Origin of the sequence: Pseudomonas brassicacearum subsp. neoaurantiaca (genome assembly GCF_013608025.1) — a bacterium.
In the GTDB taxonomy this organism is placed as follows: domain Bacteria; phylum Pseudomonadota; class Gammaproteobacteria; order Pseudomonadales; family Pseudomonadaceae; genus Aquipseudomonas.
The window spans coordinates 222-55601 of record NZ_VDLV01000020.1 but is presented as its reverse complement, the minus strand read 5'-3'; the positions used below and the strand labels follow the sequence as shown (position 1 = coordinate 55601).

53 protein-coding genes and 1 riboswitch (1 of these 54 cut by a window edge) are annotated in these 55380 nt (G+C 61.7%); of the genes, 31 read left to right on the top strand and 22 right to left on the bottom strand.

The features are described from left to right. Positions 1-575, bottom strand: the 5' portion of a protein-coding gene (locus FHK92_RS13770) for a Yip1 family protein (protein WP_030142419.1). It extends 28 nt beyond the left edge of the window; only the first 575 of its 603 coding nucleotides appear in the window; its start codon is at positions 573-575; its stop codon lies off the left edge, out of view. 428 nt (positions 576-1003) lie between these two features. Between FHK92_RS13770 and ttcA the strand changes: the two genes are divergently transcribed. Both ttcA and FHK92_RS13760 read left to right on the top strand, forming a co-directional pair. After that, the gene (gene ttcA, locus FHK92_RS13765; protein ID WP_030142418.1) at positions 1004-1828 is read left to right on the top strand and encodes a tRNA 2-thiocytidine(32) synthetase TtcA; all 825 of its coding nucleotides are present in this window, start codon (positions 1004-1006) and stop codon (positions 1826-1828) included. 67 nt (positions 1829-1895) lie between these two features. Next, the gene (locus FHK92_RS13760; protein WP_181288518.1) at positions 1896-2570 is read left to right on the top strand and encodes a DNA-3-methyladenine glycosylase I; all 675 of its coding nucleotides are present in this window, start codon (positions 1896-1898) and stop codon (positions 2568-2570) included. Positions 2571-2693: 123 nt separating this feature from the next. On the opposite strand, the gene FHK92_RS13755 is transcribed toward FHK92_RS13760, so the two are convergent. From FHK92_RS13755 to arsC, 3 genes are read right to left on the bottom strand one after another with little or no spacing between them, the layout of a single operon-like run. Beyond that, positions 2694-3119: a DUF2069 domain-containing protein gene (locus tag FHK92_RS13755; protein ID WP_181288517.1), complete on the bottom strand. Its 426-nt coding sequence runs from the start codon at positions 3117-3119 to the stop codon at positions 2694-2696. Then, entirely contained in the window at positions 3112-3717 is a 606-nt protein-coding gene (wrbA, locus tag FHK92_RS13750; RefSeq protein ID WP_181288516.1) for an NAD(P)H:quinone oxidoreductase, read from the bottom strand. The genes FHK92_RS13755 and wrbA overlap by 8 nt, the downstream gene beginning before the upstream one ends. After that, entirely contained in the window at positions 3714-4067 is a 354-nt protein-coding gene (gene arsC, locus FHK92_RS13745; protein ID WP_181288515.1) for an arsenate reductase (glutaredoxin), read from the bottom strand. Before arsC ends, wrbA begins: the two co-directional genes overlap by 4 nt. A 104-nt stretch (positions 4068-4171) precedes the next feature. On the opposite strand from arsC, the gene FHK92_RS13740 reads away from it, so the two are divergent. After that, positions 4172-4639: a TlpA family protein disulfide reductase gene (locus FHK92_RS13740; protein ID WP_181288514.1), complete on the top strand. Its 468-nt coding sequence runs from the start codon at positions 4172-4174 to the stop codon at positions 4637-4639. Between the two features lie 189 nt (positions 4640-4828). On the opposite strand, the gene FHK92_RS13735 is transcribed toward FHK92_RS13740, so the two are convergent. From FHK92_RS13735 to FHK92_RS13720, 4 genes are all read right to left on the bottom strand, one after another. Further along, positions 4829-5233: an META domain-containing protein gene (locus tag FHK92_RS13735; RefSeq protein ID WP_181288513.1), complete on the bottom strand. Its 405-nt coding sequence runs from the start codon at positions 5231-5233 to the stop codon at positions 4829-4831. Further along, the gene (locus tag FHK92_RS13730; RefSeq protein ID WP_030142411.1) at positions 5233-5667 is read right to left on the bottom strand and encodes a hypothetical protein; all 435 of its coding nucleotides are present in this window, start codon (positions 5665-5667) and stop codon (positions 5233-5235) included. Before FHK92_RS13730 ends, FHK92_RS13735 begins: the two co-directional genes overlap by 1 nt. Positions 5668-5845: 178 nt before the next feature. Continuing rightward, positions 5846-6835 (bottom strand): 2-hydroxyacid dehydrogenase, encoded by a 990-nt coding sequence (locus FHK92_RS13725; protein WP_181288512.1) that lies wholly within the window; start codon positions 6833-6835, stop codon positions 5846-5848. Between the two features lie 90 nt (positions 6836-6925). Beyond that, entirely contained in the window at positions 6926-9676 is a 2751-nt protein-coding gene (locus FHK92_RS13720; protein ID WP_181288511.1) for a response regulator, read from the bottom strand. Positions 9677-9954: 278 nt separating this feature from the next. Between FHK92_RS13720 and cysM the strand changes: the two genes are divergently transcribed. From cysM to FHK92_RS13695, 5 genes are all read left to right on the top strand, one after another. Continuing rightward, positions 9955-10857 carry a cysteine synthase CysM gene (gene cysM, locus FHK92_RS13715; RefSeq protein WP_030142408.1) on the top strand — a complete coding sequence of 301 codons (903 nt, stop codon included), beginning with the start codon at positions 9955-9957 and terminating at the stop codon, positions 10855-10857. Beyond that, positions 10857-12227, top strand: coding sequence for a 23S rRNA (uracil(1939)-C(5))-methyltransferase RlmD (gene rlmD / locus FHK92_RS13710; RefSeq protein ID WP_181288510.1), 1371 nt, complete (start codon positions 10857-10859; stop codon positions 12225-12227). Before cysM ends, rlmD begins: the two co-directional genes overlap by 1 nt. Positions 12228-12328: 101 nt before the next feature. Then, positions 12329-14575 carry a GTP diphosphokinase gene (gene relA, locus FHK92_RS13705; RefSeq protein ID WP_181288509.1) on the top strand — a complete coding sequence of 749 codons (2247 nt, stop codon included), beginning with the start codon at positions 12329-12331 and terminating at the stop codon, positions 14573-14575. Positions 14576-14713: 138 nt separating this feature from the next. Next, the gene (gene mazG, locus FHK92_RS13700) at positions 14714-15547 is read left to right on the top strand and encodes a nucleoside triphosphate pyrophosphohydrolase (RefSeq protein WP_181288508.1); all 834 of its coding nucleotides are present in this window, start codon (positions 14714-14716) and stop codon (positions 15545-15547) included. A 26-nt stretch (positions 15548-15573) separates the two neighbouring features. Continuing rightward, a complete protein-coding gene (locus FHK92_RS13695) occupies positions 15574-16113 on the top strand; it encodes a DUF2058 domain-containing protein (protein WP_030142404.1) in 540 nt (179 codons plus the stop codon). A 139-nt stretch (positions 16114-16252) separates the two neighbouring features. On the opposite strand, the gene FHK92_RS13690 is transcribed toward FHK92_RS13695, so the two are convergent. From FHK92_RS13690 to purM, 4 genes are all read right to left on the bottom strand, one after another. Next, complete coding sequence (locus FHK92_RS13690; RefSeq protein ID WP_181288507.1) at positions 16253-16447, bottom strand: hypothetical protein; 195 nt, start codon at positions 16445-16447, stop codon at positions 16253-16255. Between the two features lie 401 nt (positions 16448-16848). Next, positions 16849-17562, bottom strand: a complete 714-nt coding sequence (locus tag FHK92_RS13685; protein ID WP_053124294.1) for a DUF3108 domain-containing protein — start codon at positions 17560-17562, stop codon at positions 16849-16851. 8 nt (positions 17563-17570) lie between these two features. Then, positions 17571-18221: a phosphoribosylglycinamide formyltransferase gene (purN, locus tag FHK92_RS13680; RefSeq protein WP_181288506.1), complete on the bottom strand. Its 651-nt coding sequence runs from the start codon at positions 18219-18221 to the stop codon at positions 17571-17573. A gap of 11 nt (positions 18222-18232) precedes the next feature. Beyond that, a complete protein-coding gene (gene purM / locus FHK92_RS13675) occupies positions 18233-19291 on the bottom strand; it encodes a phosphoribosylformylglycinamidine cyclo-ligase (RefSeq protein WP_181288505.1) in 1059 nt (352 codons plus the stop codon). 365 nt (positions 19292-19656) lie between these two features. Here purM and FHK92_RS13670 point away from each other — a divergent pair, with 365 nt between their 5' ends. The 5 genes from FHK92_RS13670 to FHK92_RS13650 all read left to right on the top strand — a co-directional run bounded on the left by FHK92_RS13670 (position 19657) and on the right by FHK92_RS13650 (position 24264). Next, entirely contained in the window at positions 19657-20715 is a 1059-nt protein-coding gene (locus FHK92_RS13670) for a DUF2066 domain-containing protein (protein ID WP_181288504.1), read from the top strand. Between the two features lie 31 nt (positions 20716-20746). Beyond that, a complete protein-coding gene (locus tag FHK92_RS13665; protein ID WP_181288503.1) occupies positions 20747-21820 on the top strand; it encodes an AI-2E family transporter in 1074 nt (357 codons plus the stop codon). A 169-nt stretch (positions 21821-21989) separates the two neighbouring features. Then, positions 21990-22694, top strand: coding sequence for a DnaA regulatory inactivator Hda (hda, locus tag FHK92_RS13660; RefSeq protein ID WP_003178999.1), 705 nt, complete (start codon positions 21990-21992; stop codon positions 22692-22694). A 244-nt stretch (positions 22695-22938) separates the two neighbouring features. Then, positions 22939-23565 (top strand): C40 family peptidase, encoded by a 627-nt coding sequence (locus tag FHK92_RS13655; RefSeq protein ID WP_181288502.1) that lies wholly within the window; start codon positions 22939-22941, stop codon positions 23563-23565. A 165-nt stretch (positions 23566-23730) separates the two neighbouring features. After that, entirely contained in the window at positions 23731-24264 is a 534-nt protein-coding gene (locus tag FHK92_RS13650; protein ID WP_030142395.1) for a C40 family peptidase, read from the top strand. 153 nt (positions 24265-24417) lie between these two features. On the opposite strand, the gene FHK92_RS13645 is transcribed toward FHK92_RS13650, so the two are convergent. Together FHK92_RS13645 and FHK92_RS13640 are read right to left on the bottom strand one after the other, a co-directional pair. Continuing rightward, a complete protein-coding gene (locus FHK92_RS13645) occupies positions 24418-25728 on the bottom strand; it encodes a PQQ-dependent sugar dehydrogenase (RefSeq protein WP_181288501.1) in 1311 nt (436 codons plus the stop codon). A gap of 196 nt (positions 25729-25924) precedes the next feature. Then, entirely contained in the window at positions 25925-26509 is a 585-nt protein-coding gene (locus FHK92_RS13640) for a hypothetical protein (RefSeq protein WP_181288500.1), read from the bottom strand. A 159-nt stretch (positions 26510-26668) separates the two neighbouring features. After that, a riboswitch (cobalamin riboswitch) is annotated at positions 26669-26878 on the top strand. Positions 26879-26958: 80 nt separating this feature from the next. Between FHK92_RS13640 and cobO the strand changes: the two genes are divergently transcribed. The 13 genes from cobO (at position 26959) to FHK92_RS13575 (ending at position 38440) form a co-directional block, all read left to right on the top strand. After that, a complete protein-coding gene (gene cobO / locus FHK92_RS13635) occupies positions 26959-27570 on the top strand; it encodes a cob(I)yrinic acid a,c-diamide adenosyltransferase (protein WP_181288499.1) in 612 nt (203 codons plus the stop codon). Between the two features lie 11 nt (positions 27571-27581). Beyond that, positions 27582-28979 carry a cobyrinate a,c-diamide synthase gene (locus FHK92_RS13630; RefSeq protein ID WP_181288498.1) on the top strand — a complete coding sequence of 466 codons (1398 nt, stop codon included), beginning with the start codon at positions 27582-27584 and terminating at the stop codon, positions 28977-28979. Then, the gene (gene bluB, locus FHK92_RS13625) at positions 28976-29626 is read left to right on the top strand and encodes a 5,6-dimethylbenzimidazole synthase (RefSeq protein WP_181288497.1); all 651 of its coding nucleotides are present in this window, start codon (positions 28976-28978) and stop codon (positions 29624-29626) included. The genes FHK92_RS13630 and bluB overlap by 4 nt, the downstream gene beginning before the upstream one ends. Next, on the top strand, positions 29623-30531 hold the full coding sequence (gene cbiB / locus FHK92_RS13620) for an adenosylcobinamide-phosphate synthase CbiB (protein ID WP_181288496.1): 909 nt from the start codon (positions 29623-29625) through the stop codon (positions 30529-30531). Before bluB ends, cbiB begins: the two co-directional genes overlap by 4 nt. Continuing rightward, on the top strand, positions 30524-31516 hold the full coding sequence (cobD, locus tag FHK92_RS13615; protein WP_181288495.1) for a threonine-phosphate decarboxylase CobD: 993 nt from the start codon (positions 30524-30526) through the stop codon (positions 31514-31516). Before cbiB ends, cobD begins: the two co-directional genes overlap by 8 nt. Then, the gene (locus FHK92_RS13610; protein WP_181288494.1) at positions 31513-32964 is read left to right on the top strand and encodes a cobyric acid synthase; all 1452 of its coding nucleotides are present in this window, start codon (positions 31513-31515) and stop codon (positions 32962-32964) included. The genes cobD and FHK92_RS13610 overlap by 4 nt, the downstream gene beginning before the upstream one ends. A gap of 123 nt (positions 32965-33087) precedes the next feature. Next, positions 33088-33609, top strand: a complete 522-nt coding sequence (cobU, locus tag FHK92_RS13605; protein WP_181288493.1) for a bifunctional adenosylcobinamide kinase/adenosylcobinamide-phosphate guanylyltransferase — start codon at positions 33088-33090, stop codon at positions 33607-33609. Beyond that, positions 33606-34661, top strand: coding sequence for a nicotinate-nucleotide--dimethylbenzimidazole phosphoribosyltransferase (gene cobT, locus FHK92_RS13600; RefSeq protein WP_181288492.1), 1056 nt, complete (start codon positions 33606-33608; stop codon positions 34659-34661). Before cobU ends, cobT begins: the two co-directional genes overlap by 4 nt. Continuing rightward, positions 34658-35233, top strand: a complete 576-nt coding sequence (cobC, locus tag FHK92_RS13595; protein ID WP_181288491.1) for an alpha-ribazole phosphatase family protein — start codon at positions 34658-34660, stop codon at positions 35231-35233. The genes cobT and cobC overlap by 4 nt, the downstream gene beginning before the upstream one ends. A gap of 2 nt (positions 35234-35235) precedes the next feature. Further along, positions 35236-35967: an adenosylcobinamide-GDP ribazoletransferase gene (locus FHK92_RS13590; RefSeq protein ID WP_181288490.1), complete on the top strand. Its 732-nt coding sequence runs from the start codon at positions 35236-35238 to the stop codon at positions 35965-35967. Between the two features lie 72 nt (positions 35968-36039). Then, positions 36040-36444 carry a MarR family winged helix-turn-helix transcriptional regulator gene (locus tag FHK92_RS13585; RefSeq protein WP_030142382.1) on the top strand — a complete coding sequence of 135 codons (405 nt, stop codon included), beginning with the start codon at positions 36040-36042 and terminating at the stop codon, positions 36442-36444. 52 nt (positions 36445-36496) lie between these two features. Continuing rightward, positions 36497-37705, top strand: a complete 1209-nt coding sequence (locus tag FHK92_RS13580) for an MFS transporter (protein ID WP_181288489.1) — start codon at positions 36497-36499, stop codon at positions 37703-37705. Between the two features lie 183 nt (positions 37706-37888). Beyond that, the gene (locus tag FHK92_RS13575; RefSeq protein ID WP_181288488.1) at positions 37889-38440 is read left to right on the top strand and encodes a glutathione peroxidase; all 552 of its coding nucleotides are present in this window, start codon (positions 37889-37891) and stop codon (positions 38438-38440) included. 89 nt (positions 38441-38529) lie between these two features. On the opposite strand, the gene FHK92_RS13570 is transcribed toward FHK92_RS13575, so the two are convergent. The 3 genes from FHK92_RS13570 to FHK92_RS13560 all read right to left on the bottom strand — a co-directional run bounded on the left by FHK92_RS13570 (position 38530) and on the right by FHK92_RS13560 (position 40932). Further along, complete coding sequence (locus tag FHK92_RS13570; RefSeq protein WP_181288487.1) at positions 38530-39807, bottom strand: OmpP1/FadL family transporter; 1278 nt, start codon at positions 39805-39807, stop codon at positions 38530-38532. A gap of 144 nt (positions 39808-39951) precedes the next feature. Further along, on the bottom strand, positions 39952-40434 hold the full coding sequence (locus FHK92_RS13565; protein WP_181288486.1) for a hypothetical protein: 483 nt from the start codon (positions 40432-40434) through the stop codon (positions 39952-39954). 273 nt (positions 40435-40707) lie between these two features. After that, the gene (locus tag FHK92_RS13560) at positions 40708-40932 is read right to left on the bottom strand and encodes a hypothetical protein (protein ID WP_003179043.1); all 225 of its coding nucleotides are present in this window, start codon (positions 40930-40932) and stop codon (positions 40708-40710) included. Between the two features lie 898 nt (positions 40933-41830). On the opposite strand from FHK92_RS13560, the gene FHK92_RS13555 reads away from it, so the two are divergent. Together FHK92_RS13555 and rmuC are read left to right on the top strand one after the other, a co-directional pair. Beyond that, positions 41831-42154 (top strand): sel1 repeat family protein, encoded by a 324-nt coding sequence (locus FHK92_RS13555; protein ID WP_181288485.1) that lies wholly within the window; start codon positions 41831-41833, stop codon positions 42152-42154. Between the two features lie 175 nt (positions 42155-42329). Continuing rightward, on the top strand, positions 42330-43706 hold the full coding sequence (rmuC, locus tag FHK92_RS13550) for a DNA recombination protein RmuC (protein ID WP_181288731.1): 1377 nt from the start codon (positions 42330-42332) through the stop codon (positions 43704-43706). A 200-nt stretch (positions 43707-43906) separates the two neighbouring features. Here rmuC and FHK92_RS13545 read toward each other — a convergent pair whose 3' ends face one another. Further along, entirely contained in the window at positions 43907-47377 is a 3471-nt protein-coding gene (locus FHK92_RS13545) for a hybrid sensor histidine kinase/response regulator (RefSeq protein WP_181288484.1), read from the bottom strand. 241 nt (positions 47378-47618) lie between these two features. Continuing rightward, on the bottom strand, positions 47619-48158 hold the full coding sequence (locus FHK92_RS13540; protein WP_181288483.1) for a TetR/AcrR family transcriptional regulator: 540 nt from the start codon (positions 48156-48158) through the stop codon (positions 47619-47621). 103 nt (positions 48159-48261) lie between these two features. Between FHK92_RS13540 and FHK92_RS13535 the strand changes: the two genes are divergently transcribed. The 3 genes from FHK92_RS13535 to FHK92_RS13525 all read left to right on the top strand — a co-directional run bounded on the left by FHK92_RS13535 (position 48262) and on the right by FHK92_RS13525 (position 52662). Further along, a complete protein-coding gene (locus FHK92_RS13535; protein ID WP_181288482.1) occupies positions 48262-49455 on the top strand; it encodes an MFS transporter in 1194 nt (397 codons plus the stop codon). A 102-nt stretch (positions 49456-49557) separates the two neighbouring features. Next, positions 49558-50706: a TDT family transporter gene (locus tag FHK92_RS13530; RefSeq protein ID WP_181288481.1), complete on the top strand. Its 1149-nt coding sequence runs from the start codon at positions 49558-49560 to the stop codon at positions 50704-50706. Positions 50707-50787: 81 nt separating this feature from the next. After that, a complete protein-coding gene (locus tag FHK92_RS13525) occupies positions 50788-52662 on the top strand; it encodes an MFS transporter (protein WP_181288480.1) in 1875 nt (624 codons plus the stop codon). 96 nt (positions 52663-52758) lie between these two features. On the opposite strand, the gene sugE is transcribed toward FHK92_RS13525, so the two are convergent. The 3 genes from sugE to rdgC all read right to left on the bottom strand — a co-directional run bounded on the left by sugE (position 52759) and on the right by rdgC (position 55222). Beyond that, on the bottom strand, positions 52759-53073 hold the full coding sequence (sugE, locus tag FHK92_RS13520; RefSeq protein ID WP_181288479.1) for a quaternary ammonium compound efflux SMR transporter SugE: 315 nt from the start codon (positions 53071-53073) through the stop codon (positions 52759-52761). A 119-nt stretch (positions 53074-53192) separates the two neighbouring features. Next, positions 53193-54158: a bile acid:sodium symporter family protein gene (locus tag FHK92_RS13515; RefSeq protein ID WP_030142369.1), complete on the bottom strand. Its 966-nt coding sequence runs from the start codon at positions 54156-54158 to the stop codon at positions 53193-53195. Between the two features lie 143 nt (positions 54159-54301). After that, positions 54302-55222 (bottom strand): recombination-associated protein RdgC, encoded by a 921-nt coding sequence (gene rdgC, locus FHK92_RS13510; RefSeq protein WP_030142368.1) that lies wholly within the window; start codon positions 55220-55222, stop codon positions 54302-54304. Between the last annotated feature and the right edge of the window lie 158 nt (positions 55223-55380).

Below are 55380 nucleotides of genomic sequence, written 5' to 3'. Positions count from 1 at the left end.
AGCCCCCAGACAATCACCGTGAACGCCATGATGGCGACCAGCACCACCAGGCCGACAGCAAGCACCGAACTGGAAAACAGGAAGCCTTCGTCCTGGGGAATGTTCATGAACGTCGGCAGGCCCACGTACAACAGGTAGACGGTGTAGCAGATCGCCGCAGTGCCGACGATCATCCCCAGCCACATGTGGGGATACAGCGCCGCCAGGCCACCAATGAACAACGGGGTTGCGGTATAGGTGGCAAACGCGACACACCGGGCCAGGCTAGGACTGGCGTCATAGGTGCGGGCCATCCAGTGAATGAACGCACCCATCACCGCCACGCCGCCCAACATGGCGAGGTAAGACATGATGGTCATCCACAGCGCGCTTTCCTGCGTGAGCATGACCGGCGGACGATTGCCGATGACCCATCCCACCTGCGTGGTACCGATGAACGCCGACACCGCCGGGATGGCCGCCAGGATCAGCGTGTGGGTAAGGTACATGTGGCTGATGCTTTCCTCCTGATCGCCACGGATTTCTTTCCATTCTTGATCAGGGTGGGTAAAGAGCCCCACGACATGATGGATCATAGTCAGTCACTCCTTTGTTATTGCCATCGCCCCCCAACGGAGCGCCTACGGGCCAAGTGGCCGGGTAAGTAAAGGTCTGTAAGTGTGTGCGACCTTATGCCGCAGTATAGAAAGGAGTGGCGGCGAGGGGGATGGGGGGCTTAGAGCAAATCGCGCTGTAGCCGATAATGCTAATCGCCGTTAGGTCTGTACGCAGGTTTGTGGCACGACGGATTTTACTGTGGCGAGGGGATTTATCCCCGCTGGGCTGCGCAGCGGCCCCAATTATCCCAATACCACCGCGCAGTGTCAGGCTAAACGCAGGGGTTGCTGCGCAACCCGACGGGGATAAATCCCCTCGCCACAAAAGTGCCAGTCATCAGCCTTCGCCGACAGCAAATTTTTGCGTAAAATGCCGGCCTTTCGTCACACCTCACGGATTTCGCGTCATGGGCACTCTTACGGTCAACCAGAACAAACTGCAAAAGCGCCTGCGCCGCCTGGCCGGTGAGGCGGTCGCCGACTACAACATGATCGAGGACGGCGACAAGGTCATGGTCTGCCTGTCCGGCGGCAAGGACAGCTACACCTTGCTCGACGTGCTGATGCATCTACAGAAGGTTGCCCCGATCAAGTTCGACATCGTCGCGGTGAACATGGACCAGAAGCAGCCCGGGTTCCCCGAGCATGTGCTGCCGGCCTATCTCGAGTCGTTGGGCGTGGAATACCACATCGTCGAGAAAGACACCTATTCGGTGGTCAAGGAACTGATTCCCGAGGGCAAGACCACCTGCTCGCTGTGCTCACGCCTGCGCCGCGGGACGCTCTATACCTTCGCCGACGAGATCGGCGCGACCAAGATGGCTCTGGGTCATCACCGCGACGACATCGTCGAGACGTTCTTCCTGAACATGTTCTACAACGGCTCGCTCAAGGCCATGCCACCCAAGCTGCGCGCCGACGACGGGCGCAACGTGGTGATTCGGCCGTTGGCCTATTGCAACGAGAAGGACATCCAGGCGTATTCGGATTTCAAGCAATTCCCGATCATTCCCTGCAACCTGTGCGGCTCCCAGGAAAACCTGCAGCGCCAGGTGGTCAAGGAAATGCTCCAGGAGTGGGAACGCAAGACCCCGGGCCGTACCGAGAGCATCTTCCGCGGCTTGCAGAACGTCATCCCGTCGCAACTGGCGGACCGCAACCTGTTCGATTTCACCAACCTGCGCATCGACGAAAACGCCACGCCGCGGTTCGTCAATGTGGTGAATCTCTAAGGTTGCCAATCGGTTTTATCCACGGCGCTTGCAAGCGCCGTTTTCGTTTTCAATCCCAGGAGAGGGCATGCGCGATTACAAGTGGCTGCACGAGTATTGTCTGAACCGCTTCGGTTCGGCGGCTGAACTGGAAGCCCGTCTGCCGGTGCCCAAGACCCCGGCGCAACTGCGCAAGATCAGCGACGACCGCTACCTCTCGACCATGGCCCTGCGGGTCTTCCGCGCCGGGCTCAAGCACAGCCTGGTGGACGCCAAGTGGCCGGCGTTCGAAGAGGTGTTCTTCAAGTTCGACCCGGAGAAAGTCGTGCTGATGGGTGCCGAGCACCTGGAGCGATTGATGCAGGATACGCGGATCATCCGCCACCTGGGCAAGCTCAAGAGTGTGCCGCGCAACGCGCAGATGATATTGGACGTGGCCCATGAAAAGGGTAGTTTCGGCGCGCTGGTCGCCGACTGGCCGGTGACTGACATCGTCGGCCTGTGGACCTACCTGAAAAAGCACGGCCATCAACTGGGCGGCCAGTCGGCACCGCGTTTCCTGCGAATGATGGACAAGGACACCTTTTCGACCAGTTACGACGTCGTGGCGGCGCTCAATGCCCAGGACATCATCGACAAAGTCCCCACCAGCCTGCGGGACCTGGCGACGGTGCAGAATGCTTTCAACCAGTGGCATGAAGAGAGCGGCGGGCGGCCGATGTCGCAGATTTCGATGATGCTGGCTTATACCGTCAATCATTGAGACCGTGTCGGGCCCTTCGCGAGCAGGCTCGCTCCCACAGGGAATGCATTTCAAAAGCAGGCTCGCTCCCACAGGGGAATGCATTTCAAATGTGGGAGCGAGCTTGCTCGCGATAGCGGTGTATCAGGCGACGGAGGGTTTGCCTTCGCCCGCCAACCTTCGATTCAACTGAAACCGCCAGCGCACATACAGCAGGGCCGAGCAGAACACCGCCACGCTCGCCGCCATTTCCAGCACGCCGAACCACTGCCGGTTCGGGTCGTACGCGGCCAATGCGCCCTTGATGAAATACAGATTCACCACGAAACACATCCAGGAATGCCCGCGGGCGCTGCCGATGAGCATGCCCGGCGCGAGGATCAACAGCGGCACCAGCTCGATCAGCAGGATCACCCAAGGGCGCGCGCCGTGCAGGTCGGCGATCAGCAGGTAGTACCCACTGAGCAGCCCCACCAAACCGAAAAAGCACAGCAGGCTGAGGGCGCGAGCGATACGTACGCGCGGTTCCAGCCAGTGGATGGGCGGGAGGATCTTGGGCTTTTTAGCCACGGCCGTTCTCCAGCAATAGAGCGGTTTTCGCCAGGCGCAGGCCCAAGGCTCGGCACAGCTCGACTTCATGCGCGTTCAAGCCGCTTTTACCGTCGGCGCCGGCGTGATGGCTCGGGCCGTAGGGCGTACCGCCACCCTGGGTGTCGATCAAGGCTGATTCGCTGTAGGGCAGGCCGGTGATCAGCATGCCGTGGTGCAGCAGGGGCAGCATCATCGACAACAGCGTGGTTTCCTGACCGCCATGCAGGCTGGCGGTGGAGGTGAACACGCCGGCTGGCTTGCCCACAAGGGCGCCGGTCAGCCAGAGGTTGCTGGTGCCGTCGAGGAAGTATTTGAGCGGCGCGGCCATGTTGCCGAAACGAGTCGGACTGCCCAGGGCCAGGCCGGCGCAGTTCTTCAGGTCATCGAGCGTGGCGTAGAGCGGGCCCTGTTCCGGGATATCCGGCGACACCGCTTCGCATTCCGTGGAAATCGCCGGCACGGTACGCAACCTGGCTTCCAGCCCGGCCTGCTCGACGCCCCGGGCGATTTGCCGGGCCATTTCGTTGGTGGAACCGCTGCGGCTGTAATACAGGACCAGGATGTACGGCGTGGTCACGGCAGGATCTCCAGGATCTTCTCCGGCGGACGGCCGATCGCGGCTTTTTCCCCGGTTTCGAGGATCGGCCGTTCCATGAGTTTCGGGTGGGCGACGATGGCGGCGATCAGATCGTCCTCGGCCAGGTTTTCGTCGGCCAGGTTCAGGCTCTTGTACTCGTCCTCGCCCGTGCGCAGCAACTGCCGCGCGCCGATGCCGAGCTTGTCCAGCAGGCGCTTGAGCTGCGCGGCATCCAGCGGGGTTTCCAGATAGCGGACGACGGTGGGCGCCAGGCCGCGGGCTTCCAACAGTTCCAGCGCACCGCGGGATTTCGAGCAGCGCGGGTTGTGATAAAGCGTCAGATCAGTCATGAGCGGGTCGCATCTTGCGTAAGGTGGCGGCTATTCTACTGTGCAGCGAGGCGCCTAGCACCTGATGGGCACCCAGGCGTTCACATTGAGACAAGGATCGGTACATGACAAGGCGATTGGCGGCGGCACTGACATTCATCGGCATTTTATTGCTCGCCGGCTGCGGAAACGATTACGGCGTGGATCAGCACGGCCAGTCCATTGCTTCGCAACGGTTGGACAAGCAGTGGGTGGTGCTTAATTACTGGGCCGAGTGGTGCGCGCCATGCCGCACCGAAATTCCGGAATTCAATGCCCTGGCCGAACAGCTCAAGGGACGGAGCGTGGGCGTGTTCGGCGTCAACTTCGACCAGGTGCAGGGCGAGGAACTCAAGAGTGCCAGCGACAAGATGGGCATTCGTTTCACCGTACTGGCCCGGGACCCGGCCGAAATCTTCGACCTTCCACGCAGCGAGGGATTGCCGGTGACCTACATCATCGATAACCAGGGCAAGGTGCGCGAGCAGTTGCTCGGGGAGCAGACGGCGGCGGCGGTGATGGCGAAGCTCGAGGCGTTGCAGGCGATCAAATAACACCGGATCGCAAATCTGGCACCGTTGTGGCGAGGGGATTTATCCCCGTTGGGCTGCGTAGCAGCCCCATAGCCACTTTCCGCCAGGGAATGTCTGGCGGGACGACGGGGGCCGCTTCGCAGCCCAGCGGGGATAAATCCCCTCGCCACAGGGATCTATTCAGATTCAGTTTTTTTCGCCTTTCAAGCCTTAGCCTTCTTCCAGCCACCACCGCAGCGGCTTGCCCTGGGCGGGCCAGAAACGCATTTGCTCGATGGGCGAAACGTCCCAGCGCTCGACCTTCTCCAGCGCCTGCAAGAAACGCGTCTCCTGTTCCATGACCGCCGGGGCGCAGAGCTTGCGGGTGCTGCCAATCTTGCCGAAACTCAACCGGTCGCCTTCCAGGGTATACGGCGCGAACCAATGGTTGCAGCCCGCATTGCCATAGGCCCGGCCATCATCGCCGAGGGTGATGGTCAGGTGGCTGTAGTCCATCAATGGGCGCTCGCCGATCCATTCAAGGATATAGCTGCGGTTTTGCTGCAGTTGCACCGGCTCGCCAGCGCAACCCATCAGGCCGGCACCGATCAGCGCGGCCAGGACCAGGCGTTTCATCAAGCGGCTTCCTGGCATTGAGGGCACAGGTGTTTTTCACCGACCGTCGTCCAGCCCAACTCGGCGATGCGCGCGGTGGCGGCTGGCTTCTGGGCCTTGGTGCCGAGCTTGGCATCGACGGCGAATTCGAAGCTCAGTTCCTTGGCGCAGCGGTCGCAATTGACCTGCCAGGTGTGGATCGCCAGTTCGCCGAACACCGGGCCGGTGGTCATGGCAGTCCATTGGCCCATGGGCTTGAGCAGGTGGCGTACGGTGTCCACGGTCAGGCGCATGGACAAATCCTTGCTGCCCTTGAGCGTCACGAGCAATACGTCGTTGGCCTGGATCGAACCGCCGTTGCCGGTGACCTGGTAGCGACCCGGCGCCAGCGCGCGGACCTCGGTCAAGGTGTGCTGTGGGTTCATCAGGGTGTAGCGGAAATCGTGTTCGGCCATGGGTCCTCCAAATAGGCGCGACATGCTAGCACGGGGCATGGCCTGGGCATGGACTCGATGAAAGGCTGGCCGACGAAACTCCATCCATCCCTGTGGGAGCGAACCTGCTCGCGATTCATCGGTAATGATGTCAGCTGACACACCGTATTCGCGAGCAGGCTCGCTCCCACAGGAGGGGTTAGTTGATCACCAGGTTCTGCGGCGTGCCGGCGGCCCAGGCCGCGATATTGTCCAGGGTGGTGGTGGCAATTGCCGCCAAGGCTTCGCGGGTCAGGAATGCCTGGTGCGCGGTCACGACGACATTGGGAAAGGTCAGCAGTCGCGCGAGGACGTCGTCCTGCAACGGCAGGTCGGAGCGGTCCTCGAAGAAGAGTTGGGCTTCTTCCTCATAGACATCGAGTCCCAAATATCCCAATTGGCCGCTTTTCAACGCTTCGATCAGCGCCGGCGTGTCCACCAGGCCGCCGCGACCGGTGTTGATCAGCATCGCGCCGCGTTGCATGGTGTCCAGGGAGCGGGCGTTGATCAGGTGTCGGCTCTGTTCGTTGAGCGGGCAGTGCAGGCTGATGATCTGCGCTTGCGCCAGCAGATCGGCCAACGGCACATAACGGGCGCCCAGGGCTTCGACCTCGGGGTTGGGATAAGGATCGTATACCAGCAATCGGCAGCCGAAACCAGCCATGATCCGGGCGAAGGTTGCGCCGATCTGGCCGGTACCGATCACGCCCACCGTCTTGCCCACCAGGTCGAAACCGGTCAGCCCGTTGAGGCTGAAATTGCCATCCCGGGTGCGGTTGCAGGCCCGGTGCAGGCATCGGTTGAGCGTCAGGATCAGGGCCACGGCATGTTCGGCAACCGCATGGGGCGAGTAGGCCGGCACCCGGACGATGCTCAATCCAAGTCGCTTGGCGACAGGCAGGTCGACGTGGTTGTAGCCGGCCGAACGCAGGGCGATCAGTCGCGTGCCGCCTTCAGCCAGTCGTTCCAGCACCGGGGCGCTGAGATCGTCGTTGATAAAGGCGCAGACCACCTCGTGCCGTTCGGCCAGGGCCACGGTGTCGAGGTTCAGGCGTGCCGGCTGGAACTGCAATTCAAGGCCGGCAGGTAGCGGGGCCTTGCCGAAACTGTCGCGATCGTAGGTCTGGCTGCTGAAAAGAATGGCGCGCATGGCGGCCTCCTGGCAAAAAATGAGCTCTTACCGTGCGTGGCCCGGAGCTTGGATTTTCAGCGATTATGCTGGCGGGTGTATTGCCCTGGATCAGGCGCTGATACGCGCCTCGCTGGCCAGGCGATCGATGGCGCGCTCCAGGTCCTCAAGGGCCGCCGCCGCTTTGGGATCCTGCTGCTTGAGCAGGGTTTCGCTGCGCTGGCAGGCGGCGCGCAATTGCGGTACGCCGCAATAACGCGTGGCACCGTGCAGGCGGTGGACCCGTTCGATCAAGGCGTTGTGATCGTTGGCTTCGCTGGCCTGGCGAATCGCTTCGCGGTCGGCTTCCAGGGAGGCCAGCAGCATTGCCAGCATGTCCGCTGCCAGATCGGCCTTGCCCGCGGCCAGGCGCAGGCCTTCTTCGTGATCGAGCACCAGCAGCTCACCGCTGCCATGGCCGTCCCAGCCTCGGTCCGGCACTTGGTTGCGCAAGGCCAGGCCGGTCCATTTGAGTACGACCTGGGCCAGTTGCCGCTCGCTGATGGGCTTGGTCACGTAGTCATCCATGCCGCTTTGCAGCAAGGCGCGTTTCTCGTTGGCCATGGCGTGGGCGGTGAGGGCGACGATCGGCAGCGGAGAGCAGTGCCGCTCGCTTTCCCACTGGCGGATCGTCTCGGTGCTCTGGCGACCGTCCATGCCGGGCATCTGCACGTCCATCAATACCAGGTCGAAGGTTTCCTTCTGCACCGCCTTGACCGCCGCGTATCCGCTTTCCACTGCCAGCACCCGGGCGCCCATGTCCTCGAGCAGGGTCTGCACCAGCAGCAGGTTGGCCGGGTTGTCGTCCACGCACAGCACTTTCGGGGCACGGCTGGGTGCCGGTTCGTTGGGTTCGCTGCGCAATGGGCGCGGATTGACCAGGTCGGACAGCGAGCGGCGCAACTTGCGGGTGCAGGCGGGCTTGGCCTGGAGCTGGCTGTGGGGGTTGGGAACAGAGAGGTGATACAGCGTCTGCTCGGTGGTCGGACAGAGCACGAGGACTTTGCAGCCCAGGTGTTCCAAGTCCCAGATGTGCTGGTTGAGGCGTTCCGGCGGCATGTCGTTGCTGGTGATGCCGAGCACGGCCAGGTCGATGGCCTGGTCAGTCTGGTGGGCGACGGTGACACCGTTGGTCAGGTTCTCCAAGGTGTTGAACGGCGTGACCTGCAGGCCGCAATCTTCAAGTTGGTGCTGCAGGGCCTGGCGGGCCAGTTCATGGTTTTCCAGGACTGCGACACGTCGACCCAGCAGCGGTGGACCGGGTAAATCCTCGGCGTCGTCCCGCGTCCTGGGCAGGCGCAGGCTGATCCAGAATTCCGAGCCTTCGCCGGGCGTACTGTCCACGCCGATCTCGCCGCCCATCTGTTTCCCCAGCCCCTTGGAAATCACCAGGCCCAGCCCGGTGCCGCCAGGTTGTCGGGACAGTGAGTTATCGGCCTGGCTGAAGGCCTGGAACAGCGCCCGGACGTCCTGGGCGGAGAGGCCGATGCCAGTGTCCTGGATGCTGATGCGCAATTGCACGCTGTCCTCATGTTCATCCTCGAGCATGGCGCGGGCGACGATGGTGCCTTCGCGGGTGAACTTGATCGCGTTGCTCACCAGGTTGGTGAGGATCTGCTTGAGGCGCAGCGGGTCGCCCACCAGCGACAAAGGCGTGTCGCGATAGACCAGGCTCACCAATTCCAGCTGCTTGGCATGGGCGGCGGGGGCGAGGATGGTCAGGGTGTCCTGCAACAGGTCTCGCAGGTTGAACGGGATGTTGTCGAGCACCAGTTTGCCGGCTTCGATCTTTGAAAAATCGAGGATCTCGTTGATGATCCCGAGCAGGCTGTCGGCGGATTTTTCGATGGTGCCCAGGTAGTCGAGCTGGCGCGGGGTCAGTTCGCTTTTCTGCAATAGATGAGTGAAACCCAGGATGCCGTTCAGTGGCGTGCGGATTTCATGGCTCATGTTTGCCAGGAATTCGGATTTGATCCGGCTCGCCTCCAGGGCTTCCTTGCGCGCCAGGTCCAGCTCGATGTTTTGGATCTCGATGGTTTCCAGGTTTTGGCGCACGTCTTCGGTCGCCTGATCGATGCTGTGCTGCAATTCTTCCTGCGCATTCTGCAACGTGCCGGCCATGCGATTGATGCCCGACGCCAACTCATCCAGTTCCTGGCTGCCCAGTGGCGGCAGGCGGGTTTCCAGGTGGCCATCCTTGAGCTGCGCCACGGCTTGCTTGATCTGGCTCAGCGGGCGATTGATAGTGCGGCCCATGCGCAAGGCCAGCAGCCCGGTGCAACCCAGGCCAGCGGCGATCAGCAACAGGCTGGCGAACAGGCTGCGATAGCCGCGCAGCAACATGCCGCTGTGGGACAACTCCAGCTCGACCCAACCCAGCAGGCGGTCGGCTTCCTCGGGAATCAGTTCGCCGGCCAGGTTGCGGTGCTTGCCGAACACCGGCAGCAGGTAACGCGTCGCGTCGTTGCCGGTGCGTTGCAGCAACTGCGTACTGTTGCCGTCGGGTGCGCGGTTGAGCATGGTCGGGCCGGCATGGGCCAGGGGCGAGCGGTCGGGGGCGAGGAAGGTTACGGCGCGTACGTCCGCTTGCTCGAGGGACTGGGTGGCGATGCGCTCCAGCAGATCGGTGTCATGGCGGCTCATGGCCGGCGCAACCAGCGGGGCCAACTGTTCGGCGATCATCTCGCCCCGTTGCAGCAATTGAGCGTGCAAGTCGGCTTGCTGCACCCAGGTGAAATAGCCGCCCAGGACCAGCGCCATCAGGCTGGTCGGCAACAGGGTCAGCAACAGGACGCGGCCTTTGATTCCCAGTTTCTTGAGCACACTTGTCTCCTGCATCCAGCGGTCTGATTGAGCTTCGCGCGCATCCGGCACGCAATATCTGCGCAGTGTAGCGATTTGCGGGCGGGTGATCTTCGTAAAAATTCACGGACGCTGGGTTCGTGATCCAGGTGGACCGCAACCCGGGGAAGTCGGGCACCGCGGGCTGGGTATGCGCTCGCTTATTCCCAGAAGCCATAACCCCCTTACTTTGCGTGATATGGCCTCGCCGGGTTTGCCGGTATGATAGGCGCCCCCGCAGCCCGGATTGCGAATACGCCATGACTTTGCAGTACCCAACCATTGCCGATTGCGTCGGCAACACTCCGCTGGTTCGCTTGCAGCGCCTGCCCGGCGCGACCAGCAATACGCTTCTGCTCAAGCTCGAAGGGAACAACCCGGCGGGTTCGGTCAAGGACCGCCCGGCGCTGTCGATGATCACCCGTGGCGAGTTGCGCGGGCAGATCCAGCCCGGCGATACGCTGATCGAGGCGACGTCCGGCAACACCGGTATTGCCCTGGCGATGGCAGCGGCGATCAAGGGTTACAAGATGATCCTGATCATGCCCGACAACTCCAGCGCCGAGCGTAAAGCCGCGATGACGGCTTATGGCGCCGAGCTGATCCTGGTGACCCAGGAAGAGGGCATGGAAGGTGCTCGCGACCTGGCCGAGCGCATGCAGGCCGAAGGCCGTGGCAAGGTGCTGGATCAGTTCGCCAACGGTGACAATCCCGAGGCCCACTACACCACGACGGGCCCGGAGATCTGGCGCCAGACCGACGGCACGATTACTCATTTCGTCAGCTCGATGGGTACCACTGGCACCATCATGGGCACCTCGCGCTATTTGAAAGAACAGAACCCGAACGTACAGATCGTCGGCCTGCAACCGATGGAAGGTTCGGCGATCCCCGGCATCCGCCGGTGGCCGCAGGAATACCTGCCGAAGATCTACCAGGCCGAGCGCGTGGACCGGATCATCGACATGGCCCAGAGCGAAGCCGAGGACGTTACCCGTCGCCTGGCTCGCGAAGAAGGCATCTTCTGCGGCGTGTCTTCCGGCGGTGCCGTGGCGGGCATGCTGCGCTTGTCCAAGGAAGTTGAGAATGCAGTGATCGTTGCGATCATCTGCGACCGTGGCGACCGTTACCTGTCGACCGGCATTTTCGACGCGCCCAACTGATGGCCAAGCAAGAAAGAGGCTTGCGCTTCCAGCCCAGCGGCGGAAGCCGGGCCCCGCAAGTGCCCACCGGTAAAAAGCAGCGCCTGACCATCGAGCGCCTGGCCAATGACGGTCGTGGGATTGCGTTTGTCGACGGGCGAACCTGGTTCGTCATCGGTGCGCTGGCCGGCGAAGAAGTCGAGGCGCGGGTGCTCGGTGCCCACGGCAAAGTGGTCGAGGCCCGCACCGAGCGGGTGTTTACGCCCAATGAGCTGCGTCGTGCCGCGCCGTGCGTGCATGCCGGTCGCTGCGGCGGATGCAGCGTCCAGCATTTGCCCCACAACGAACAACTCGCCCTGAAACAGCGCATGCTCGCCGAGCAGCTGTCACGGGTGGCGGGCGTCGAGCCGGAGGAATGGGCCGAGCCTTTGAGCGGGCCGGAATTCGGCTACCGGCGTCGCGCCCGGGTGGCGGTGCGTTGGGACCAGAAGGCGAAGAAACTCGAAGTGGGTTTCCGTGCCGTCGGCAGCCAGGACATCGTCGCCATTGACGAATGCCCAGTGCTGGTACAGCCCTTGCAGCCGATCATGAGCCGCTTGCCGGAAATGCTCCGTCGCCTGGGCAAGCCCCAGGCGTTGGGTCATGTGGAGTTATTCGCCGGTTCGTCCCTGGCGCTGTTGTTGCGGCACATGGCGCCGCTGTCGGGCGCCGACCTGACGGTCCTCAAGGATTTCTGTGCGCTCCACGAAGCCCAGTTATGGCTGCATGGCGAAGGCGAGCCGCAACCGGTCGATGAGGGATTGTCCTTGGGCTATCGCCTGGAAACCTGGGGCCTGGACCTGGCTTATCGGCCGGGGGATTTCATCCAGGTGAACGCTGCCGTCAACGAGGCGATGGTCGCCCAGGCCTTGGAGTGGCTGGCGCCTCGATCCGAAGAGCGGGTGCTGGATCTGTTCTGTGGCCTGGGCAACTTTGCCTTGCCGCTCGCCAAAAGCGTGCGCGAGGTGGTGGCGGTGGAAGGCGTGCAGACCATGGTCGACCGTGCCGCCGCCAACGCCCTCAGCAACAATTTGCATAACACTGCTTTTTTTCAGGCCGATTTATCCCAGCCTTTGGCGGGTGCCGAATGGATCGGCGAAGGCTTTTCTGCGGTACTCTTGGACCCACCCCGTGACGGTGCTTTCGAGGTGGTACGCACGCTGTCGTCCCTGGGTGCCAGACGGTTGGTTTATGTATCGTGCAACCCGGCAACTTTGGCCCGGGATACGGTCGAACTGATCAAGCAGGGCTACCGGTTAAAACGTGCCGGGATTCTCGATATGTTTCCTCAAACGGCGCATGTCGAGGCCATGGCGTTATTTGAAGCGAGCCAGGATGGCTTGTCCGACTGACCCGTTCGTGCCAATCCGCCACGGCCCTGGGCGGAAACACGGGCAGCGAAGGTCAGCGAAGTTGACGCATTGAATCTGCGTCGTAGGGAAGGTAAGTAAAGATGGTACAGGTGAGAGCACACCAGCCGATCAACACCGACGGCAGTATCAATCTCGAGGCTTGGCTCGATCACGCGGTCAGTATCGACACGGCACTGGATCGCGAAGCCTTGAAGGCCGCCTGCGAGTTCGCTCGCGAGGCGGAGCAGCAACACAACGCGGCGAAGAACCTGTGGTCCGAAGGCACGTCGAGTTTCCAGACGGGCCTCGAAATCGCCGAGATCCTCGCTGACCTCAAGCTGGACCAGGATTCACTGGTCGCCGCGGTGCTGTACCGCGGCGTGCGCGAAGGGCAGATCCAGTTGCCAGTGGTCAGCCAGCGCTTCGGCACCGTGGTCGCCAAGTTGATCGACGGCGTGCTGCGCATGGCGGCGATCAGCGCCAGCCTCAGCCCGCGCCAGTCCATGGTGCTGGGCACGCAGGGCCAGGTGGAAAACTTGCGCAAGATGCTCGTCGCCATGGTCGACGACGTGCGCGTCGCGCTGATCAAGCTGGCCGAGCGCACCTGTGCGATCCGCGCCGTGAAATCCGCCGACGACGAGAAGCGCAATCGCGTTGCCCGGGAAGTATTCGATATCTATGCGCCGCTGGCTCATCGCCTGGGTATCGGGCATATCAAATGGGAGTTGGAGGATTTGTCCTTCCGCTACCTGGAGCCTGACCAATACAAGCAGATCGCCAAGCTGCTGCATGAGCGCCGGCTGGATCGCGAGCGCTTCATCACCGATGTGATGACCCAATTGCGCGAAGAACTGCAGGCCACCGGCGTGGAAGCCGATATCAGTGGCCGGGCCAAGCACATCTATTCGATCTGGCGAAAAATGCAGCGCAAGGGCCTGGAATTCAGCCAGATCTACGACGTTCGCGCCGTTCGCGTGCTGGTTCCGGAAATGCGTGACTGCTACACCGCGCTGGGGATCGTCCACACTTTATGGCGGCACATCCCGAAGGAGTTCGACGACTACATCGCCAACCCTAAGGAAAACGGCTATCGCTCGCTGCACACCGCCGTGATCGGCCCGGAAGGCAAGGTGCTGGAAGTGCAGATCCGCACCCACGCCATGCACGAAGAAGCCGAGCTGGGTGTTTGCGCCCACTGGAAATACAAGGGCACCGACGTCAAGTCCGGCTCCAACCACTACGAAGAGAAAATCTCCTGGTTGCGCCAAGTGCTGGAATGGCACGAGGAACTGGGTGATATCGGCGGCCTGGCGGAACAGCTGCGGGTCGATATCGAACCGGATCGCGTCTACATCTTCACCCCTGACGGTCACGCCATCGACTTGCCGAAAGGTGCGACGCCGCTGGACTTCGCCTATCGGGTCCATACCGAGATCGGCCACAACTGCCGTGGCGCCAAGATCAACGGGCGGATCGTGCCGCTCAACTACAGCCTGCAGACCGGTGAGCAGGTCGAGATCATCACCAGCAAGCACGGCACGCCGAGCCGCGACTGGCTGAACCCGAACCTGGGCTACATCACCACTTCCCGGGCACGGGCGAAAATCGTCCATTGGTTCAAGTTGCAGGCCCGCGACCAGAACGTCGCGGCCGGCAAGACCTTGCTCGAACGCGAGTTGAGTCGCCTCGGCCTGCCGCAGGTGGACTTCGACAAGCTGGCCGAAAAAGCCAACATGAAGACTGCCGAGGACATGTTCGCGGCCCTCGGTGCCGGCGACCTGCGCCTGGCGCAACTGGTCAACCTCGCCCAGCAACTGGTGGAGCCGGAGCGCGGCAATGAACAACTGGAGCTGATCCCGCGCAAGGCGACTGGCTACAAGCCTGGCAAGCGCGGCGACATCCAGATCCAGGGTGTGGGCAACCTGATGACGCAGATGGCCGGCTGCTGCCAGCCGTTGCCGGGGGATGCGATCGTCGGCTATATCACCCAGGGCCGCGGCGTGAGCATTCACCGCCAGGATTGCGCCTCGGTGCTGCAACTGGCCGGTCGTGAACCGGAGCGGATCATCCAGGTCAGCTGGGGCCCGGTGCCGGTGCTCACTTACCCGGTGGACATCATCATCCGCGCCTACGATCGCTCCGGCCTGCTGCGTGACGTGTCCCAGGTGTTGCTCAACGAGCGGATCAACGTGCTGGCGGTGAACACCCGTTCGAACAAGGAAGACAACACCGCGCTGATGTCCCTGACCATCGAAATTCCGGGGCTGGATGCATTGGGGCGGTTGCTGGGGCGGATTTCCCAGTTGCCGAACATCATCGAGACGCGGCGGAATCGGACGCCGGGTTAAAGGTCAGGCGCAGTCCAACAATGTGGGAGCGAGCTTGCTCGCGATAGCGGTCTACCAGTGACAGAGATGTTAACTGATGCTCCGCTAATCGCGAGCAAGCTCGCTCCCACAGGGCTTTTTTTGTGACGGGATGGATTGATGTACAGCCTCGAAGACCTGCTCCACCTGATGAATCGCCTGCGGGACCCGCAATACGGTTGCCCGTGGGACATCAAGCAAACCTACGCCACCATCGTCCCGCATACCTTGGAAGAAGCCTACGAAGTGGCCGATGCGATCGAGCGCGGCGATTTCGATCACTTGCAGGGTGAGCTGGGCGATCTGTTGTTCCAGGTGGTGTATTACAGCCAATTGGCCCGGGAAGAGAACCGTTTCGAATTCGCCAGCGTGGTCGACAGCATCACGCGCAAGCTGATTCGTCGCCATCCCCACGTGTTCCCTACCGGTGATTTGTATGCGCCCGTGGATATCCCGCGATTGAGCGAAGAGCAGGTCAAGCAGCGCTGGGAAGAAATCAAGGCCCAAGAACGTGCCGAGAAAGCATCGGCGCCCGAGCAGTTATCGTTGCTCGACGATGTCCCGACGGCACTGCCGGCCTTGTCCCGGTCGGCAAAACTGCAGAAGCGTGCCGGCCAGGTGGGTTTCGACTGGCCGGGGCCGTTGCCGGTACTCGATAAGGTCAGGGAAGAGCTGGACGAAGTGCTCGAAGCCATGGCGGACAACGATCCCGCGGCTATCAGCGATGAGGTGGGCGATCTGTTGTTCAGCGTGGTCAACCTGGCGCGACACCTCAAGGTGGACCCCGAGACGGCCCTGCGTGGCGCCAATGCAAAGTTCGAGCGCCGTTTCCGATTTATCGAACAGGCATTGCGCGACACCCACCGTCCCATGGAAGATTGCACCCTCGAAGAGTTGGACGCCTTGTGGGGCGAAGCCAAACGTCAGGAAAAGAATTTGCCCAGCTGTGGCTGAGGCCGTTGCCTAAGTGAGTAAGCACCATGAGCCTTTCCCTTCGCGACCAGTTGCTCAAAGCAGGGCTGGTCAACCAAAAGCAGGCCAAGCAGGTCGGCAAAGAGAAACAGAAACAGCAACGCCTGGCCCACAAAGGCCAGATCGAGCTGGATGATTCCCAGCAGCGTGCTGCCCAGGAAGCCATGGCCGAGAAGGTCAAGCGCGACCAGGAACTCAATCGTCAGCAGCAGGAAAAGGCTGAGCAGAAAGCCCGGGCTGCGCAAATCAAGCAATTGATCGAAGTCTCGCGCTTGCCGAAGCTGACCACTGAGGACTACTACAATTTTGTCGACGACAAGAAGGTCAAGCGCATCTCGGTCAATACGCTGATGCGCAACAAGCTCAGCAGTGGCTCCCTGGCGATCGTTCACCATGCCGGCGGCTACGAAGTGATCCCGCGCGAAGCGGCGCTGAAAATCCAGGAACGCGACCCCAAGCGCATCGTCCAGCTCAACACCCAGACCGAAGAAGTGGATGCCGATGATCCGTACGCGGCGTATCAGATTCCTGATGATTTGATGTGGTAAGCAGGGCGCAATGCCATTGAGTTGAAACACAAAACCTGTGGGAGCGAGCTTGCTCGCGATGGCGGTCTATCAGTGACAGAGATGTTGGCTGATGCCCCGCTATCGCGAGCAAGCTCGCTCCCACAGGTGTTTTGTGTGTTCAGGATTGCGCGGTCTCACGCAAGCGCTGCCGCTCCTCACGCTCCAGCTCGGCCTTGTAGCTGTGGGCGTCCGTCTCGGAGTGGAACATCCCTACCAGCATGTCCTGTTGATGCACGTCCCAGATCCGGATGCCGGCGGCAATGCCTTCGTGGGACATATGGGCGTCGTCGCGTTCAGTTACTTTCACAGTCATCTTGCAAGCTCCAATCTCTGTTATCTGCAGCAAGGCGTGTGCAGGACTTTGTTATAGATTTTGGTAGCGTGCTAAGTAAATGCCCCGGTTCGTTAAAAAGTTTTCATGGAAAGCGCAACCATCCTGCAGGCCAGGCAGGGCGCGGCATTCGGTCGCAGGTGGTGTTCATGAAAAAGATTTCATGTCGCCAGGCGTGAGCGCAAATAAAACCTGTGGGAGCGAGCTTGCTCGCGATAACTGTGTGTCAGTTGATAGTGGAGTTGGCTGATCCGGCGCTATCGTCGGATCGCCGCCCGGAGCAAGCTCGCTCCCACAGGTTTACTCCCACAGGCCCATCGGCCGGGTTGAAATCCGGCAACAAAAAGCCCCGCATTTGCGGGGCTTGATGTTATCGGCGTGGATCAGCTGCCTTTCACAGCCTTGCCGTTGACCGTGCCGTCCTGGAGCATGATGTTGTATTCCTTGCCGTCGGTCTCGACTTGTTGCAGGCGTACTAGCAGGTAGTCCCAGTCCTTGGCGAACCAGAGCACGGTGATGCGCTTGCTCTGAGTCGGGTCGCGCACGCGCTCGACCTTGATCGCGTCGATCTGGCCGGCCTTGGTGTCGACTTTTTCCGAGCCCAGCACGCGGAAGTCATAGGTATCGACTTCGCCGTCATCGACGACCTGGTAACTCATGCTTTTCTTGCCAGCGGCCACGTCATGCTGCAGGGCCAACTGATAAGTGGATTTATCGACCATGCCACGGTTCAACGGCAGCTTGACCGCGTCACCGCGATCGGTGCCGGTGACCATCTTGGTGTTCCAGTCGAAGTCCAGGTCGGCCTTCTTTGCCTTGCCCAGGCCACCGCGCTCGAAGTGATAGGACTGGGGAAGCAAAGTGTCCTTGTCCAGCGTCAGGGTGCTTTCTTCGGTCAGGCTGGCGATCATCATCGAAGCCTTGAAGCTCAGCTTCCAGGTACCGTTGGCTTCCTTGGTCAGGCTGCGCTCGGCGGTGCCGCTCATGGGCAACTGTTTCCAATCGGCGGTGTAGCTGGCGGAAAACGGTTGAAGGTCTGCAGCCTGTGCCAGGGGCAAGGCAAGCAGAGCGCAAGCGAAGAGCAGGGCGCGACGCATAAAATCTCCTAGTATCGAATCAAATGGCCGCTGGCGGCGAGCAACTGGCCGTCCAGTGAGGCGCCGCGATCGTCGAGGGTCAGCCGTCCTTCGGCAAACCAACGCACGGCCATCGGGTAGATCTGGTGCTCGCGGGCATGGACCCGTTGCGCCAGGCTTTGCGGCGTGTCGTGCAACTCTACCGGTATTACTGCCTGTACGACCAGTGGTCCGCCATCGAGTTCCTCGGTGACAAAGTGCACCGAGCAGCCATGCTCAGTGTCTCCGGCCTCCAGCGCCCGCTGATGAGTGTGTAACCCTTTGTATTTGGGCAGCAGCGAGGGATGGATATTGAACAGGCGGCCCTGGTAGTGCCGCACGAAGCCAGCGCTGAGAATGCGCATGAAGCCAGCGAGTACGACCAGTTGCGGATTGAAGGTGTCGATCTGTTCGATCAGCGCGGCGTCGAAGGCTTCGCGGCCCTCGAACGCCTTGTGATCCAAGACGCGGGTGTCGATTCCCGCATCCTTGGCGCGTTGCAGGCCGTAGGCGTCGGCGCGGTTGGAGATCACCGCGCGGATGCGGACCGGGCTGTCGCCGGTCCGCGTGCTGTCGATCAGGGCCTGCAGGTTACTGCCGGTGCCGGACAGCAGCACCACGACGTTACAGGATGCAGGCATCTGCTCGTGCATCAATGTGCCTTAAGGTTTTTCAGCTCGACCTGCGCAGCGCCTTCGGCCGCGGTGGCGATCTGGCCGATGACCCAAGGCTGCTCGCCGGCTTCACGTAGTACGTTCAGGGCGGTTTCGACGTGCTCCTGGGCCACGCAGATGACCATGCCCACGCCGCAGTTCAGCACGCGGTGCATTTCGGTTTCATCGACATTGCCTTTCTCTTGCAGCCAGTCGAAGACGGCCGGGCGGGTCCAGCTCGCCACGTCGACCACGGCCTGGGCGCCATTTGGCAGCACGCGCGGGATGTTGTCCAGCAGGCCACCACCCGTGATGTGGGCCATGGCCTTGACGGCGCCGGTGTCCTTGATCAGCTTGAGCAGCGGCTTGACGTAGATGCGGGTCGGGGCCATCAGCAGGTCGGCCAGCGGCTTGCCGTCGAGCTGGGTGTTCTCGATGTCGGCGCCGGACACTTCGATGATCTTGCGGATCAGCGAGTAACCGTTGGAGTGCGGGCCGGAAGATGGCAGGGCGAGCAGGGCATCGCCAGCAGCGACTTTCGAACCGTCGATGATTTCGGCTTTCTCCACGACGCCGACGCAGAAGCCGGCCAGGTCGTAGTCTTCGCCTTCGTACATGCCAGGCATTTCAGCGGTTTCGCCGCCGACCAGGGAGCAGCCGGACAGCTCGCAGCCGGCGCCGATGCCGGTCACGACCTGGGCAGCGGTGTCGACGTTCAGCTTGCCGGTGGCGTAGTAGTCGAGGAAGAACAGTGGTTCGGCGCCGCAGACCACCAGGTCGTTCACGCACATGGCTACCAGGTCGATGCCGATGCTATCGTGCTTGTTCAGGTTCAGGGCCAGGCGCAGCTTGGTGCCAACGCCGTCGGTGCCGGAGACCAGAACCGGTTGCTTGTAGCCGGCCGGGATTTCGCAGAGGGCGCCAAAACCGCCCAGGCCGCCCATGACTTCCGGGCGCGCGGTGCGCTTGGCGACGCTCTTGATGCGTTCGACCAATGCTTCACCGGCGTCGATGTCTACACCGGCGTCCTTGTAGCTCAGGGAGGGTTGCTTGCTCATGATCCAGGCCTTTAAAGGGGGGATTTCTGGGTAACGACCGATCGCCGGGGCCGTTGAATAACCGTTGTACGAATTATTCCGGGTGCCCAGCCATTGCCGGTCTGCGAAGGCGCGCGATTTTATCAGGCTTGTGGAGCAGCGGCCATCCTCGCGCCGACGGGCAGGGACATATCCGCCAAAAAAAACCGATATTTCTTGTATTGGTACTGTGCGACGCGTCTGTATAAGGTGTAGCGGTAAGCGACTATGGTTATGACCGTGGAAACTTGCATCGGGCAGGTGAATGTTTTGCCTGGTGCCGTGTCACAGCCATGCTCAATCTTCTCCACACGGCCGGTGCCAGCCGTTATGTCCGGGAATCCTCCATGCGTTTGTTCAAATTCTTGTCTGTTGGCTGCTTGTCGCTGATCAGCCTCGCGAGCCATGCCGAAACCCTCAATAACCTTTACCAGGTGCGTGAGCCGGTCAGCAGCCAGGCGCCGGACGAGCGTAACCAGGCGACGTTGCGAGCCCTGGACACCTTGGTGCTGCGCCTGACCGGCGACGCCAAGGCCGCTCAGAACCCAGGCCTGGCGGCGACCCGCAAGGACCCGCAGCAAATCATTCTTCAATACGGCTACGATGCCGGTCCGCCCGAGAGCCTGCAAGTAGACTTCGATCCTGCCAGCACCGATCGCGCGTTGCGCTCGGCGGGTCTATCGCTTTGGGGAGCTAATCGTCCTTCGATCCTGGCCTGGTGGCTGAATGATTCGGCGGAAGGTTCCAGCCTGGTGGGGGATGGGCAAGGCAGTGCTACGCCGCTGCGCCGTGCCGCTCAGCACCGGGGGTTGCCGTTGCACTTGCCGCTGGCGGACCTGAGCGAGCAGATTGTCGCGACGGCACCGAACCTGGAAGGCAATGACCCGGCTCCGTTGCGTAATGCTTCGGAGCGTTATGGCTCAGACGCTTTGCTGGCTGTCCACGCGAAAGAAGAGGGCGGCCAATGGCAAGCGACCTGGCGCCTGTGGTTGGGCGACCAGCGCGAGCAAGGCAATGCGCAAGGGGCTGATCCGGCGGCATTGGCCGATGCCGTAATGTTGGCGGTGAGCCAGCGCCTGGCACCACGTTTCGTGGCCAAGCCGGGTGTGGCGACCGAACAGTTGCTGGAAGTGCAGGGCATGAGTCTTGAGCGTTACGCGGCCCTGGGGCGGTTGCTCGAACCGTTCGGTGGGCAATTGCAACGGGTCGAAGGTGACATGAGTTTCTACAAGGTCAACGGCAGCGCCGAGCAATTGAAAGCACAGTTGGCCCTGGCGAAACTGCAGGAAATCCCCGCCGGTGAGGCTGTAGCGCCAACGCCTGCGGTCCAGCCCGCCGTCGATGGGACCGTTGCGCCCGCCCAGCCAGCGCCCGCGCCGGCGGCCAATCTGCGGTTCCGCTGGTAGTTTCTTCTTTATATAGGGTCAGGAGTGGTTCATGGGCGATACGCGGCGTTGGTTCTGGTTGGGTGGGGTCGCCCTGCTGATTGCATTTATCTACTTGCTGCATCCGATCCTCACGCCGTTCCTGGTTGCGCTGTTGTTGGCCTACCTGTTCGATCCGGTGGTCGATCGCCTGGAGAAGCTCGGGCTGTCCAGGACCTGGGGCGTAGTGGCGGTGTTCGCGCTGTTTACCTTGATCGTCAGCGCGCTGTTGCTGGTGCTGATTCCGATGCTCGCCAAGCAACTGTTTCGCCTGTATGAGCTGGCGCCACAGATGCTCGACTGGCTCCAGCACAGCGCGGTGCCATGGGTGCAGTCGAAGCTGGGGTTGGCGGATGGCTTCTGGAAATTCGACAGGGTCAAGGCCGCCATCAGCGAGCACATGGGCCAGACCACCGATATCGTCGGCGTGGTGTTGAGCCAGGCCACGGCGTCGAGTCTGGCGTTGATCGGTTGGCTGGCGAACCTGGTGTTGATCCCGGTGGTGAGTTTCTATCTGTTGCGCGACTGGGATTTGATGATGGCCAAGATCCGCAGCCTGCTGCCGCGTCATCGCGAGGAGCGCATCATGACGCTGACTGGCGAATGTCATGAGGTGCTAGGCGCATTCGTGCGCGGCCAACTGCTCGTCATGGTGGCGCTGGGCTTCATCTACGCGGCTGGGTTGATGCTGGTGGGGCTGGAACTCGGGTTGTTGATCGGGATGATCGCCGGGTTGGCGGCCATCGTGCCTTACATGGGGTTTGTCATCGGCATCGGCGCGGCGCTGGTTGCCGGGCTGTTCCAGTTCGGTGGCGACCTGTACCCCATGGTCGGCATCGTGGCGGTGTTCATGGTTGGACAGGCCCTGGAAGGCATGGTACTGACGCCCTTGCTGGTAGGCGATCGCATTGGCTTGCATCCTGTGGCGGTGATCTTCGCGATCCTGGCGGGTGGCGAGTTGTTCGGTTTCACCGGGATCCTGCTGGCGCTGCCGGTGGCAGCGGTGATCATGGTGCTGGTGCGTCATGTGCACGATCTGTACAAGGATTCGGACATTTATAGCGGCGTCGAAGACCCCGACCTGTAAGGCCAAGGGCGCGCGAGGTGTCAGGGAAACTGACGCTGCGCGCCCTTGTCGCTGCAAACCTTTGATTTTGCTCGTGGTCCGGCGCATTGTGCGGTCCGCGTCACGGGTATAAACTTTGCGAACTTTACACAGAGGCCACTAATGGTTCCTTTGGAACTGTTCAGTCAGCATGAAACCGATTCAGCTGCCCCTTGGTGTGCGTCTGCGTGATGACGCCACCTTCATCAACTACTATCCAGGCGCCAATGCCGCTGCACTCGGCTATGTCGAGCGGCTTTGCGAAGCCGACGCCGGCTGGACGGAGAGCCTGATCTACCTGTGGGGCAAGGATGGAGTAGGGCGCACGCATCTTCTGCAGGCCGCGTGCCTGCGATTCGAACAACTGGGCGAGCCGGCGGTGTACCTGCCACTGGCGGAACTGCTCGATCGTGGCGTTGAAATTCTCGACAACCTTGAACAATACGAACTGGTCTGCCTGGACGATCTCCAGGCCGTGGCCGGCAAGGCTGATTGGGAAGAAGCACTGTTCCACCTGTTCAACCGGTTGCGCGACAGTGGGCGGCGCTTGTTGATCGCTGCATCGACGTCGCCGCGAGAGCTGCCGGTGAAACTGGCTGACTTGAAGTCCCGCCTGACCCTGGCGCTGATTTTCCAGATGCGCCCGCTCTCCGATGAAGACAAGCTGCGGGCGCTGCAACTGCGCGCTTCCCGCCGTGGCTTGCACCTGACCGATGAGGTCGGGCATTTCATTCTCACCCGTGGCACCCGCAGCATGAGCGCTTTGTTCGAGCTGCTCGAACGCCTCGACCAGGCCTCCCTCCAGGCCCAGCGCAAGCTGACGATTCCTTTTTTGAAAGAAACCTTGGGCTGGTAAAAAAATTTTGGCGAGGTGTTTTGTGGCGAGGGAGCTTGCTCCCGCTTGAGTGCGAAGCGCTCAAAAAAGGGGCCGCTGCGCAGCCCAGCGGGAGCAAGCTCCCTCGCCACAGTTCAAAATGGGCTTAAGCGCTTAGATGTAAACGTAAAACCGAGAAGTCACATTTGCATCGATTGAATTTGCAAATGAGGACGATAGAAGGCATAGTCTCGCCATCTTTACTACTCCAGCCACGGTCGTGCCCATGCTAAATCGCTTCGCACCCCTCGTGCCTCTCGCACTCGTTACCCTGTTGTTCGGTTGCGCTGCCCACTCCCCAGTGTCCCAGCAAGCGCCACAAGCACAGGTCAAGAATTCCGTAACCGCCCAGTCTTCCTCCGTTGCGTTCCAGGAAGAAATGGCCACCGATAAAGAGCTGGCAGAGTTCGCCGGCAGCAAGCCTTATCAGCTTCCAGTGCTGGCAGACAGTATCCTGGAGCGCGGCATGTCCTTGATCGGCACTCGTTATCGTTTTGGCGGTACATCTGAAGCCGGCTTCGATTGCAGCGGTTTCATCGGTTATCTGTTCCGCGAAGAGGCCGGCATGAACCTGCCGCGTTCCACTCGCGAAATGATCAACGTGAACGCCCCACTGGTTGCACGCAATCAGCTGGAACCCGGTGACCTGCTGTTCTTCAGCACCAACGGTCGTCGCGGTCGCGTCAGTCACGCCGGTATCTACCTGGGCGACAACCAGTTCATCCACTCCAGCAGCCGCCGCAGCGGTGGGGTGCGAATCGACAGCCTGGGCGACAGCTACTGGAGCAAGACCTTCCTTGAAGCCAAGCGCGCCCTCGCCATGGCGCCGACCGTGGTCACGGCTCGCAAGTAAGCGCACAGTTTGTAGGGCAAACTTAAAGTCTTACTTGAAGTTTGCCCCATAGCCGCTAGAATCCTTGATCATTGATTGATGGCAATCCGCCTGCGTACTACGCGGGCGGATTTGTTTCCATCTCCACGGCAGAAAAGCCGCATCCAGATCAGGATTGTTCTGCATATGTCGACGTCGGCCCGCCTCGCTCTCATGCTCCTTGCCGCGCTGCTCAGCGCATGTGCCAGTCGCACTCCGCCACCCGCGCCAGTGCGGGCTCCGGTGGTATTCGCTCCCTCCCAACCTTCGTCTCCGGCCGCTGAAGACGTGCTCTTCCGGGCGCTGGGGCTCGTGGGAACACCTTATCGCTGGGGTGGCAACACGCCAGATTCAGGTTTTGATTGCAGTGGCTTGATCGGCTACGTCTACCGTGACGCCGCTGGTATTTCCCTGCCGCGTTCGACTCGGGAGATGATCAGCATGCGTGCGCCGGAGGTCGGCAAGGATGCGTTGGAAACGGGCGACCTGGTTTTCTTCGCCACCAATGGCGGCTCCCAGGTCAGCCACGCCGGGATCTACGTGGGGGAAGGGCGTTTCGTCCATGCGCCGGCGACGGGCGGGACGGTCAAGCTCGACAGTCTGTCCAAGGCCTATTGGCAGAAAGCCTACCTGGGCGCCAAACGCGTATTGCAGCCGGAGCATCTGGCGCGTAATCCATAGGTTTGCTGATGGGCTTTTGTGGCGAGGGAGCTTGCTCCCGCTCGGTTGCGAAGCAACCGCCAAAAGCTTGGGGCCGCTTCGCCCGAAGTGTTGGACCGTCCCAGCGGGAGCAAGCTCCCTCGCCACAGGGATATCACAAGTCTTTAGTGATGGTCATTTGGCCGACACCCGCCAGACCTTGTTCCCCACGTCATCCGCCACCAACAACCCACCTTGTTTATCTATCACCACGCCCACCGGCCGGCCCTGGGCTTTTTCGTCTGCATTGAGAAAACCCGTCAGCACATCCACCGATTGCCCCACCGGTTTGCCTGCGCTGAAAGGAACGAAGATCACTTTGTAGCCACTGTGGGGCTTGCGGTTCCAGGAACCGTGTTGCCCGACGAAGGCCCCTTCGGTGAAGGGCGCGGGCAGGGTGCTGCCTTCGGCGAAGGTCAGGCCCAATGAAGCAGTGTGGGGGCCGACGGCATAATCGGGGGCGATAGCCTTGGCCACCAGCTCGGGGTCTTGTGGTTCGACCCGGATGTCCACGTGCTGCCCGTAGTAACTGTAGGGCCAGCCGTAGAAGCCGCCGTCCTTCACCGAGGTGATGTAGTCAGGCACCAGGTCGCTGCCAATCTCGTCCCGTTCGTTTACCGCCGTCCACAACGCGCCGCTGCGGGGCTCCCATGCGAGGCCGTTGGGGTTGCGCAAGCCCGAGGCGAAGATGCGATGAGCACCAGTGGCCCGGTCCACTTCCCAGATCGCCGCGCGACCTTCTTCCGCCTCCATGCCATTTTCCGCAACGTTGCTGTTCGAGCCTGTGGTGACGTACAGCTTGCTGCCGTCCCGGCTGGCGATCACGTTCTTGGTCCAGTGATGGTTGAGCGTGCCGCCCGGCAAATCGACCACTTTGGTCGGCTGTGCCGTGATCTTCGTGTTGCCTTCCTTATAAGGGAAGCGGATCAACCGGTCGGTGTCGGCCACATACAGGTCATTGCCTACCAGTGTCATGCCGAACGGTGAGTTGAGATTCTCCAGGAAGATCGTCCGCGTTTCCGCAATGCCGTCATGATTGGCGTCGCGCAGCAAGGTGATGCGGTTGGGGCTTGGCACCCCAGCGCCGGCGCGCCCCATGACTTTTTTCATGACCCAGCCACGAATGCCCTTGGCATCGTCGGGCTTGGGTGGTGCGTTGGTTTCCGCCACCAGTACGTCGCCATTGGGCAGGACGTAAAGCCAGCGTGGATGATCCAGCCCCTCGGCGAATGCCGCCACCTTCAGGCCTTGGGCCGGGGTCGGCTTGGCGCCGTCCGGCCAGCCGACGGCTTCGGCGATATTCACCGTGGGGATCAAGGTCTTGTTCGGCTCGGGCAGTTTCGGCGACGGGCCGATCCCGTCGGAAACCTGCAGCGTGGAAGATTCGCCACAAGCGACTAGCCCGGTAGCAAGGGCGACGATCAACAGGTGAGATGGCTTGAGCATGCGGGCTTCCCTATGAATGCATGGTGTTATTCATAGAGAAGCGTAGACGTGGGATGGTTCAACGGTGGGTGGTCATTCAGCCAAGCGATCCTTGTGGGAGCGAGCTTGCTCGCGATAGCGGTGTGTCAGACGACCCTGACGCAACTGATAACCCGCCATCGCGAGCAAGCTCGCTCCCACAGTTTTTTGTGTGGCGTTAACCATGAGCCTGCTTGAACAGCACCGCGATGCCAGGATGATAGTGCCCGGTTTCGTTGCGCAGCTTGCGATAGGCATAAGGGAAATACCAAGCCACGGCGCAGGTGTTTTCCTTTTGCAGATCATCGATCATGTCCTGCAGCTCTTCGGGCGTGGTGCTCTGCTGGGCTTTTTGCGGGGCGACGAACAGGCAGCCGAGCCTCAAGTCGCTGGCATAACTGATGCGCTTGGCGTCGCTGGTGGCCTCCAGCAAGGGTTGGGTCAGGTTCAGGTTGTTGACCTTCGGCCAGCGTTGGGTCGCCTGGATGAAGGCGCGTTCATCAGTACTGGCAATCAACAGGTCGGCGCGGGCGTTGCGTTCGCCTTCTTCGTTCTGTTTGCGCGTGGACGCGTCCTGCAGCGTGACCATTTCAGCCATCCAGGCGGCGGCCGACAGCAACCCGAGGTTGGCTTTTTCATCGTGCCAATAAGGTGTGTCGTTATCGCCGCGCACGGCGTTGTAGCGGTCGATACAGTCGAACCAGCGTTCCAACACCGGGCGCAGGAATTCCAGCTTCGGATTGCTGATGATCATGCCTTGCATGCGTTTGCCCTCTTGTTCTTGTGATATCGGGTAATGATGTCTCTTTGATATCACTTGCCGCAGCATCACACAAGATTGACGTCAGTTTATTGATCCGGGCCAATGTCCGGGACTTTGGCAGTCGCGGCTTTAATTGACGCTCCACCCCCAACCCTCTAACCTTCGCGGCTTGTTTCAGGTGCTCTATGGCAATGGCCGATAGGGTGAAACAGGGAAGCCGGTGCGCGCATGCAAACCCGGCGCTGCCCCCGCAACGGTAAATGAGTCAACGCTGCGTATAGGCCACTGTGTCCGATGACATGGGAAGGCGCGTAGCCAGGCGTTATGCCGCTCATGAGCCCGGAGACCGGCCTGATTCATCCAACGGCATCACGGTGGGCGATGCCAGGCTCATTGCCGTCTTTTTTTTGCCCGCCCGCCGTTATCCAGTCCCAACGGAGAGCTCCCCCATGACCGACACGCCTGATCGCGACGAACGCCACCTGGCGCGCATGCTGCGCAAGAAAGCCGTGATTGACGAGCGCATCGCCAACTCGCCGAACGAATGCGGCCTGCTGCTGGTGCTGACCGGCAACGGCAAGGGCAAGAGCAGTTCGGCATTCGGCATGCTGGCCCGGGCCATGGGCCACGGCATGCAATGCGGTGTGGTGCAGTTCATCAAGGGGCGCAACAGCACCGGCGAGGAACTGTTCTTCCGCCGCTTCCCCGAGCAGGTGCGTTTTCATGTCATGGGCGAAGGTTTCACCTGGGAAACCCAGGACCGCCAGCGTGACATCGCCGCCGCCGAAGCGGCCTGGGCCGTGTCGCGCCAGTTGCTCAGCGATCCATCGATCGGGCTGGTGGTACTAGACGAATTGAACATTGCCCTCAAGCACGGCTATCTCGACCTCGATCAGATCCTGAGCGATCTGCAAGCACGCCCGCCAATGCAGCATGTGGTGGTGACCGGTCGCGGCGCCAAGCCCGAGATGATCGAGTTGGCCGATACCGTGACTGAAATGGGCATGATCAAGCATGCGTTCCAGGCCGGCATCAAGGCGCAGAAAGGCGTCGAGCTGTGAGCGATGTGCCGATGACCAGTCGCCACTGTCCGGCGGTGCTGATTGCCGCCCCGGCTTCGGGCCAGGGCAAGACCACCGTCACCGCCGCCCTGGCACGGTTGCATCGCAACCAGGGGCGCAAGGTGCGGGTGTTCAAGTGCGGCCCGGATTTCCTCGACCCGATGATCCTTGAGCGAGCCAGTGGCGCGCCGGTCTATCAATTGGACATGTGGATGGTCGGCGAACAGGAAAGTCGCCGACTGTTGTGGGAAGCCGCCGCCGAAGCGGACCTGATCCTGATCGAAGGGGTGATGGGATTGTTCGACGGCACGCCGTCCAGTGCCGACCTGGCGCGGCATTTCGGCGTGCCGGTCCTCGCCGTGATCGACGGCACCGCCATGGCCCAGACCTTCGGCGCCCTGGCCTTGGGCCTGGCGCGTTATCAACCGGACCTGCCGTTCGCCGGGGTCTTGGCCAACCGGGTCGGGACCTTGCGTCACGCGCAATTGCTCGAAGGCAGCCTGACCGAGGGCTTGCGTTGGTATGGCGCGTTGTCCCGGGAAACCGGCATCGAGTTGCCAAGCCGTCATCTTGGGCTGGTCCAGGCCAGTGAGTTGAACGACCTGGACGTTCGCCTGGATGCGGCCGCCGAGGCGTTGGCCAGCAGTTGTGAAGTGGCCTTGCCGCCCAGCGTTGAGTTCGCGGCTCCGGAGGTGACCGTTGTTGAGCCGTGGCTTGAGGGTGTGCGCATCGCTGTCGCCAGGGATGAGGCGTTTGCCTTCACTTACGGCGCGAGCCTCGATCTGCTGCGGGCCATGGGCGCGCAGTTGCGTTTCTTCTCACCCATTCACGATACCCAATTGCCCGAGGCGGACAGTCTTTACCTGCCTGGCGGTTATCCCGAACTGCACCACGTCGCCCTGGCGCAAAACGCGCCGATGCTGGCAGCGATCCGTGCCCACCATGCGGCCGGCAAACCGCTGCTCGCCGAATGCGGCGGCATGCTCTACCTGCTTGATTCGTTGACCGACGTCGAGGGCGTCCGCGCCGAACTGCTGGGTTTGCTGGCCGGGGATGCGCAGATGCAGAAGCGCCTGGCGGCCCTCGCGTTGCAATCGGTAGATTTGCCGGAAGGTTCCCTGCGCGGGCATACCTACCATCATTCACTGACTCATACCGAGCTTGAACCGATTGCCCGTGGGCACAGCCCGAATGGCGGGCGAGGGGCGGAGGCGGTTTTCCGACAAGGGCGGATGACGGCTTCCTACGTGCATTTCTATTTTCCGTCCAACCCGAGGGCGATTGCCGCGTTGTTTGCGCCTGATCTCGGGGCCGCTATCGCGAGCAAGCTCGCTCCCACAGGGGATTGCGTGATCTCTGGTACGACGCCTGCCAATGTGGGAGCGAGCCTGCTCGCGAATCGGCCATGACAGACACCACGTTTTCCCAGGCCGAACGCGAAGCCGTCTACCGGGCCATCGCCGAACGCCGCGACATGCGCCATTTCAGCGGCGGCACCGTCGAGCCGCAATTGCTGCGTCGCCTGCTGGAAGCCGCACACCAGGCGCCCAGCGTCGGGCTCATGCAACCGTGGCGATTCATTCGCATCAGCAATCGCGCCTTGCGCGGCGAAATCCAGCATCTGGTGGAAGAAGAGCGCGTCCGCACCGCCGAAGCCCTGGGCGAGCGCAGCGACGAATTCATGAAACTCAAGGTCGAAGGCATCCACGACTGTGCCGAAGTTCTAGTAGCGGCTTTGATGGATGATCGCGAGCGGCACATTTTCGGCCGTCGGACTTTGCCGGAAATGGATTTGGCCTCGCTGTCCTGCGCCATCCAGAATCTGTGGTTGGCGGCGCGTGTCGAAGGGCTGGGAATGGGCTGGGTGTCGTTGTTCGAGCCTCAGGCCCTGGCCGATCTGCTGGGCCTGCCCGCCGGGGCAAAACCGCTGGCGATCTTGTGCCTCGGGCCGGTCGAGGGCTTTTATCCTGCGCCGATGCTTGCCCTGGAAGGCTGGGCGCAACCGCGTCCGCTCAATGAACTGCTTTATGAAAACCGCTGGGGAGTGCGCCCATGAGCGTAGCGTTGCTCAGCGCCGCCGCGGTGGCGTTGGATGCTCTGCTGGGCGAGCCCCGGCGCGGGCATCCGCTGGTGGCATTCGGGGCTTTTGCCAATCGCATCGAACAACGCTTCAATTCCGGTGGGCGTGGCTGGCGCAGTCACGGTGTCACCGCGTGGATCATCGCCGTGCTGCCCTTGACGCTGCTGGCCACGGCGTTGTCCTGGGCGCCATTGGTGGGCTGGCTGGTGGACATTCTCGCGTTGTACTGCGCCCTCGGTTTGCGCAGCCTCGGCGAGCATGTTGAGCCGGTGGCCAGGGCGTTACGCCGTGGCGATCTGGACGAGGCGCGCCAGCGGGTCAGTTATCTGGTCAGTCGCCAGACGGCAGAATTGGACGAAACCGCTGTCGCCCGTGCCGCCACCGAGTCGGTGCTGGAAAACGGCAGCGATGCGGTGTTTGCGGCGTTGTTCTGGTTCGCGGTGGCCGGTGCGCCCGGCGTGGTGCTGTACCGCTTGAGCAATACCCTCGACGCCATGTGGGGCTATCGCAACGAGCGCTTCGAGCGGTTTGGCTGGGCGGCGGCAAAGATCGATGATGTGCTCAACTATATTCCCGCGCGCTTGGTGGCGTTGACCTACGCCGTCCTCGGCAAGACCCGCCTGGCGCTCAAATGCTGGCGAACCCAGGGGCCGACCTGGGACAGCCCCAACGCCGGGCCGGTGATGGCCGCTGGCGCTGGTGCGCTGGGCGTGGAACTGGGCGGCGCGGCGGTGTATCACGGCGAACTGCATCTGCGTCCGCCGTTGGGCGAAGGCGTGCCGGCCAGTGCCGATTCCATTGATCGCGGCTGGCAATTGGTGCAGCGCGGCGTATGGTTATGGCTGCTGATTCTCTGCCTCGGAGCCGAGTTCTATGCTTGAGCATGGTGGACGACTGCGCAACGCTTCCCGGCAATACGGCATTGCCGAGGCCGATTGGCTCGACCTGTCCAGTGGCCTGGCGCCCTGGCCGTTCGACATTCCACCAATCCCGCCGCGGGCCTGGGCGCGCCTGCCCGAGGCCGACGATGGATTGGAACAGGCCGCGTGCGATTACTACGAAGCGACGCATGTGCTGCCGGTGGCCGGTTCGCAGATGGCCATCCAACTGTTGCCGCGCCTGCGCCGGGCCGGCAAGGTCGGCGTCTTGTCGCCTTGTTACGCCGAGCACGCCGAAGCCTGGCGCCGTTGCGGTTATATCGTGCGCGAAGTGCTGGAGGCGGAAGTGGACTTCTTTCTCGACAGCCTCGACGTGTTGGTGGTGGTCAATCCGAACAATCCCACGGGCCTGAGCCTGAGCCCCGAACGCTTGCTCGACTGGCACGCACGGTTGGCCCAGCGTGGTGGCTGGCTGGTGGTGGATGAGGCGTTCATGGATATCACGCCGCATCTCAGCCTCGGCGCCCATGCCCATCAGGTCGGGCTGATCGTGTTGCGCTCGTTCGGCAAATTCTTTGGCCTGGCCGGGGTTCGCCTGGGGTTCGTCCTGGCCGAGCGCCGTTTGCTGAAGCTGCTCGCCGAGCAAGTCGGGCCGTGGGCCATCAGCGGGCCAACCCGGATTTTGGGTGAAGCTTGTCTGCTCGACACCGAAGCCCATGCACGGCAGCGCGAGCGTTGCGTAGAAACCAGCCAACGCCTGGTCATGACGCTGGAACGCCACGGCTTCAAGCCCCAGGGCGGTTGCGCGTTGTTCCAACGGCTAGTCACTGAACATGCCCAAGCGCTTTACGAATTCCTGGCCCATCGCGGCATTCTCCTGCGGCTCTTCACCGAGACCAGCAGCCTGCGCTTCGGACTGCCGGCTGACGACGCGCAATTCCTGCGCCTCGAACAGGCTTTCGAGGCCTACGCCAAGGACACTCCATGACAACCCTGATGGTGCAGGGCACCACTTCCGATGCAGGTAAAAGTACGTTGGTCACGGCGCTGTGCCGCTGGGTCACGCGTCAGGGCGTGCGCGTGGTGCCGTTCAAGCCGCAGAACATGGCCCTTAACAGCGCAGTGACCGCCGACGGTGGCGAAATCGGCCGGGCCCAGGCCGTCCAGGCCCAGGCGTGCGGCCTCGAACCGCACACCGACATGAACCCGGTCCTGCTCAAGCCCAACAGCGACACCGGCGCGCAAGTCATCATCCATGGCCGCGCCGTCACCACCATGAACGCGGTGGCCTATCACGATTACAAGGCCATCGCGATGCAGGCGGTGCTTGCTTCCCATGAACGATTGAGCGCGACCTATCCGGTCGTCATGGTCGAGGGCGCGGGATCGCCGGCGGAGATCAATCTGCGGGCTGGAGATATCGCCAACATGGGCTTCGCCGAGGCGGTCGACTGCCCGGTGTTGTTGATCGCCGACATCAACCGTGGTGGTGTGTTCGCCCATCTGGTCGGCACCCTGGAACTGCTTTCGCCCAGCGAACAGGCGCGTGTCAAAGGCTTCATCATCAACCGTTTCCGCGGCGACCTTGCTTTGCTGCAGCCCGGCCTGGATTGGCTGGAAGCGCGCACCGGCAAACCGGTGATCGGCGTGCTGCCCTATGTCATGGACTTGCATCTGGAGGCCGAGGATGGCCTCGACCAGCGTCAGGCCGACAAAGCCGAACAGGTGCTCAAGGTGGTGGTGCCGGTCCTGCCACGCATCAGCAACCACACCGATTTCGACCCGCTGCGCCTGCATCCACAAGTCGATTTGCAATTCATCGGTCCCGGCCAGGCCATCCCGCCAGCCGACTTGATCATCCTGCCCGGTTCCAAAAGTGTGCGCAGCGACTTGGCCTTTCTCCGAGCCAACGGCTGGGAAACGGCGATCGCTCGACACCTGCGCTACGGCGGCAGGTTACTGGGCATTTGTGGCGGTCTGCAGATGCTTGGCCAGCACGTCCATGACCCGCTCGGCCTGGAAGGCGCGGCGGGCTCCAGTGCCGGGCTGGGCCTGTTGGATTTCGAAACGACTCTGGAACGCGAGAAGCAATTGCGCAATGTTTGCGGGCGGCTGGCTTTGGAAGACGCCGAGGTCAGCGGCTACGAGATCCACGCGGGCGTGACCGTCGGCCCCGCTCTGGAACATGCTGCGGTGCATCTCGATGACGGCCGTTGCGATGGCGCTCGGAGCCTGGACGGGCAGATTGTCGGGACTTATCTGCACGGGCTGTTTGAATCGCCGGCGGCCAGCAGCGCGTTGCTGCGTTGGTCGGGTCTGGAGGACGTACAGGCGGTGGATTACCACGGCTTGCGCGAGCGAGATATCGAACGGTTGGCGGACCTGGTGGAGCGGCATCTCGATACCGGGTTGCTGCGTGAACTCTGTGGGATCTAGGTTGGCTAGGCTGGCCTCATCGCGAGCAAGCTCGCTCCCACAAGGGAATGCATTTCAAACTGTGGGAGCGAGCTTGCTCGCGATGACGACAGTCGCCATACGCCGAATAAAAGGTAATACCCCATGCTCCAATTGATCTTGGGCGGCGCCCGCTCCGGCAAGAGTCGCCTGGCCGAAAAACTCGCGACAGAAACACAATTACCGGTGACCTACATCGCCACCAGCCAACCCCTCGACGGCGAGATGAACCAGCGTGTCGCCCAGCACCGCGCCCGCCGTCCGGCCGAATGGGCGCTGGTGGAGGAACCGTTGGCGCTGGCGCGGGTGCTGCAAGAAAACGCCGCAACCGAACGATGCCTGCTGGTGGACTGCCTGACCCTGTGGCTGACCAACTTGCTGATGCTCGACGATCCCGAACGGTTGATCGCCGAGCGTGAAGCGCTGCTGGACTGCATCAGCGCACTCCCAGGTGAAGTCATTTTCGTCAGCAACGAAACCGGCATGGGCGTCGTGCCGCTGGGCGAGCTGACCCGTCGTTACGTCGATGAAGCCGGTTGGCTGCATCAAGCCCTGGCCGAACGTTGTCAGCGCGTCGTGCTGACCGTCGCCGGCTTGCCCCTGACCCTTAAAGGAATTGCGTTATGAATCATCGCTGGTGGCTGGACCCATGCAAGCCCGTTGATACGCTGGCGCTGGAGCAGGCTGCGGCCCGTCAGCAACAGCTGACCAAACCGGCCGGCTCCCTCGGCCGCCTGGAATCGGTGGCGGTGCAACTCGCGGGCCTGCAAGGGCAGCTCAAGCCGAGCCTGGATCGGCTCTGGATCGCCATTTTTGCCGGTGATCATGGCGTCGTGGCCGAAGGGGTCTCGGCGTATCCCCAGGAAGTCACCGGGCAAATGCTGCTCAACTTCGTCAGCGGCGGCGCGGCCATCAGCGTGCTCGCACGGCAACTGAATGCTTCGCTCGAAGTGGTTGACCTGGGCACCGTGACGCCTTCGCTGGACTTGCCCGGCGTGCGCCATTTGAACCTTGGCCCTGGCACCGCGAACTTCGTCCAGGGGCCGGCGATGACCCTGGATCAGGGCGAACAGGCCCTGCAAGCCGGGCGCGACAGTGTGATGCGTGCCGTGGCGGGCGGGACGCAATTGTTCATTGGCGGCGAGATGGGCATCGGTAATACCACGGCCGCCAGCGCGCTGGCCTGTGCCTTGCTCGATTGTCCGGTGGCGCATCTGGTCGGGCCAGGGACGGGGTTGGATGCGGCGGGGGTCAGCCGCAAGGCCATCGTCATCGAGCGCGCCCTGGCGCTGCACAGTGCCCAAGGCAACGACCCGTTGCAGACGTTGTTCAACCTCGGTGGCTTTGAAATCGCCGCGTTGACTGGGGCTTATCTGGCCTGTGCCCAGCAAGGCGTCGCCGTGCTGGTGGATGGCTTCATTTGCAGCGTTGCGGCGCTGGTGGCGGTGCGACTCAATCCTGAATGCCGTCCATGGCTGCTGTTCGGTCATCGCGGCGCCGAGCCAGGCCACAAGCACGTGTTGGAAACCCTCGGTGCGGAACCGCTGCTGGACCTGGGCTTGCGCCTGGGCGAGGGCAGTGGCGCGGCGTTGGCGGTGCCGCTGCTACGCCTGGCCTGTGACGTCCATGGGCAGATGGCGACGTTTGCCGAAGCGGCCGTGGCGGATCGTCCGGCATGACCTTGCGCCTGGACCTGCTGCGTCACGGCGAAACCGAACTGGGCGGCGGGTTGCGCGGCAGCCTCGACGACGCCTTGACAGCCAGGGGCTGGGAGCAGATGCACGCGGCGGTGGCGCAAGGCGGGCCATGGGATCGCCTGGTGTGCTCGCCGTTGCAACGCTGCGCGCGTTTCGCCGAACAACTTGGCGCACGGCTGGGTGTTCCGGTGCATCAGGACAAAGACTTGCAAGAGTTGCATTTCGGCGCCTGGGAAGGTCGCAGCGCGGCGGCGTTGATGGAGACCGACGCCGATGGCCTTGGTCGCTTCTGGGCCGATCCTTATGCCTTTACCCCGCCCGACGGTGAGCCGGTGCTGGCGTTTTCGGCGCGGGTCCTGGCAGCGGTCGAGCGCTTGCACATGGCGCATGCCGGGCAGCGCGTCCTGCTGGTCAGTCATGGCGGTGTGATGCGCTTGCTGCTGGCCAGGGCTCGCGGCTTGCCTCGCGAGCAGTTGTTGAATGTCGAAGTCGGCCATGGAGCGCTGTTTTCCCTGAGCGTGTCGTCCGGTCCCGTGCTCGAAGAGGCGGTTTGAGCATGTTGCCGTTTTGGATCGCCCTGCAATTTCTCAGCAGCTTGCCGGTTCGCCTGCCTGGTATGCCCGAGCCTGAACAATTGGGTCGTTCGTTGTTGTTCTATCCCTTGGTGGGGCTGTTGTTCGGTGGTCTGCTGTGCTTGCTCGATGCGCTCTTGTCGGGCGCGCCCGTGTTGCTGCATGCCGCATTGCTGCTGGCGGCATGGGTGCTGCTCAGCGGCGGGTTGCACCTGGATGGCCTAGCCGACAGCGCTGATGCCTGGCTCGGCGGCTTCGGCGATCGCGAGCGCACGCTGCTGATCATGAAGGATCCGCGCAGCGGGCCGATCGCTGTGATCACGCTGGTGCTGGTGTTGCTGCTCAAATGGACCGCGCTGGTGGCGCTGATCGAGCAAGGGCATGCGCTGGCCTTGCTCATCGTGCCGATGTTGGGGCGTGGCGCCTTGCTGGGTTTGTTCCTCACCACGCCGTATGTGCGTGCCGGCGGCCTGGGCCAGGCGCTGGCCGATCACCTGCCGCGCCGCTCGGGTTGGCAGGTGCTGGCGGCCGGCGCGCTGGGTTGCGTGCTGGTGATGGGCTGGGCAGGGTTGTGGGCGTTGGCGGTCGCCGCGTTGGTCTTCATCGGCTTGCGGCAAACAATGCTGCGCAGGCTGCAGGGATGCACCGGCGACACCGCCGGCGCCTTGCTGGAGCTGTTGGAAATGGTCGTTCTGGTGGCGCTGGGTTTTAGCTGAATGTGCACGTTGCCGACGGGCCAGCGCTGATTTAAATTTGCATTCATTTAGTCGCGGGTATATACACGCATCATGCTTCCTTCCCAATGTCTGTGCATCAACCTGCGTCGCGCCGCCCGTGGCGTCAGCAGGTATTACGACGGCGCTCTCGACGGCTTCGGGATCAACGTTGCCCAGTATTCTTTGCTCAATAACCTGGCGCGCCTGGACCAGCCGAGCATTTCCTCCCTGGCCGAGGCCATGGGCCTGGACCGCAGCACCCTCGGGCGCAACCTGCGAGTGCTGGAAGGCGAGGGGTTGGTGAAGCTGGCTGAGGGCGACGATCTGCGCAACCGTATCGTCGTGCTCACCGAGGCAGGAAATGCCCGGTTGGCGGCGGCGTTGCCGGCCTGGGAAGCGGCACAACAGAAATTGATCGACAAGCTCGGCGCTGAAAAACGCGCGACCTTGCTGGCCTTGCTGGATGAACTGGCGTGATGCCGGTTCGTCCGATGATAAGTGGGTATATACCCGCGACCGGAGAATAAGAATGACATCGATGTGGCGTACCTGTGGTTGGGTCCTGGTGGGCAGTGCGCTGATTCTGGCGTTATCCCTGGGCGTGCGGCATGGCTTCGGGCTGTTCCTGGCGCCGATGAGCGCCGAATTCGGCTGGGGGCGCGAGGTGTTTGCCTTCGCCATTGCCTTGCAGAACCTGATCTGGGGCCTGGCGCAGCCTTTTACTGGCGCACTGGCCGACCGCTTCGGTGCGGCGAAAGTGGTGTTGATCGGTGGCGTTCTCTACGCACTTGGCCTGGTCTTCATGGGCATGGCCGACTCGCCCTGGTCGCTGTCGTTGAGCGCCGGGCTGTTGATCGGCATTGGCCTGTCCGGCACTTCGTTCTCGGTGATTCTTGGCGTGGTCGGGCGGGCCGTCCCTGCGGAAAAGCGCAGCATGGGCATGGGCATCGCCAGTGCGGCCGGCTCTTTCGGCCAATTCGCCATGCTGCCCGGCACGCTGGGCCTGATCGGCTGGCTCGGCTGGTCCGCCGCGTTGCTGGCACTGGGATTGCTGGTGGCATTGATCGTGCCGTTGGTCAGTATGCTCAAGGATGCGCCGGCGCCACTGAGCGGCAACGAACAGACCTTGTCCGAGGCGCTGCGCGAGGCGTGCAGTCATTCTGGTTTCTGGTTGCTGGCGGTCGGCTTTTTTGTCTGCGGTTTCCAGGTGGTGTTCATTGGCGTGCACCTGCCGGCCTATCTGGTGGACCAACACCTGCCGGCCAGCGTTGGCACCACCGTGTTGGCGCTGGTCGGGCTGTTCAATATCTTCGGCACCTACACCGCCGGCTGGTTGGGCGGGCGCATGTCCAAGCCGCGCCTGCTCACTGGTCTGTATCTGGTGCGTGCGGTGGTGATCGGCTTGTTCCTGTGGCTGCCCGTAACGACCACCACGGCCTATCTGTTCGGCATGGCGATGGGTTTGCTGTGGTTGTCGACGGTGCCGCTGACCAACGGAACGGTCGCCACGTTGTTCGGTGTACGAAATCTCTCGATGCTGGGTGGGATTGTGTTTCTGTTCCACCAGTTGGGTTCGTTCCTGGGCGGCTGGCTGGGCGGGGTGGTATACGACCGGACCGGCAGTTATGACTTGATCTGGCAAGTCTCGATTCTGCTCAGCCTGCTGGCGGCGGCATTGAACTGGCCGGTGCATGAGCGCCCGGTGGCACGCCTGCAAGCCCAGGTCGGTGCGGCATGAGTCGCGTTGGCCCAAGGTTGATTGTGGCCGGCGCCGCTCTGTTGCTGGCGTTCGCCTGGTGGGGCTGGCACCAGGGCGGATTGGCCTTGATGCAGCTTGGCATGGGCAACTGCTGACGTGTGGACGGCGCTGGGCATGGCGGGGTAACGTCTTGGTCTGACAGGCTTACAAGGAAAATCCGACATGCTGATGCGCTGGCTTGCTGTTCCCGCCCTGTTGCTCGCTGTGGCCGGGCAAGTGTGGGCGGCTGATTGCCCGCCGTTGCTGGAAGGCAAATTACCCAAATTGCGGGCCAAGGAAACCATCGATCTTTGCCAGCGCTTCGCCGGCAAGCCGTTGGTGGTGGTCAACACCGCCAGCTTCTGTGGGTTCGCGCCACAGTTCAAAGGGCTTGAAGCCCTGAACCAGCGTTACAAAGGCGAAGGGCTGGAAGTGCTGGGCGTACCGTCCAATGATTTCAAGCAGGAATCCAAGGATGGGGCGGAGACCGCCAAGGTCTGCTACGTCAATTATGGCGTGACGTTCACTATGACCGAGCCGCAACCGGTGCGAGGCGCGGACGCCATACCGTTGTTCAAGCACTTGGCTGAACAATCCAGCGCGCCGAAATGGAATTTCTATAAATACGTGGTCGACCGTCAGGGCAAGGTGGTCGGCAGTTTTTCCAGCCGGATCAAGCCAGATGATCCTGATTTCATCAAGGCGGTAGAGGCGGCCATCGCTTCCAAGCCCTGACCACCAGTCGCGAAAAAGCCCCGCCTCTTTGCAGAGAACGGGGCTTTTTTCGCTTCAACGGGGGAGGTGTTCAACCTCGCCGTGAATCATCAGAAGCGGTAGGTCGCACCGACACCGAAGCCGTTGGCGCTGTTTTCGTATTCAGCGCTGTAGGCCTGACCCAAGGCATTGGTCCTGTTGACGTTGACTTTTTCTTCCTTGAGGTAGGAATAAGCCACGTCGATGGTCAGGTCTTCGGTTGGGCTCCAGCCGGCACCGAGGCTGAAGATGGTCCGGTCACCGGTAGGGATACGTGGCGAGCGGTCGGTGTTGTTGGTCGGCGACTGGTCGAAGGACAGGCCGGTGCGCAGTACCCACTGCTTGTTCAGCTGGTAGGAGGTACCGATGGCGTAGGCCCAGGTGTCGTGCCAGTTCTGTTCTTCGGTGATGGTGCCGAAGAGGGTTGGGTTCAATGCGCCGCCGCCCGTGACGTCATTGTTCACGGTGATGTCTTTCAGGCGGCTCCAGCGAGTCCAGGTGCTGCCGGCGTAGACGGTCCAGGCATCGTTGATTTCCTGGGTGACGGAAAAGTCCACCGACTCAGGCGTGGTGATGTCCAGCGAGGCGTCGTAGCGCCCATCTACCAGAAGGCCTGGGAAAACGGGAGTGCCACCCGGGTTCACTTCAGTATGGCCTTCCAGCTTGTATTTGACTTTGGAGTGATACGTCAGGCCAACACGGGTGGTATCGGTCGCCTGTACCAAGAGACCGATGTTGTAGCCGTAGCCGATATCATCGCCTTTGATCTTTACATTGCCGTTGGTAGACAGGCCCGGTACATCCAGTGCCGACTCCAACGAACCCGAAATCCGGTTGATGGTCGGGCCGAAACCGATCGATACCTTGTCATTGAAGGCATAGCTGACGGTTGGCTGGAAGGTCACGACCTTCACTACGCTCTTGCTGCCGAAGTTGCGGCCCTGGAAGCTGTTTTCATAGTCGGTGATCAGGCCGAACGGCGCGTAGACGCCCAGGCCGAATGCCCACTGATCATCGATTGGCTTGACGTAGTAGCCCATCGGAACACCGGTGAGCGGAACCATGTCGCCATCGTTGGTGCCGGAGCGGCTGCCGCTGGCATCGTTGATATCGGTGGAGGCGTCGATGGCAGCGAAACCGCCGGTGACTTGTTGACGCTTGAGGCGCGACATGCCGGCAGGGTTGCCGAACACGGTGCTTGCATCATCGGCAGAAGAAGAACGACCCGCGAAGCCAGTGCCCATGCCACTGATGCTTTGTTCGTTCAAGGCAAAGCCACTGGCAAAGAGTTGGGTGGATGCCAAGGTTACGGCAAGGCCAAGGGTGGTTTTGAGCATCATTTTTTTCATTGTTAGAACTCCAGGTGATCACCGAGGCGAAAATTACCAACATTTTCGTGCAAGCGCTATAGCTTGTATCGCTTGTTTTAGAGGGGTTTTGTAGGACAATCCGACCAAATTCATGACATTTGTAGGAAGTTTCCATTTTTCCATTCAGCAGGCGACCTGATTCACAGGTGAAACACAATTTTGCCAGGCGCAGGTAAAGTCCCTTAGGCGGCCTGGAGGGTGGAAAACCTGGCGCCAGATCCGGGCCATGCCCAGAAGATCGTCGGCGTTGGGGAGCGGGGTGGCGTGTTCTTCCACCAATAACCAGGCGATGGCCGTGGCGTAGCGCAGGTTGACGGTTAGTTCCAGATGAGGGCCGCTGAGGAAAGCGTGCTGGCTCGCCAGGCCGCGCACCAGGCTGGCCCGTTCCGGGTCAAGGGCGAGGTAGTCGTCCCAAAGGGCTCGATGGCGAGGTTCGGTGATGCGGTACAAGCCATGTCCGCGACGATCATGCAAGGCGGCGCCCAAGCCCGACTGGCTGGCGGCGATCCCCAATAGCAAGGCTTCCGCCGTGGTGCTGTGGCTCCCCAGGTAAAGGAGCGTCGGGCGGATCACATATCGACACAGTTCGCTGGCAGCGATACCCATAAAACCCTCGGATCGGGAAAATGGGCGAAGCCTGAAGTATGGGCTTGGCAGCGGGTGGATCGGTTCAGGCTCCGCCGAAGCGGATCATGCCGCTCGAGTTGAAGTGTAGTGTCATATCTGCGCTGTAAAGGCCTGTTTTTAAACCATGTTCGCCGAACGGTTATGACCGTTATAGCCATACGTACTTAAGCCGTTGCGCTTTATCGAGAAACGCCGGGCAATAAAAAGCCCCGCTTTCAGGGCGGGGCCTTTGGGTTTCAGCGCTTCGGCGTCTCAGGCAACCAGTGCCTGACGGGTACGCTCGATCACGGCCTGCAGCGGTTCTGCGCTGGAGTACTGGTCGGGATACAAGCGTTCGCTGTGACGAGCGATACCGTGTTCGTTGACCAACGTGAAGCTGAAGCAGCCTTTGCGAGCGGCCATGATCAGGCAGTTCATTGGAGCAAAAGCGTTGGTTAGGGTGCGAATGGCATCCTGTGTATGGATTTGATTAGACATGTTATGGGTGTTCCTGCAAATGACACGGTTAAGAACCGTGCAGCGTTAAAACGTTCCAGTAACGTCGACCACCATTGGTCGAACGAAGAACCCGACTGGAACAAAGCAGCCAGTTTGAGCGCTATAAAAAGGCGCGCTTGGGCTGGCAGGTAGGTACTTAGGAGGGCAGGCAACACGGCAAGGGCAAAGGTTCTGGGCCCAGGGTGAAGATCCTGATCAATTTTGCAGGTTGGTTCGGTCAGAGTAATGAGCCTGGCGTCGCGCTTCGCATTCGTACGAAAACGTGTCGCTGCAAGGGTTACCTGGAAACCATCGAGGAGGCCGGTCTCTTTTTTCGGTGAGGCTTCCCTTGGGGGATGGCTGACCGCAGAGATGTTTCCGACCCGGAATTGACTTTCAGCTTGGTACTAACGCCGCGGATACTAACGGATCGAATCGGTGAAGGGAAGGGCGTTGATCAAAAAAGAGTCAGTCCCGCCGACGACCGGCGGATGGCGGTTTGCCTTCATTGATCAGATTTGTCCACAGGATGCAAGCCCTGATGAGCCAAAAAAACGCGGCGATATAACCGTTCGGATGTTACTTGTACACACCGGTGCGCCGAGTTGTCACCTAACTGTCACGTTGAAACATTCGGGGGTAGGTGCCTGTATCCAAAATTTAAGTCAATGAAAAACATCGCTTTTTTTTACTGGTGAAAAAATCGTCAGTTTGAGCGCAGGCCCCGTTCCACAGGGCTTGCGGCGGGTTCAAGGTGGGTTGTCCACTGAGTTATCCACAGCTTCTGTGGATTGTCCCGCGCGCTTGCTCTAGGACGGGCGTGCTGGATTTTTTCGACTTTACCCGTACGAAAAAAGGAGTAGAGTGGCGCGCCTTCCGATCTGTCCCGTAGTGCGTTATGAAGTTTCGCTCCGTATCAAATCCTGTTACCTCCGTACCCTCCGGTGTTACCCAACCCAAACGCATATCGATGCGCGTCGCCGAGTGGCTGCTGGACAGTCCGCGCCTGGGCGAACGCCCTAGCGTCAAGCACTTGGCCGGCCGCCTGCTCAAGCAACCGGCCCGGGAAGGCGTGGTGGCCGCGCAAAGTCGCCTCGGCCAGTTGATGTGCCGCGAATGTGGCAATGCACGCGATCGCCGCATTGGCCAGGATTTGCTGCGCCAAGCCGCGCGGGCAGGCGATTACCGTGCCCGCCAGGCATTGGGCGAAATTGAAGACTGAGCTGGGCAACGCTTGGCGGCTTGGTTAACCTTCGGCCTTTATTTCTTGTGCGGGAATTGTCATGGCGATGGATTTGACCAGCCTGCTGCTCGGCCTGGCAGGCGCAGCGGTGCCGCTGCTGGCATTGGCCTGGCACCTGCAACGCCAAGCCAGTACGGCACAGACCGAACTGGCGCTGCTGGAGGAACGCCTGGCCACCGTCCACATGGCCCACGACGGCTTGAACGCCCAGCTCGATGCCTGCCGCGACGAAATCAGTGATCTGAGCCAGGCCAACGCCGCCAAGCAGGCCGAGCTCGCCGCCGCGTGTCGCGAGGTCGAGTTGCTGCAGATCGAACGCGACAACGCCAGGGACGCGGCGCATGCCTGGAACCTGGAGCGTGCCAATAAAGAAGCGGAACTGCGCCGCCTCGATGCCCAGGCGGCCTCGTTGCATGCCGAATTGCGCGAGCAGCAGGAAAGCCATCAGCAACGCCTGGACGACCTGCAAGGCTCGCGAGACGCATTGCGCGCCCAGTTCGCCGAGTTGGCAGGGAAAATCTTCGATGAGCGCGAACAGCGCTTCGCCGAAACCAGCCAGCAGCGCCTCGGGCAATTGCTCGATCCACTGAAGGAGCGCATCCAGTCCTTCGAAAAACGCGTCGAAGAAAGCTATCAGGCCGAGGCGCGGGAGCGATTCTCCCTGGGCAAGGAGCTGGAGCGGCTGCAACAACTGAACCTGCGCCTGAGCGATGAAGCCACCAACCTCACCCGCGCCCTGAAGGGCCAGAAAACCCAGGGCAACTGGGGCGAATTGATTTTGGAGCGTGTCCTGGAACATGCCGGCCTGGAGAAGGGCCGCGAATACCAGACCCAAGTCAGCCTCAAGGGCCCGGATGGTGAACGTTTCCAGCCAGACGTGTTGATCTACCTGCCCGGCGACAAGCAAGTCGTTGTCGATTCAAAAGTCAGCCTGACGGCTTACCAGCAATACGTGGCAGCGGAGGACAATGCCATCGGCCAACTCGCCCTCAAACAACACGTGGTGTCGTTGCGAGCCCACGTCAAAGGCTTGGCCGGCAAGGACTACAAGCGCCTGGACGGTTTGCACAGCCTGGATTTCGTGTTGCTGTTCGTGCCGATCGAAGCGGCGTTTTCCGCTGCCCTGCAGGCCGAGCCGAATCTGTTCCAGGAAGCCTTCGATCGCAATATCGTGATCGTCAGCCCGACTACGCTGTTGGCGACCTTGCGGGTGATCGACAGCCTGTGGAAACAGGAACGCCAGAGCCAGAACGCCCGGGAAATTGCCGAGCGGGCGGGGTGGCTGTATGACAAGTTCGTCCTGTTTATCCAAGACTTGGACGAAATCGGCAGCCGCTTGCAGCAGTTGGACAAAGCCTACGCCGCGGCGCGCAACAAGTTGACGGAAGGCCGCGGCAATCTGGTCAGCCGCAGCGAACAACTGAAGCTGCTGGGCGCCCGGGCGAGCAAGAGCCTGCCGGCGGAGCTGCTCGAGCGCGCGATGGCGGATGTGGATGGGTTGCCTGAAGAGACTGGCCCCTCACAAGGTTGATGCGAGCGCCTAGGTTGCCCCCTGTGGCGAGGGGATTTATCCCCGCTGGGTTGCGCAGCAACCCCAAGATCAGGCACTGCGGTTCAGCAGATGAACCACAGTGGCCGATTTGCGACTGCTGCGCAGCCGAGCGGGGCGGTGCGACGTTTCGCTAAATCCCCTCGCCACAGGTTTGATTGACCGCTGGATTGCGTTCCGCGCTACAACGGCAAATGCCGGCTCAACAACGCCCTCAACGCCGCCGGCTTAACCGGCTTGGCCAAGTAATCCAATCCCGCCGCATGCACCTGGGCCACGGTCTCGGGCCGGCCGTCGGCGCTGATTACGACCCCGGGCACTGGTTCGCCCATCCGCGTGCGCAACCAGGCCATCAGCTCAGTGCCCGTCTCGCCGTCGTCCAGATGAAAATCCACCAGCGCCAGTTGCGGGCGGCCACCCTGGGTAAGCCAGCGCTCGCATTCTTCGCGGTTACGCGCGGTCCACACCCGGCAACCCCAGCGGGTCAGCAGGCTGTCCATGCCGATCAGGATGCTGTCCTCGTTATCCACGCAGAGCACCTGCGCGCCGCTGGGCAAGTGACCGTTGGGTTCGACCACGGCAGTGGGCGCCACGGCTTGCGTGCTGGCCAGCGGCACGCTGACACTGAACACACTGCCGCGCCCCGGCCAGGAGCGTACGCGCAACGTGTGGCCGAGCACGCGGCACAACCCATCGGCGATCGCCAGGCCCAGGCCGAGGCCTTTTTCGGCCCGGGTCTGATGGCTGTCGAGGCGTTTGAACTCTTCGAAAATCACCTGCTGTTTGTCTTCGGCGATGCCCGGCCCACGGTCCCAGACCTCCAGGCACAGCTCACCGTCGCGGCGGCGCACGCCCAGTAGCACCGGTCCCTTGGCGTAGCGGAAGGCGTTGGTGAGGAAGTTCTGCAGAATGCGCCGCAGCAGCTTGATGTCGCTGTCGACACGCAGCCGCGAACCGCGAACCCGGAACTTCAGGCCTTGCTCCTGGGCCAGTACCGTGAATTCGGCGCCCAGGGTGTCGAACAAATCGTTGAGGGCGAACGGCTTGCGGTCGGGGTTGATCTTGCCGTTTTCCAGCCGGGAAATGTCCAGCAGGTCAGTGATCAGGTCCTCGGCCGAGCGCAATGAGCTGTCCAGATGCTGGACCAACTGCCGGGCCTCGCTCGGCAAGCCGTCGTGCTGGTGGGATAGCGCGGCGGAGAACAGTCGCGCGGCGTTGAGCGGTTGCATCAGGTCATGGCTGACGGCGGCGAGGAAACGAGTCTTGGATTGGTAGGCGGATTCAGCCGTGCTCTTGGCTTCGGTCAGGGCCAGGTTCAGTTGCGACAGTTCGCGGGTGCGTTCGGCCACCCGTTGCTCCAGCCCTTCGTTGGCTTCGGTCAAGGCCTGGGCAGCTTCGCGGAACGCGGTGATGTCGGTGAAACTCATGACAAATCCGCCGCCGGGCATCGGGTTGCCAATCAGCTCGATCACCCGGCCGTTGGGAAACAGCCGTTCCGAGGTGTGCGCGCGGCCCTGGCGCATCCAGTGCAGGCGCCGGGCGACGTGGACTTCCGCCTCGCCTGGGCCACAGAGGCCGCGCTCGGCGTTGTAGCGGATGATGTCGGCAATCGGCCGACCGACGCTGATCAAGCCGTCGGGGTAGTTGAACAATTCCAGGTACCGACGGTTCCACGCCACCAGCCGCAGGGACTGATCAACCACGCTGATGCCTTGGGTGATGTTTTCAATGGCCCCTTGCAGCAGTGCTCGGTTGAATTGCAGCACCTCGGACGCTTCGTCGGCGATCCGCACGACGTCTTCCAGTTGCATCTCTCGGCCTTCAATCGCCGCCTTCACCACCGCGCGCGTCGAAGAGGCCCCCAGGACGCCGGCCAACAGGCGCTCGGTGTGGGCGATCCATTCGCTGTCGGCGTTCTGGCTCGGGTTGAAGCCTTTGCCTTGGCGATAGGCAAAGCGAATGAAGCTCTGGCGCGCACGTTCTTCACCGACGAATCGAGCGGCCAACTGCAACAGGTCATCGATCTGCACCGCCAGCATGGAACGTGGATTGGGTCGGGCGCTGATCTCCTGGCCAATGAAACGCCCGGCCTGCCAATGCTCCGATACGCGCGTGCGCGACAGGACCGAGACCCAGGCGAACAAAATAAAATTGCCGGCCAAGGACAGGACAACGCCTTGGGTCAACGGGGTAATCGGCAGGTTCAGCGGGTTGCCATGCAGCCAGGCCAGGCCGGGAAAACTGCCCAGCGACCAGCCCAGGCTATGGGCGGCGATCGGCAGCACCAGCGTGTAGAACCAGAGGAATATCCCCATGGCGAGGCCGGCAAACACACCGCGCCGGTTTGCCTGTTTCCAGTACAGCGCGCCGAGCATGGCGGGGGCCAGTTGCGTTACGGCGGCGAAGGCGATCTGGCCAATGGTCGCCAGGCTTGCCGTCGAACCCAGCAATCGATAGCTGACATAGGCCAGCAACAGGATCACGACAATGCTCACCCGGCGCACCGACAGCATCCATTGGCGGAACACTTCGAAGGGGCGCTCGGCGTTGTTGCGGCGCAACAACCAGGGCAACAACATGTCATTGGAGACCATGGTCGACAGCGCGACACTCGCGACGATCACCATGCCGGTGGCGGCCGAGGCGCCGCCGATAAAGGCCAGCACCGCCAGCGCCGGGTGGGCCTGGGCCAGTGGCAGGCTGATGACGAACGAATCCGGCAATACCGAGCTTGGCAGCATCATCTGCCCGGCGAGGGCAATCGGCACCACGAACAGCGCGGCCAGGGCCAGGTAGGCGGGGAACACCCATTTGGCCAGGCGCAGGTCCTGGGGCTCGATGTTCTCGACCACGGTGACGTGGAATTGTCGCGGCAGGCAGATGATCGCCATCATCGCCACCCCGGTCTGCACCACCATGGATGGCCAGTTAATGGTTTCTTTCCAGTACTGCTCCAGTCGCGGGGCCAGCATCGCCTGGTTGAACAGGTCATCGAAGCCGTCATAAAGGCCGAACGTGACGAACGCGCCGACCGCCAGGAAGGCGAACAGCTTGACCAGGGATTCAAAGGCAATCGCCAGTACCATGCCGCGGTGGTGCTCGGTGGCGTCGAGGTTGCGGGTGCCGAAGACAATTGTGAACAGCGCCAGGATCAACGAGACAATCAACGCCGTGTCCTGCGCGCGGGTGCCCATGGCGTCGGCACCGGCGCCGATCAACAGGTTCACCCCGAGCACGATGCCCTTGAGCTGCAAGGCAATGTAGGGCAGCACGCCGACCAGGCAGATCAGCGCCACCACCACCGCCAGGGATTGGGATTTGCCATAGCGGGCGGCGATGAAGTCGGCGATGGAGGTGATGTTCTCCTGCTTGCTGATCATCACCATCTTCTGCAGGACCCACGGCGCCAGCACCATCAGCAGGATCGGCCCGAGGTAGATCGGCAGGAATGCCCAGAGTTGTTCGGCGGCCTGGCCCACTGCGCCAAAGAACGTCCAACTGGTGCAATACACCGCCAGCGACAGGCTATAGACCCACGCCCGTACGCGCGGCGGCAGCGGCGTGCTGCGTCGGTCGCCGTAGAAGGCGATGGCGAACATGATGGCCATATAGGCCAGGGCGACAACGGCGATCAGCCCGCTGGACAGCGACATGGAAACTCCCAGACAAATACGCCCGGGCTTGGACCCGGCAAGACAGTCTCGCATGCCCGCTCGGGTTCGTCAGTGTCGACCAAGGTCGAGGCGTGGCGGGGTGTCGCGAGCGCTGGGTTATGGGGTGTTTGAAAGGGCCTCTTCGCGAGCAGGCTCGCTCCCACATTTTGGGCTGCGGTGCGCACAAGCCATGCGCCAAGCATACATCCAGTGAGGGAGCGAGCCTGCTCGCGAAAGCGGTTTACCGATCCAGCGCCATATCCACCAACCGATACAACTCTTCAACTTCCAACGGCGCCGTGGCGAAGAGAATGCGAAACACCGTCGGCGCGACGATCACGTTCACCAGTCGCTCTATCCCCGGATTCGGCTCATCGGGATAACGGTCCAGGATGATCTGCAACTGGCCGCTGATAATGCCCACGCAATACCCCGGCGTGGCGCAGGCCTGGATGTCGCGCATCATGTTGCGGCCGGGCTCGGAGGTCATTTCGTCCAGGTATTGCTCGGCCCAGGCGCGCAAATCGCCGCGCAGGCTGCCGGTATTGGCCGGTTCGCCGTCAGGGCGCATGCGCTCGATGGCGACGTCGGCCAGCAGCGCCGGCAAATCGCCCCAACGCCGATAAATGGTGGACGGCGTGACCCCCGCGCGCGCAGCGATCTGCGGCACGGTCAGGGTGGCGCGATCCTGCTCCTGGAGCAGGGCGCGCACCGCCGAATGAATCGACTCTTGGACCCGGGCGCTTCTGCCACCGGGGCGTAAACCTTCTTTGATAGCCATGTGTCGGACCTTAACACAAAGAATTTGCTTTAAGCACACACCGGTAGCACACTCGGCAAAAGCAAAAAATTAGCTTTTATGAATGTCCTTGTGGAGCGTGCCCATGTCTCGTCCAGCTTCGACCCGCGTCAGCCTGATATTTCTGGCGATCACCCTGCTCGGTTTCCTGGCGGCGTCCAGCGCGCCGACGCCGTTGTACCACCTCTACCAGGAGCACATGCAATTCTCCCCGGCGATCCTGACACTGATCTTCGGCGTGTACGCGTTCAGTCTGTTGACGGCCTTGCTGGTCGTCGGCTCGTTGTCTGACTACCTCGGCCGCAGGCCGGTGATCTTCGCCGCGTTGCTGCTCAACATGCTGGCGATGCTGCTGTTTATCAATGCCGAGAGTGTCGCCTGGTTGATCGGCGCGCGGTTGATCCAAGGCTTCGCCACCGGCATGGCCACCAGTGTGCTGGGCGCCGCGCTGCTGGACTTCGATCGCCAGCAAGGCCCGCTGATCACCAGCGTGGCGCCTTTGCTGGGCATGGCGTGTGGCGCGATGGGGTGTGGCCTGCTGGCGGAGTTCGCGCCGATGCCGTTGCAACTGACCTATTGGATTCTGCTGGGCTTGTTCGCGCTCCAAGCCATTTACCTCTGGCGCCTGGCGGAAAGCGTCAGCCCACAACCCGGGGCGTGGCGATCGCTGCGTCCGACCCTCCATGTGCCAGTCCAGGCGCGGCGCGCGTTGTGGCTGATATTGCCCTTGGACCTGGCGGCCTGGGCGGTCGGTGGATTCTATCTGTCCCTGGCGCCGTCTCTGGTTCGGGCCGCGACCGGCTCGACGTCGAACCTGATCGGCGGTGCGCTGGTCGCCGTGTTGACGCTCACGGGGGCGTTGTCGATCTACATGCTGCGTAACCGCGCGGCGGACATGATGCTGCGGCTTGGCGCCAGCCTGCTGGTGCTTGGCCTGGCCTTGGTGCTTATCGCCGTGCACACGGCGAGCCTGCCGTTGTTCTTCGTTGGCACGCTGATTACCGGCAGCGGTTTCGGTTCGGGATTCCTCGGTGCACTGCGCAGCATCATGCCGCTGGCCTTGCCTCACGAACGGGCGGGGTTGATGTCGGCGTTTTATGTGCTCAGTTACTTGGCGTTCAGCTTGCCATCGTTGCTGGCTGGGAACCTGACCCGCCTCTACGGATTGATTCCGACCACCAATGGCTTCGGTGCAGTGCTGATCTTGATGGCGGTCGGCGCGCTGGCAGGCTTGCTGCGCCAACCCGCGAAACCGTTGGCTGATGGGCTTCGCTCCTAAGTCATATCTGCAAAACAGATTAGATATAGAGAAATTACCCGTTATATAGATATTCTTTTCGGCTCTAGCATGGCGTCACCTTATCCGAGGAGAGAAGTGACCATGACGTGCCGTGCTGAAACAAATCGCCTGCGCCCCTTGAGCCATCTGCCGAGGCCGTTGGAAGCCGTTCGGCAATTCACTCCGAACTGGTTCGCCGCCACCATGGGCACGGGCGTGCTGGCGCTGGCCCTGGCGCAGCTGCCAGGCGCAACCCCGGGCTTGCACCGGGTGGCTGAAGGGTTGTGGTTGTTCAACATTTTGCTGTTCATAGTGTTCGCCGGGCTTTACACCGCTCGCTGGGTGCTCTTCTTTGATGAGGCCCGGCGGATCTTCGGACACTCAACCGTGTCGATGTTTTTCGGTACGATTCCGATGGGGCTGGCAACCATCATCAACGGTTTCCTGCTGTTCGGCGTACCGCGCTGGGGGGAGGGCGTTCTGTCGCTGGTCGAGGTCTTGTGGTGGATCGACGTGGCGATGTCGCTGGCCTGTGGCGTGTTGATTCCGTACCTGATGTTTACCCGCCAGGAGCACCGCATCGACCAGATGACGGCCGTATGGCTGTTGCCTGTGGTGGCTGCTGAAGTGGCCGCCGCCAGCGGTGGGTTGCTGGCGCCGCACCTTGCGGATGCGCATTCGCAATTGGTGATGTTGGTCACCAGCTACGTACTCTGGGCATTTTCCCTACCGGTGGCGTTCAGCATTCTGACGATCCTGCTGTTGCGCATGGCCCTGCATAAACTGCCCCACGAAAACATGGCTGCTTCGAGCTGGCTGGCCCTTGGTCCGATCGGTACCGGCGCCCTGGGCATGTTGCTGCTGGGCGGTGATGCGCCAGTGATTTTCGCCGCCAATGGCTTGCCGGGCATCGGCGAGGTTGCTTCAGGACTGGGATTGATCGCCGGCATCACCCTGTGGGGTTTCGGTCTGTGGTGGATGTTGATGGCGCTATTGATCACCACGCGCTATTTGCGTGAAGGTATCCCGTTCAACCTTGGCTGGTGGGGCTTCACCTTTCCCTTGGGCGTGTATGCGCTGACGACCTTGAAGCTTGCGAGCCTGCTGGGCCTGGTTTTTTTCAGTGTGTTCGGCTGTGGGCTGGTGGGGCTGCTGGTAGTGATGTGGCTGATCGTTGGCTGGCGCACGCTGGTCGGCGCCTGGCATGGCCAGTTGTTTGTGTCTCCATGCATTGCAGGGCTGGCGAAATAATCGGCAAAGACAGGTAATGTGTGGCCTGGATCGAAAAAGCGTCACTCCAATAAGCGTCCACGCCACTCAGGAACATGGAAGATGAGTCACCCTTCGCAGTTCAATTTGCTTCGCACGCGGCGCTTCCTGCCGTTCTTCATTACGCAGTCCCTTGGCGCGTTCAACGACAACATTTTCAAGCAGTCGCTGATTCTCGCCATCCTCTACAAACTGACCATCGAGGGTGACCGCTCGATCTGGGTCAACCTCTGCGCGCTCTTGTTCATCTTGCCGTTCTTCCTGTTCTCCGCATTGGCGGGCCAGTTTGGAGAAAAATTCGCCAAGGATGCGTTGATTCGCCTGATCAAGCTGGGCGAGATCGCGATCATGGCGGTCGGCGCGTTGGGGTTCCTCTTCGATCATCTGTGGCTGATGCTGGTGGCGCTGTTCGCCATGGGCACCCACTCGGCGCTGTTCGGGCCGGTGAAGTATTCGATTCTGCCGCAGGCCCTGCGCGAGGATGAATTGGTCGGCGGTAATGGCCTGGTGGAGATGGGAACGTTCCTGGCGATCCTCGCCGGCACCATCGGCGCAGGGATCATGATGTCGTCGGCGCACTACGCGCCAGTCGTGTCAGCGGCGATTGTCGGCATTGCCGTCGCGGGTTACCTGGCCAGTCGCGGCATCCCACGGGCGGCGGCCGCTTCGCCGCAGATGCGCTTGAACTGGAATATTTTCAGCCAGTCCTGGGCAACGCTGAAACTGGGCCTGGGGCAGACGCCGGCGGTGTCCCGCTCCATCGTTGGCAACTCCTGGTTCTGGTTTGTCGGGGCGATCTACCTGACGCAGATTCCCGCCTATGCCAAGGAGTGGATGCACGGCGACGAAACGGTCGTGACGCTGATCCTTACCGTGTTCTCGGTGGGGATCGCCTTGGGGTCGATGCTCTGCGAAAAGCTGTCGGGGCGCAAAGTCGAGATCGGCCTGGTGCCGTTCGGTTCGTTCGGGCTGACCGTGTTCGGCCTGCTGCTGTGGTGGCATTCCGGTGGAATCCCCGACAGCGTCGACGGCCACGGCTGGCTGCAGATCCTCGGGTTCGGCCACGCCTGGCTGGTGCTGATCGATATTCTTGGCCTGGGCATCTTCGGTGGTTTCTACATCGTGCCGCTGTATGCACTGATCCAGTCGCGTACCGTGGAAAACGAGCGGGCGCGGGTCATCGCCGCCAACAACATTCTCAACGCCCTGTTCATGGTGGTCTCGGCGATCGTTTCCATCGTCCTGCTGAGCCTGGCCAAGCTGTCGATTCCGCAGCTGTTCCTGGTGGTGTCCCTGCTTAACATTGGCGTCAACGCCTACATCTTCAAGATCGTTCCAGAGTTCAGCATGCGTTTCATGATCTGGCTGCTCAGCCACTCCATGTACCGCGTGGAGCATCGCAACCTGGACGCGATTCCTGACGAAGGCGCCGCGCTGCTGGTGTGCAATCACGTGTCGTTTGTCGATGCCTTGTTGATTGGTGGTGCGGTGCGTCGGCCGATTCGCTTTGTCATGTACTACAAAATCTACAACCTGCCGGTGCTGAACTTTATCTTCCGCACTGCGGGGACGATTCCGATTGCCGGGCGCCAGGAAGATATCCATATCTACGAAAAAGCCTTCAGCCGCATCGCCCAGTATTTGAAGGACGGTGAGCTGGTGTGCATTTTCCCTGAAGGAAAACTGACCGCCGACGGTGAGATCAATGAATTCAAGAGTGGCTTGACGCGCATCCTCCAGGAAACACCGGTGCCGGTGATCCCGCTGGCGTTGCAAGGGTTGTGGGGGAGCTTCTTCAGTCGCGATCCAAGCAAGGGGATGTTCCGCCGGTTCTGGTCGCGGGTGACGCTGGTGGCGGGGACGGCGGTGGCGGTCGAGGCGGCTGAGCCTGCGAAGTTGCAAGCGCTGGTGGGGGAGCTGCGCGGGGCTGTCAGATAATAGGCGAGAGTGCTGGCCTCTTCGCGAGCAGGCTCGCTCCCACAGACTGCACGCGGTCGATGTGGGAGCGAGCCTGCTCGCGAAGACGGTAGTGGCTTAAGCGCTGACCTTGAGCCCGATCAGCCCGGCAACGATCAGCGCGACGCTGGCCAACCGGATCAGCGCCATCGACTCGCCAAACAGAATGATCCCGGCGATCACCGTGCCCACGGCACCGACCCCGGTCCAGATTGCGTAGGCCGTGCCCAGCGGCAACTCCTTCATTGCAAGGCCGAGCAGGCCGAGGCTGATCGCCATGGCGGCAATGGTCAGTGCAGTGGGGAGCGGGCGGCTGAAGCCGTCGGTGTATTTCAGGCCAACAGCCCAGCCGACTTCGAACAGGCCGGCAAAAAACAGAATGATCCAGGACATCACGCACCTCATCGATGGATGGGGTCGTCCCCGGACAAGAAGCTCCAATGGAGCAGCGGGGTCGTCCCCGCATTGGGCAAAAGCATGCCCAATGCTGACCGTTTGATCAAGTCGCTCGTTCAGTCCGCCGCCTGCCGGGCCAATTGCTCACGGTCCTGTTTTTCGCTCATGCGGCGGAACCAGGTCGAGAGCAATGCCCCGGAAATATTGTGCCAGACGCTGAACAAGGCGCTGGGCACTGCCGCCAGGGGCGAAAAATGTGCGCTGGCCAATGCCGCGCCCAGGCCGGAGTTCTGCATGCCGACTTCCAGGGACAAGGTCTTGCGCTGAGCCAAGGGCAATCCGAACAGTCGACCGGTGAAGTATCCCAGCAGGTAACCGAAGCTGTTGTGCAGGACGACGATGGCCATGATCAACAGGCCGGATTCGGCGATCTTCGCCTGGCTTGCCGCCACCACCGCGGCAACGATAATCACGATACTGACCACCGAGACCAGAGGCAGCACTTCCACAGCGTGACGAACTCGCGCGCCCAATAGCCGCTGGGCAATGATGCCCAGTGCAATAGGCAACAGCACGATTTGCAGGATCGACCAGAACAACGCGGAGAACGACACCGGCAGCCAGGCCGAAGCCAGCAGCCAGATCAGTGCCGGGGTCAGCAAAGGAGCGAGCAGGGTGGTGATGGCGGAAATTGCCACGGCCAAGGCCAGGTCTCCGCGTGCGAGCCAGGTCATGACATTGGATGACGTACCACTCGGGCAGCAGCCCACCAGAATCACCCCGACGGCGATTTCCGGCGGCAGGCTGAACACTTGGCAAAGCAACCACGCCGTGCCCGGCATGATCACGAACTGAGCAATCACGCCCAGGGCCACGCGTCCCGGACGACGCGCCACTTCGGCGAAGTCTTCCAGCTTGAGTGCCAGGCCCATGCCGAACATCACCAGCCCCAGCAGGGGCACGATGGCGACCTTCAGGTCGACGAACCACTGCGGTTGCATGAATGCCAGCACCGCAAAGAACAACACCCAATAAGCGAACGTATTGCCGACAAAGCGGCTCAATGCAGCCAGTGCACGCATGGCCTGATCCTTATTATTAAGAACACCGAATACTAATGTGGGAGCGAGCTTGCTCGCGATAGCAGAATGTCAGTCAACATCCCGGTGGCTGTCATACCGCTATCGCGAGCAAGCTCGCTCCCACAAGGGCAATCCTTTACCTTTTAGATCCCCTGCGGAATCTCTTCCCCGCCCAGTGCTTCAACCAGCGCTGGCAGGAATTCGCCAAACGTCAGCATCATCAGGGTGAAACTGGCGTCCAACTGGCCGAGGGCTTCGTCGCCGCCATCCTGCTCCGCCTGGTCTTGCAGCAGATCTTCGAATTTCAGGCGCTTGACCACCATCTTGTCGTCGAGCACGAACGACAACTTGTCCTGCCACGCCAACGACAGCTGGGTCACCACCTTGCCGGTGTTCAGGTGCAGCTGGATTTCGTCGCTGGTCAGGTCCTGACGCTTGCAACGCACGATGCCACCGTCTTCATGGGTATCGCGCAGTTCACATTCGTCCAGCACGTAGAAATCGTCGGCGGCTTTCTGCGTCTTGACCCAGTCCGTCATGATCGCGGTCGGGGCGGTCTTCACGGTGAGCGGACGCACAGGCAGCGTGCCGATGACTTCGCGCAGCGTGGAGAGCAAGTCTTCGGCGCGTTTCGGGCTGGCGGAGTTGACCAGGATCAGGCCTTGTTTCGGCGCGATGGCGGCGAACGTGGACGAGCGACGGATAAACGCGCGAGGCAGGAAGGCCTGGATGATTTCATCCTTGATCTGGTCCCGTTCCTTTTTATAGACCTTGCGCATTTGCTCGGCTTCGATTTCCTCGACCTTTTCCTTGACTGCGTCACGCACAACGCTGCCGGGCAGGATGCGTTCTTCCTTGCGTGCGGCGATCAACAGGAAATCCTGGCTGACGTGCACCAAGGGTGCGTCTTCGCCTTTGCCAAATGGCGCGACGAAACCGTACGTGGTCAACTCCTGGCTTGCACAGGGGCGCGCCAGTTTGCTCGCCAGTGCAGTTTCCAACGCCTCGGCATCAACAGGCAGATCTTGGGTCAGGCGATAGATAAGCAGGTTCTTGAACCACATGGGGTGAGTCTCTCCTTTATACAAAGGGGGGCATTATTCTCTTCGCGGCGCCATAGGCCAACCCTTCGCTAAGCCTTTGGAAGGCCTGAAAAAATTAATTTAAAAAGTGCTTGCCAGCTTAGGGGCTGCTCCGTAGAATGCGCGCCACACCGAAAGTG

What these genes read in the sequence shown, in the direction of transcription:
- ttcA (WP_030142418.1), top strand. Translation starts at nt 1,004, where the DNA reads ATGGGCACTCTTACGGTCAACCAGAACAAACTGCAAAAGCGCCTGCGC.
- FHK92_RS13760 (WP_181288518.1), top strand. Translation starts at nt 1,896, where the DNA reads ATGCGCGATTACAAGTGGCTGCACGAGTATTGTCTGAACCGCTTCGGT.
- arsC (WP_181288515.1), bottom strand. Translation starts at nt 4,067, where the DNA reads ATGACTGATCTGACGCTTTATCACAACCCGCGCTGCTCGAAATCCCGC.
- FHK92_RS13740 (WP_181288514.1), top strand. Translation starts at nt 4,172, where the DNA reads ATGACAAGGCGATTGGCGGCGGCACTGACATTCATCGGCATTTTATTG.
- FHK92_RS13735 (WP_181288513.1), bottom strand. Translation starts at nt 5,233, where the DNA reads ATGAAACGCCTGGTCCTGGCCGCGCTGATCGGTGCCGGCCTGATGGGT.
- FHK92_RS13730 (WP_030142411.1), bottom strand. Translation starts at nt 5,667, where the DNA reads ATGGCCGAACACGATTTCCGCTACACCCTGATGAACCCACAGCACACC.
- FHK92_RS13725 (WP_181288512.1), bottom strand. Translation starts at nt 6,835, where the DNA reads ATGCGCGCCATTCTTTTCAGCAGCCAGACCTACGATCGCGACAGTTTC.
- cysM (WP_030142408.1), top strand. Translation starts at nt 9,955, where the DNA reads ATGACTTTGCAGTACCCAACCATTGCCGATTGCGTCGGCAACACTCCG.
- rlmD (WP_181288510.1), top strand. Translation starts at nt 10,857, where the DNA reads ATGGCCAAGCAAGAAAGAGGCTTGCGCTTCCAGCCCAGCGGCGGAAGC.
- relA (WP_181288509.1), top strand. Translation starts at nt 12,329, where the DNA reads ATGGTACAGGTGAGAGCACACCAGCCGATCAACACCGACGGCAGTATC.
- mazG (WP_181288508.1), top strand. Translation starts at nt 14,714, where the DNA reads ATGTACAGCCTCGAAGACCTGCTCCACCTGATGAATCGCCTGCGGGAC.
- FHK92_RS13695 (WP_030142404.1), top strand. Translation starts at nt 15,574, where the DNA reads ATGAGCCTTTCCCTTCGCGACCAGTTGCTCAAAGCAGGGCTGGTCAAC.
- FHK92_RS13690 (WP_181288507.1), bottom strand. Translation starts at nt 16,447, where the DNA reads ATGACTGTGAAAGTAACTGAACGCGACGACGCCCATATGTCCCACGAA.
- FHK92_RS13685 (WP_053124294.1), bottom strand. Translation starts at nt 17,562, where the DNA reads ATGCGTCGCGCCCTGCTCTTCGCTTGCGCTCTGCTTGCCTTGCCCCTG.
- purN (WP_181288506.1), bottom strand. Translation starts at nt 18,221, where the DNA reads ATGCCTGCATCCTGTAACGTCGTGGTGCTGCTGTCCGGCACCGGCAGT.
- purM (WP_181288505.1), bottom strand. Translation starts at nt 19,291, where the DNA reads ATGAGCAAGCAACCCTCCCTGAGCTACAAGGACGCCGGTGTAGACATC.
- FHK92_RS13670 (WP_181288504.1), top strand. Translation starts at nt 19,657, where the DNA reads ATGCGTTTGTTCAAATTCTTGTCTGTTGGCTGCTTGTCGCTGATCAGC.
- FHK92_RS13665 (WP_181288503.1), top strand. Translation starts at nt 20,747, where the DNA reads ATGGGCGATACGCGGCGTTGGTTCTGGTTGGGTGGGGTCGCCCTGCTG.
- hda (WP_003178999.1), top strand. Translation starts at nt 21,990, where the DNA reads ATGAAACCGATTCAGCTGCCCCTTGGTGTGCGTCTGCGTGATGACGCC.
- FHK92_RS13655 (WP_181288502.1), top strand. Translation starts at nt 22,939, where the DNA reads ATGCTAAATCGCTTCGCACCCCTCGTGCCTCTCGCACTCGTTACCCTG.
- FHK92_RS13650 (WP_030142395.1), top strand. Translation starts at nt 23,731, where the DNA reads ATGTCGACGTCGGCCCGCCTCGCTCTCATGCTCCTTGCCGCGCTGCTC.
- FHK92_RS13645 (WP_181288501.1), bottom strand. Translation starts at nt 25,728, where the DNA reads ATGCTCAAGCCATCTCACCTGTTGATCGTCGCCCTTGCTACCGGGCTA.
- FHK92_RS13640 (WP_181288500.1), bottom strand. Translation starts at nt 26,509, where the DNA reads ATGCAAGGCATGATCATCAGCAATCCGAAGCTGGAATTCCTGCGCCCG.
- cobO (WP_181288499.1), top strand. Translation starts at nt 26,959, where the DNA reads ATGACCGACACGCCTGATCGCGACGAACGCCACCTGGCGCGCATGCTG.
- FHK92_RS13630 (WP_181288498.1), top strand. Translation starts at nt 27,582, where the DNA reads ATGACCAGTCGCCACTGTCCGGCGGTGCTGATTGCCGCCCCGGCTTCG.
- bluB (WP_181288497.1), top strand. Translation starts at nt 28,976, where the DNA reads ATGACAGACACCACGTTTTCCCAGGCCGAACGCGAAGCCGTCTACCGG.
- cbiB (WP_181288496.1), top strand. Translation starts at nt 29,623, where the DNA reads ATGAGCGTAGCGTTGCTCAGCGCCGCCGCGGTGGCGTTGGATGCTCTG.
- cobD (WP_181288495.1), top strand. Translation starts at nt 30,524, where the DNA reads ATGCTTGAGCATGGTGGACGACTGCGCAACGCTTCCCGGCAATACGGC.
- FHK92_RS13610 (WP_181288494.1), top strand. Translation starts at nt 31,513, where the DNA reads ATGACAACCCTGATGGTGCAGGGCACCACTTCCGATGCAGGTAAAAGT.
- cobU (WP_181288493.1), top strand. Translation starts at nt 33,088, where the DNA reads ATGCTCCAATTGATCTTGGGCGGCGCCCGCTCCGGCAAGAGTCGCCTG.
- cobT (WP_181288492.1), top strand. Translation starts at nt 33,606, where the DNA reads ATGAATCATCGCTGGTGGCTGGACCCATGCAAGCCCGTTGATACGCTG.
- cobC (WP_181288491.1), top strand. Translation starts at nt 34,658, where the DNA reads ATGACCTTGCGCCTGGACCTGCTGCGTCACGGCGAAACCGAACTGGGC.
- FHK92_RS13590 (WP_181288490.1), top strand. Translation starts at nt 35,236, where the DNA reads ATGTTGCCGTTTTGGATCGCCCTGCAATTTCTCAGCAGCTTGCCGGTT.
- FHK92_RS13585 (WP_030142382.1), top strand. Translation starts at nt 36,040, where the DNA reads ATGCTTCCTTCCCAATGTCTGTGCATCAACCTGCGTCGCGCCGCCCGT.
- FHK92_RS13580 (WP_181288489.1), top strand. Translation starts at nt 36,497, where the DNA reads ATGACATCGATGTGGCGTACCTGTGGTTGGGTCCTGGTGGGCAGTGCG.
- FHK92_RS13575 (WP_181288488.1), top strand. Translation starts at nt 37,889, where the DNA reads ATGCTGATGCGCTGGCTTGCTGTTCCCGCCCTGTTGCTCGCTGTGGCC.
- FHK92_RS13570 (WP_181288487.1), bottom strand. Translation starts at nt 39,807, where the DNA reads ATGAAAAAAATGATGCTCAAAACCACCCTTGGCCTTGCCGTAACCTTG.
- FHK92_RS13565 (WP_181288486.1), bottom strand. Translation starts at nt 40,434, where the DNA reads ATGGGTATCGCTGCCAGCGAACTGTGTCGATATGTGATCCGCCCGACG.
- FHK92_RS13560 (WP_003179043.1), bottom strand. Translation starts at nt 40,932, where the DNA reads ATGTCTAATCAAATCCATACACAGGATGCCATTCGCACCCTAACCAAC.
- FHK92_RS13555 (WP_181288485.1), top strand. Translation starts at nt 41,831, where the DNA reads ATGAAGTTTCGCTCCGTATCAAATCCTGTTACCTCCGTACCCTCCGGT.
- FHK92_RS13545 (WP_181288484.1), bottom strand. Translation starts at nt 47,377, where the DNA reads ATGTCGCTGTCCAGCGGGCTGATCGCCGTTGTCGCCCTGGCCTATATG.
- FHK92_RS13540 (WP_181288483.1), bottom strand. Translation starts at nt 48,158, where the DNA reads ATGGCTATCAAAGAAGGTTTACGCCCCGGTGGCAGAAGCGCCCGGGTC.
- FHK92_RS13535 (WP_181288482.1), top strand. Translation starts at nt 48,262, where the DNA reads ATGTCTCGTCCAGCTTCGACCCGCGTCAGCCTGATATTTCTGGCGATC.
- FHK92_RS13530 (WP_181288481.1), top strand. Translation starts at nt 49,558, where the DNA reads ATGACGTGCCGTGCTGAAACAAATCGCCTGCGCCCCTTGAGCCATCTG.
- FHK92_RS13525 (WP_181288480.1), top strand. Translation starts at nt 50,788, where the DNA reads ATGAGTCACCCTTCGCAGTTCAATTTGCTTCGCACGCGGCGCTTCCTG.
- sugE (WP_181288479.1), bottom strand. Translation starts at nt 53,073, where the DNA reads ATGTCCTGGATCATTCTGTTTTTTGCCGGCCTGTTCGAAGTCGGCTGG.
- FHK92_RS13515 (WP_030142369.1), bottom strand. Translation starts at nt 54,158, where the DNA reads ATGCGTGCACTGGCTGCATTGAGCCGCTTTGTCGGCAATACGTTCGCT.
- rdgC (WP_030142368.1), bottom strand. Translation starts at nt 55,222, where the DNA reads ATGTGGTTCAAGAACCTGCTTATCTATCGCCTGACCCAAGATCTGCCT.